At 53.7% G+C, this 57,671-nt stretch carries 54 protein-coding genes, 1 other RNA gene and 1 pseudogene (1 of these 56 running past the window's edge); 51 read left to right on the forward strand and 5 right to left on the reverse strand.

Features of this window, described 5'->3' with window-relative positions:
- The 32 genes and pseudogenes from PKO01S_RS18895 to rnpB all read left to right on the forward strand — a co-directional run.
- Positions 1-319, forward strand: a pseudogene (locus tag PKO01S_RS18895) (rRNA large subunit methyltransferase I); the annotation flags it as partial.
- Positions 320-905: 586 nt separating this feature from the next.
- On the forward strand, positions 906-4,523 hold the full coding sequence (gene addB / locus PKO01S_RS18900; RefSeq protein ID WP_127533004.1) for a helicase-exonuclease AddAB subunit AddB: 3,618 nt from the start codon (positions 906-908) through the stop codon (positions 4,521-4,523).
- Complete coding sequence (gene addA, locus PKO01S_RS18905; RefSeq protein WP_127533005.1) at positions 4,504-8,415, forward strand: helicase-exonuclease AddAB subunit AddA; 3,912 nt, start codon at positions 4,504-4,506, stop codon at positions 8,413-8,415. The genes addB and addA overlap by 20 nt, the downstream gene beginning before the upstream one ends.
- A 45-nt stretch (positions 8,416-8,460) precedes the next feature.
- Positions 8,461-9,114, forward strand: a complete 654-nt coding sequence (locus PKO01S_RS18910; protein WP_127533006.1) for a hypothetical protein — start codon at positions 8,461-8,463, stop codon at positions 9,112-9,114.
- Positions 9,115-9,182: 68 nt separating this feature from the next.
- The gene (locus tag PKO01S_RS18915) at positions 9,183-9,671 is read left to right on the forward strand and encodes a hypothetical protein (RefSeq protein WP_246070636.1); all 489 of its coding nucleotides are present in this window, start codon (positions 9,183-9,185) and stop codon (positions 9,669-9,671) included.
- Between the two features lie 155 nt (positions 9,672-9,826).
- Positions 9,827-10,183, forward strand: coding sequence for a histidine triad nucleotide-binding protein (locus PKO01S_RS18920; protein WP_127533007.1), 357 nt, complete (start codon positions 9,827-9,829; stop codon positions 10,181-10,183).
- Between the two features lie 83 nt (positions 10,184-10,266).
- Positions 10,267-10,440, forward strand: coding sequence for a 30S ribosomal protein S21 (gene rpsU, locus PKO01S_RS18925; protein ID WP_005547957.1), 174 nt, complete (start codon positions 10,267-10,269; stop codon positions 10,438-10,440).
- A gap of 15 nt (positions 10,441-10,455) precedes the next feature.
- Complete coding sequence (locus PKO01S_RS18930) at positions 10,456-10,899, forward strand: GatB/YqeY domain-containing protein (RefSeq protein WP_127533008.1); 444 nt, start codon at positions 10,456-10,458, stop codon at positions 10,897-10,899.
- Positions 10,900-11,063: 164 nt separating this feature from the next.
- Complete coding sequence (locus PKO01S_RS18935) at positions 11,064-12,437, forward strand: NfeD family protein (protein WP_246070637.1); 1,374 nt, start codon at positions 11,064-11,066, stop codon at positions 12,435-12,437.
- A gap of 33 nt (positions 12,438-12,470) precedes the next feature.
- Positions 12,471-13,463: a flotillin-like protein FloA gene (gene floA / locus PKO01S_RS18940; RefSeq protein WP_127533009.1), complete on the forward strand. Its 993-nt coding sequence runs from the start codon at positions 12,471-12,473 to the stop codon at positions 13,461-13,463.
- 8 nt (positions 13,464-13,471) lie between these two features.
- Positions 13,472-13,984, forward strand: a complete 513-nt coding sequence (locus PKO01S_RS18945; protein WP_127533010.1) for a hypothetical protein — start codon at positions 13,472-13,474, stop codon at positions 13,982-13,984.
- Positions 13,985-14,161: 177 nt separating this feature from the next.
- Complete coding sequence (gene yqfC / locus PKO01S_RS18950) at positions 14,162-14,443, forward strand: sporulation protein YqfC (RefSeq protein WP_127533054.1); 282 nt, start codon at positions 14,162-14,164, stop codon at positions 14,441-14,443.
- Positions 14,444-14,501: 58 nt separating this feature from the next.
- A complete protein-coding gene (gene yqfD, locus PKO01S_RS18955; protein ID WP_127533011.1) occupies positions 14,502-15,695 on the forward strand; it encodes a sporulation protein YqfD in 1,194 nt (397 codons plus the stop codon).
- A gap of 6 nt (positions 15,696-15,701) precedes the next feature.
- The gene (locus PKO01S_RS18960; protein WP_127533012.1) at positions 15,702-16,673 is read left to right on the forward strand and encodes a PhoH family protein; all 972 of its coding nucleotides are present in this window, start codon (positions 15,702-15,704) and stop codon (positions 16,671-16,673) included.
- A 17-nt stretch (positions 16,674-16,690) separates the two neighbouring features.
- Positions 16,691-18,934, forward strand: coding sequence for an HD family phosphohydrolase (locus PKO01S_RS18965; protein ID WP_127533013.1), 2,244 nt, complete (start codon positions 16,691-16,693; stop codon positions 18,932-18,934).
- A complete protein-coding gene (ybeY, locus tag PKO01S_RS18970; RefSeq protein ID WP_127533014.1) occupies positions 18,931-19,428 on the forward strand; it encodes an rRNA maturation RNase YbeY in 498 nt (165 codons plus the stop codon). The genes PKO01S_RS18965 and ybeY overlap by 4 nt, the downstream gene beginning before the upstream one ends.
- A complete protein-coding gene (locus tag PKO01S_RS18975; protein WP_127533015.1) occupies positions 19,428-19,793 on the forward strand; it encodes a diacylglycerol kinase in 366 nt (121 codons plus the stop codon). Before ybeY ends, PKO01S_RS18975 begins: the two co-directional genes overlap by 1 nt.
- A 49-nt stretch (positions 19,794-19,842) precedes the next feature.
- On the forward strand, positions 19,843-20,277 hold the full coding sequence (locus PKO01S_RS18980; RefSeq protein ID WP_127533016.1) for a cytidine deaminase: 435 nt from the start codon (positions 19,843-19,845) through the stop codon (positions 20,275-20,277).
- Between the two features lie 38 nt (positions 20,278-20,315).
- Positions 20,316-21,248, forward strand: a complete 933-nt coding sequence (gene era / locus PKO01S_RS18985) for a GTPase Era (protein WP_407669670.1) — start codon at positions 20,316-20,318, stop codon at positions 21,246-21,248.
- 135 nt (positions 21,249-21,383) lie between these two features.
- Entirely contained in the window at positions 21,384-21,545 is a 162-nt protein-coding gene (locus PKO01S_RS18990) for a YqzL family protein (RefSeq protein ID WP_127533017.1), read from the forward strand.
- Positions 21,546-21,617: 72 nt separating this feature from the next.
- Complete coding sequence (recO, locus tag PKO01S_RS18995; RefSeq protein ID WP_127533018.1) at positions 21,618-22,370, forward strand: DNA repair protein RecO; 753 nt, start codon at positions 21,618-21,620, stop codon at positions 22,368-22,370.
- 195 nt (positions 22,371-22,565) lie between these two features.
- The gene (locus PKO01S_RS19000) at positions 22,566-23,972 is read left to right on the forward strand and encodes an MATE family efflux transporter (RefSeq protein WP_127533019.1); all 1,407 of its coding nucleotides are present in this window, start codon (positions 22,566-22,568) and stop codon (positions 23,970-23,972) included.
- 370 nt (positions 23,973-24,342) lie between these two features.
- Positions 24,343-25,224, forward strand: a complete 882-nt coding sequence (gene glyQ / locus PKO01S_RS19005; protein ID WP_127533056.1) for a glycine--tRNA ligase subunit alpha — start codon at positions 24,343-24,345, stop codon at positions 25,222-25,224.
- Positions 25,224-27,305 carry a glycine--tRNA ligase subunit beta gene (glyS, locus tag PKO01S_RS19010; protein ID WP_127533020.1) on the forward strand — a complete coding sequence of 694 codons (2,082 nt, stop codon included), beginning with the start codon at positions 25,224-25,226 and terminating at the stop codon, positions 27,303-27,305. The genes glyQ and glyS overlap by 1 nt, the downstream gene beginning before the upstream one ends.
- Positions 27,306-28,218: 913 nt before the next feature.
- On the forward strand, positions 28,219-29,028 hold the full coding sequence (locus PKO01S_RS19015) for a pyruvate, water dikinase regulatory protein (protein ID WP_127533021.1): 810 nt from the start codon (positions 28,219-28,221) through the stop codon (positions 29,026-29,028).
- Between the two features lie 86 nt (positions 29,029-29,114).
- Positions 29,115-29,603: a YaiI/YqxD family protein gene (locus PKO01S_RS19020; protein ID WP_127533022.1), complete on the forward strand. Its 489-nt coding sequence runs from the start codon at positions 29,115-29,117 to the stop codon at positions 29,601-29,603.
- 39 nt (positions 29,604-29,642) lie between these two features.
- Positions 29,643-31,493, forward strand: coding sequence for a DNA primase (gene dnaG, locus PKO01S_RS19025; RefSeq protein WP_127533057.1), 1,851 nt, complete (start codon positions 29,643-29,645; stop codon positions 31,491-31,493).
- Positions 31,494-31,511: 18 nt separating this feature from the next.
- Positions 31,512-32,648, forward strand: coding sequence for an RNA polymerase sigma factor RpoD (gene rpoD, locus PKO01S_RS19030; protein WP_127533023.1), 1,137 nt, complete (start codon positions 31,512-31,514; stop codon positions 32,646-32,648).
- A gap of 65 nt (positions 32,649-32,713) precedes the next feature.
- Complete coding sequence (locus PKO01S_RS19035; protein WP_127533024.1) at positions 32,714-33,547, forward strand: hypothetical protein; 834 nt, start codon at positions 32,714-32,716, stop codon at positions 33,545-33,547.
- A complete protein-coding gene (locus PKO01S_RS19040) occupies positions 33,544-34,326 on the forward strand; it encodes a tRNA (adenine(22)-N(1))-methyltransferase (protein ID WP_127533025.1) in 783 nt (260 codons plus the stop codon). The genes PKO01S_RS19035 and PKO01S_RS19040 overlap by 4 nt, the downstream gene beginning before the upstream one ends.
- Complete coding sequence (locus tag PKO01S_RS19045; RefSeq protein WP_127533026.1) at positions 34,302-35,423, forward strand: Nif3-like dinuclear metal center hexameric protein; 1,122 nt, start codon at positions 34,302-34,304, stop codon at positions 35,421-35,423. The genes PKO01S_RS19040 and PKO01S_RS19045 overlap by 25 nt, the downstream gene beginning before the upstream one ends.
- Before the next feature lie 97 nt (positions 35,424-35,520).
- Positions 35,521-35,922, forward strand: an RNA gene (rnpB, locus tag PKO01S_RS19050) — RNase P RNA component class A.
- A gap of 84 nt (positions 35,923-36,006) precedes the next feature.
- Here rnpB and PKO01S_RS19055 read toward each other — a convergent pair.
- The gene (locus PKO01S_RS19055) at positions 36,007-37,896 is read right to left on the reverse strand and encodes a S8 family peptidase (RefSeq protein WP_127533027.1); all 1,890 of its coding nucleotides are present in this window, start codon (positions 37,894-37,896) and stop codon (positions 36,007-36,009) included.
- A 169-nt stretch (positions 37,897-38,065) separates the two neighbouring features.
- Here PKO01S_RS19055 and PKO01S_RS19060 point away from each other — a divergent pair, with 169 nt between their 5' ends.
- The 6 genes from PKO01S_RS19060 (at position 38,066) to thiI (ending at position 42,625) form a co-directional block, all read left to right on the forward strand.
- A complete protein-coding gene (locus PKO01S_RS19060; RefSeq protein ID WP_127533028.1) occupies positions 38,066-38,566 on the forward strand; it encodes a DUF3907 family protein in 501 nt (166 codons plus the stop codon).
- A 53-nt stretch (positions 38,567-38,619) separates the two neighbouring features.
- A complete protein-coding gene (locus tag PKO01S_RS19065) occupies positions 38,620-38,820 on the forward strand; it encodes a DUF1540 domain-containing protein (RefSeq protein WP_127533029.1) in 201 nt (66 codons plus the stop codon).
- Positions 38,821-38,825: 5 nt separating this feature from the next.
- Positions 38,826-39,263, forward strand: coding sequence for a hypothetical protein (locus tag PKO01S_RS19070; protein WP_127533030.1), 438 nt, complete (start codon positions 38,826-38,828; stop codon positions 39,261-39,263).
- Positions 39,264-39,435: 172 nt separating this feature from the next.
- Complete coding sequence (locus PKO01S_RS19075; protein WP_127533031.1) at positions 39,436-40,161, forward strand: lytic transglycosylase domain-containing protein; 726 nt, start codon at positions 39,436-39,438, stop codon at positions 40,159-40,161.
- A gap of 76 nt (positions 40,162-40,237) precedes the next feature.
- The gene (locus PKO01S_RS19080) at positions 40,238-41,389 is read left to right on the forward strand and encodes a cysteine desulfurase family protein (protein WP_127533032.1); all 1,152 of its coding nucleotides are present in this window, start codon (positions 40,238-40,240) and stop codon (positions 41,387-41,389) included.
- The gene (gene thiI, locus PKO01S_RS19085) at positions 41,390-42,625 is read left to right on the forward strand and encodes a tRNA uracil 4-sulfurtransferase ThiI (RefSeq protein ID WP_127533033.1); all 1,236 of its coding nucleotides are present in this window, start codon (positions 41,390-41,392) and stop codon (positions 42,623-42,625) included.
- Between the two features lie 18 nt (positions 42,626-42,643).
- On the opposite strand, the gene PKO01S_RS19090 is transcribed toward thiI, so the two are convergent.
- The gene (locus PKO01S_RS19090) at positions 42,644-43,369 is read right to left on the reverse strand and encodes a TerC family protein (protein WP_127533034.1); all 726 of its coding nucleotides are present in this window, start codon (positions 43,367-43,369) and stop codon (positions 42,644-42,646) included.
- A 135-nt stretch (positions 43,370-43,504) separates the two neighbouring features.
- Between PKO01S_RS19090 and PKO01S_RS19095 the strand changes: the two genes are divergently transcribed.
- The 7 genes from PKO01S_RS19095 to PKO01S_RS19125 all read left to right on the forward strand — a co-directional run bounded on the left by PKO01S_RS19095 (position 43,505) and on the right by PKO01S_RS19125 (position 48,770).
- A complete protein-coding gene (locus PKO01S_RS19095) occupies positions 43,505-44,182 on the forward strand; it encodes a TerC family protein (protein WP_246070638.1) in 678 nt (225 codons plus the stop codon).
- A 207-nt stretch (positions 44,183-44,389) separates the two neighbouring features.
- On the forward strand, positions 44,390-44,875 hold the full coding sequence (locus PKO01S_RS19100; RefSeq protein ID WP_127533036.1) for a hypothetical protein: 486 nt from the start codon (positions 44,390-44,392) through the stop codon (positions 44,873-44,875).
- A gap of 60 nt (positions 44,876-44,935) precedes the next feature.
- The gene (gene typA, locus PKO01S_RS19105; protein WP_127533037.1) at positions 44,936-46,777 is read left to right on the forward strand and encodes a translational GTPase TypA; all 1,842 of its coding nucleotides are present in this window, start codon (positions 44,936-44,938) and stop codon (positions 46,775-46,777) included.
- A 33-nt stretch (positions 46,778-46,810) separates the two neighbouring features.
- On the forward strand, positions 46,811-47,113 hold the full coding sequence (locus PKO01S_RS19110; protein ID WP_127533038.1) for a YlaH-like family protein: 303 nt from the start codon (positions 46,811-46,813) through the stop codon (positions 47,111-47,113).
- Positions 47,114-47,148: 35 nt separating this feature from the next.
- Positions 47,149-47,427, forward strand: a complete 279-nt coding sequence (locus PKO01S_RS19115) for a hypothetical protein (RefSeq protein WP_127533039.1) — start codon at positions 47,149-47,151, stop codon at positions 47,425-47,427.
- Between the two features lie 26 nt (positions 47,428-47,453).
- Positions 47,454-48,512 carry an LCP family protein gene (locus PKO01S_RS19120; protein ID WP_127533040.1) on the forward strand — a complete coding sequence of 353 codons (1,059 nt, stop codon included), beginning with the start codon at positions 47,454-47,456 and terminating at the stop codon, positions 48,510-48,512.
- A gap of 75 nt (positions 48,513-48,587) precedes the next feature.
- Complete coding sequence (locus PKO01S_RS19125) at positions 48,588-48,770, forward strand: hypothetical protein (protein WP_127533041.1); 183 nt, start codon at positions 48,588-48,590, stop codon at positions 48,768-48,770.
- A 69-nt stretch (positions 48,771-48,839) separates the two neighbouring features.
- Here PKO01S_RS19125 and PKO01S_RS19130 read toward each other — a convergent pair whose 3' ends face one another.
- Positions 48,840-49,577, reverse strand: coding sequence for a YhcN/YlaJ family sporulation lipoprotein (locus tag PKO01S_RS19130; RefSeq protein ID WP_307719842.1), 738 nt, complete (start codon positions 49,575-49,577; stop codon positions 48,840-48,842).
- Here PKO01S_RS19130 and PKO01S_RS19135 point away from each other — a divergent pair.
- The gene (locus PKO01S_RS19135; protein ID WP_127533042.1) at positions 49,514-50,845 is read left to right on the forward strand and encodes a PhoH family protein; all 1,332 of its coding nucleotides are present in this window, start codon (positions 49,514-49,516) and stop codon (positions 50,843-50,845) included. The genes PKO01S_RS19130 and PKO01S_RS19135 overlap by 64 nt on opposite strands.
- A 129-nt stretch (positions 50,846-50,974) precedes the next feature.
- Positions 50,975-52,498: an ABC transporter substrate-binding protein gene (locus tag PKO01S_RS19140; RefSeq protein ID WP_164779672.1), complete on the forward strand. Its 1,524-nt coding sequence runs from the start codon at positions 50,975-50,977 to the stop codon at positions 52,496-52,498.
- Positions 52,499-52,549: 51 nt separating this feature from the next.
- Here the strand turns inward: PKO01S_RS19140 and PKO01S_RS19145 are convergent, their stop codons facing one another.
- The gene (locus PKO01S_RS19145) at positions 52,550-53,635 is read right to left on the reverse strand and encodes a coiled-coil domain-containing protein (RefSeq protein ID WP_127533044.1); all 1,086 of its coding nucleotides are present in this window, start codon (positions 53,633-53,635) and stop codon (positions 52,550-52,552) included.
- Between the two features lie 96 nt (positions 53,636-53,731).
- Between PKO01S_RS19145 and PKO01S_RS19150 the strand changes: the two genes are divergently transcribed.
- Complete coding sequence (locus PKO01S_RS19150; RefSeq protein ID WP_127533045.1) at positions 53,732-54,964, forward strand: class I SAM-dependent methyltransferase; 1,233 nt, start codon at positions 53,732-53,734, stop codon at positions 54,962-54,964.
- A gap of 65 nt (positions 54,965-55,029) precedes the next feature.
- Here the strand turns inward: PKO01S_RS19150 and PKO01S_RS19155 are convergent, their stop codons facing one another.
- On the reverse strand, positions 55,030-55,266 hold the full coding sequence (locus PKO01S_RS19155; RefSeq protein ID WP_127533046.1) for a DUF2626 domain-containing protein: 237 nt from the start codon (positions 55,264-55,266) through the stop codon (positions 55,030-55,032).
- A gap of 273 nt (positions 55,267-55,539) precedes the next feature.
- On the opposite strand from PKO01S_RS19155, the gene PKO01S_RS19160 reads away from it, so the two are divergent.
- From PKO01S_RS19160 to PKO01S_RS19170, 3 genes are all read left to right on the forward strand, one after another.
- Complete coding sequence (locus PKO01S_RS19160) at positions 55,540-56,187, forward strand: RsfA family transcriptional regulator (RefSeq protein WP_127533047.1); 648 nt, start codon at positions 55,540-55,542, stop codon at positions 56,185-56,187.
- A gap of 150 nt (positions 56,188-56,337) precedes the next feature.
- Positions 56,338-57,321 carry a ketopantoate reductase family protein gene (locus tag PKO01S_RS19165; protein WP_127533048.1) on the forward strand — a complete coding sequence of 328 codons (984 nt, stop codon included), beginning with the start codon at positions 56,338-56,340 and terminating at the stop codon, positions 57,319-57,321.
- A 15-nt stretch (positions 57,322-57,336) separates the two neighbouring features.
- Positions 57,337-57,671 carry the 5' portion of a DUF3397 domain-containing protein gene (locus PKO01S_RS19170; RefSeq protein ID WP_127533049.1) on the forward strand. It continues 61 nt past the right edge of the window, so 335 of the gene's 396 nt are visible here — the first part of the coding sequence; its start codon is at positions 57,337-57,339; its stop codon lies beyond the right edge, outside the window.

Here is a 57,671-nt window from a genome sequence, read left to right on the forward strand (position 1 = left end):
GGACGTCGTCGTACTGGACCCGCCGGCGTTCACGAAGACGCGAGGCGCGGTGAGCGGTGCTGTGCGCGGCTACAAGGACATCAACCTGCACGGTTTGAAGCTGGTGAACGAAGGCGGCTACCTCGTAACGGCAAGCTGCTCGTACCATATGAAGCCGGAACTGTTCCTCGAGACGATCCAAGAAGCCGCGCGCGATGCGGGCAAGCTGCTTCGCCTCGTCGAATGGCGTGCAGCGGGCAAAGATCATCCTCAACTGCTCGGAGTAAGCGAAGGACATTATTTGAAGTTTGCAATATTCGAGGTTCGGAGCAAGCGATAACGCCGGCTGTTTGCCCCAGACGATTCATTCGTCTGGGGCTTTTTGCTTTTCGTCAAGAATCGTTAGGCGAGAGTATTATGCCAACTGCGTATTCGAGATGGTTCGGCGCCTTGTTACCAGCTAACAAAGTAACAAAGTGTGTAGTTAAAGCCCACAAGTCGTATCGTCAAGGGCGATAGAGTATAAAGTGTGTTGTTACCTGACTAGGTGCACCGCCTAGTCTTATTAGTTTTTATCACTGGCGAGCGAAGCGGTGACATGTGAGCATCTTTGTGTGCTCGCAACCAAGAGCGGAGGGGCAGAACATGCTGAAGAAGCGAAGCGTGCGCCTTTGTTTTCGAATTCACACCATTGATCATTGTTCAAATGAATCCGAAAACATCAGCGATCGTAAGCATGATCTGCCTCGCAGCGGCTGAATGGGCGAGCATTACTAATGTGCGCACATTTCACCGCGAGAGAGCATCATTTTCCCAGAATGTATGTTCGACCTATCAATGAAAAAATCGTCGCATTGTGCTAGAATAGAAACACCTTGTCATCCGTGGAAGGATGGCGAAATTGATCGGAAAAGGTGGTTCGGCTTGTGGCGCTTCGATTTGTGCTAGGCCGCTCCGGGGCGGGGAAAACCCGGTATTGTCTGGACGAAATACGCGCCAAGCTGCAGGCGGAGCCGGATGGCCCGCCGCTTATTATGCTCGTGCCGGAACAGGCGACGTTCCAGACGGAGTACGAGTTGCTGCGCGGCGGCGGGCGGACAGGGACGGTTCGTGCGCAAGCGCTCAGCTTCCGGCGGCTTGCGTTTCGCGTCATGCAAGAAACAGGCGGCACTGCTTTGGTGCCCATCGACGAGAACGGAAAAAACATGCTGTTGTACAAGCTCATGCACAGGCATGCATCGGAGCTCCAGCTGTTCCAAGGAGCGGGCGGACAACCCGGATTTATCGAACGGCTGGGCGAGCTGCTGACTGAATGGAAACGTTACGGCGTCGACAGCTCCCGGTTGTCTGACTCTGCGGATTGGCAGTCCGGTTCGGCTGCTGCTTCTCCTTTGTTGCAGCGGAAGTTGGGCGATCTGCAATTGCTATACCGTCAGCTGGAGCTGGAAACGGCTCATTTGTATGCCGACGCAGAAGATTATTTGACATTTCTAGCCCGCGGATATGCCCTCAGTCCGTCGCTTGCCGGAGCAGAACTGTATATCGACGGCTTCCACGGCTTCACGCCTAAGGAGTACGAAGCGCTGGAATCTATCATCGGGGCAGCGGCGAACGTGACAGTCGCGCTTACGCTTGACCGCCCTTATGAGGGCGGAGATCGGCCGCATGAACTGGAGTTGTTTCATCCGACGGCAGAGACGTATATCCGCCTGAGAGAGCTCGCTGAGCATTGCGGCGTTGCCATCAGCGAGACGCATACTTTGAACGAACGCGCGCTGCCGCGCTTTACCGACCGAACCGTGCTCGCCCACGTTGAGCGGTACTACGCTTCGCGCCGCCCTATGGCACCTGACCTAATGACCGAGTCGCTGTTCGATCCGCAGCAGTCAGTCGGCGAGCTGTCATTACATGCGGCGCCGAACCGCCGGGCAGAGGCGGAGGCGGCTGTTAGCGACATGGTGCGCCGGGCACGTGACGAAGGAATGCGTTGGCGCGATATGGCGATAATGGTCCGCAATGCGACGGATTATACCGACTATCTCACCGAGTTGATGCACGACAACGGAATTCCGTACTTCCTCGACCAAAAAAGGACAGCGTCGCATCATCCGCTTGTCGAATTTATTCGGTCTGCGCTCGAGACCGTGCTCCACGGCTGGAAGTACGACGCTGTATTCCGCTGCATGAAGACGGAGCTTCTGTTTCCCGATGCAGACGACAGCGAGTCGAGACTGACGAGGGAATCGTTTGACCTTCTCGAGAATTACGCGCTCGCCGCCGGCATCGACGGTTGGCGCTGGCTAGATATGCGCAGCTGGAAACCGCTCGTTCGCGAGTCGCTTGATAGTCCGGAGGCGGCGGAAGCGAGTAAGTCGGAGCTCGCGCGCTTCCAAGTCGTACTTGAAGCGCGTGAAGCGATCGTGGCTCCGCTTCGCCAGTTCAGCGAGGCGCTGCAGAGTGCGAACGACGTCCGCTCGATGTGCGAAGCGTTGTACCGTCTGCTGGAAAGGGCCGGCGCCGCTGACCGGCTTGAACGTTGGAGCCGCACTGATGCGGACGCGGGCCGAGTAAGGCAGTCGCGTTCGCACCGGCAGTTGTGGGACGGCGTGTTGTCGCTGCTCGACCAACTGGTCGAGATGACGGGCGACGAGCCGCTGACGCCGGAGTTGTTCGCCGGCATGCTGGAGACCGGTCTGGATAGCTTGAAGCTCGCCTCCGTGCCGCCGTCGCTCGATCAAGTGCTAATCGGCAGCGTCGATCGTACGCGGTCGGGCGAAGTGAAAATATGTTATGTACTAGGCGCGAATGATGGCGTACTTCCGACTCGGATGACGGAAGACGGCATACTGACTGAGCAGGAGCGGGATATGCTCTCAGATGCAGGGCTGCCTCTGGCGCCTAGCGTCCGGCGGAGATTGCTTGATGAGCGTTTTATGATCTACAACGCGATTGCGGCGCCAAGCCGTCACTTGTGGATCAGCTACGCCATGGCGGATGAAGAAGGGAAGAGCCTTCACCCGTCCGAGTTGATCCGTCATTTGCGGACGATGTTTCCGCTGCTGCCGGTGCGCATGATTCGCACCGAGCCTTCGGAAGATATGACAAGAGAAGAGCAGTTGTCTTTCGCCGCGCGTCCGGCGTCTGCACTGCCGCATTTGATCGCTCGTCTGCGGGCATGGCGGCAAGGAGCGGATATCGACGATGCATGGTGGGACGTGTTCGGTTGGTTCGCTCTCCGTCCGCAGTGGCAGGAACCGCTTCGCAGACGGGTCGCTTCGCTTGATTACCGGAACGAGGAGCCGCCTCTTGATGCGGATACAGCCCGCCTGTTGTACGGCGAGCGGCTGCGTGCGAGCGTATCGCGTATGGAACGGTTCGTCTCATGCCCGTTCCAGCATTTTGCGGTATATGGCTTAAAGCTGCAGGAGCGTCAGATTTACAGGTTGGAAGCGCCGGACGTCGGTCAGTTATTCCACGCCGCCCTTAGCAAGGTCGCGGAGAAGTTCGGCCGCAGATGGGGTGCCGTTACGGATCAACAAGCGGCAGATGCTGCAGCAGAAGCGGTGAACGAGCTTGCACCGCGCCTTCAATCCGAAATACTGCTTAGCAGTGGACGTCACCGCTACATGCTGTCCAAGCTGAAGGCGGTTATAACGCAAGCAGCGGTCATGCTCGGCGATCATGCGAGACGTGCGTCGTTCCATCCGGTCGGCTTGGAAGTCGACTTCGGTCCGGAAGGGACGCTGCCTCCGCTCGTCGTGCAGACGCCGGATGGCGCCGATATCGAGCTCGTCGGCCGTATCGACCGGGTCGATGCCGCTGAGACGGATGAAGGGCTGCTGCTGCGCGTTATGGACTACAAGTCGAGCTCCACCAGCCTTCGGATGGAGGAAGTCGCTTTCGGATTATCGCTTCAGATGCTGGCATACCTCGACGTGCTGCTCACGCATGGCTCCGCATGGCTGGGCCGCGAAGTGAAGCCGGCAGGCGTGCTCTATTTTCACGTGCACAATCCGCTGTTGAACGCCGCAGGCGGCCTCGACCGCAATGAGGCGCGCAGACAGCGGCTTAAGAAGTTCAAGACGAAAGGCTTGCTTGTCGCTGACGAGCAAGTGGTCAGGCTGATGGACGGCGAACTGGAGTCCGGCTATTCGGAAGTGCTGCCGGTCGCGGTGAAGAAGGACGGTTCGTTCTATTCGACCTCATCCGTGCTGCCGCAGGAAGGATGGGAGCAACTGCGCCATACCGTGCGCCGGACGATTGGCCGAATCGGCGGAGCGATCGGCTGCGGAGCGGTATCGATCTCTCCATACCGTCTAGGCGGCAAGTCGCCATGCACTTTCTGCTCGTACAAGCCGGTGTGTCAATTTGATCCGTTATTCGACGGCAACGAATATGTCAAGCTGCCGAAGCTCGGTAAGGACGATGTATGGCAAGTGCTCGATCCTACCGCTGCAGAATCGAATGGATATGTACGGGATGCGGCAGCAGCGGCAGAAGCTTTCATGACGAGGGGGAACAGCAATGACGGGCGTAACGTTTAGTCCGAAGCCGGCAGGTTCGACGTGGACAGATGATCAATGGCGCGCCGTATCGGCGGAAGGAAGCAACATTCTCGTCGCTGCGGCAGCGGGATCAGGCAAGACGGCTGTACTGGTTGAGCGGATCATCCGCAAAATATCGACCGACGCCGACGTCGACCGGCTCCTCGTCGCGACGTTCACGAAAGCGGCGGCTTCGGAAATGAAGGAGCGGGTTCGTATCGCGCTTGAAGGCGCGCTGGAACGCAATCCGGAATCGGAGCATCTTCGCCGCCAGCTGGCGCTAATTAACCGCTCTTCCATAACTACGCTTCACTCGTTCTGTCTGGACGTCATTCGCAGCTACTATCCGCTGATCGGCCTCGATCCGGGCTTCAGGATGGCAGGGGAGACGGAGAGCGAGCTGCTGCGGATCGATGCGCTGGACGAGCTGTTCGAGCGCAAATATGCAGGGGAGGATGAGGACAGCGGCAGCTTCTTGATGCTGACCGACCGTTACGGAGGCGAGCGCGGAGATGAGCCGCTGTATCGGCTCGTTCAGAAACTGTACGATTTCTCCCGCAGCCACCCGTGGCCCGACCATTGGCTTCGCGGGATGGCAGCGAAGTTCCTCCTGCCTGCCGAAGCGCCGCTAAGCGGCACCGAATGGGTGGAGGCGGCGAAGGCTGACGTGCGGTTGTCGCTGTTCGGAGCTGCCGGATTGCTGGAGCAAGCTCTTAACCTGACGAGGCGTCCTGCTGGTCCAGCGCCTTACGCTGATACGTTCGCGGACGACTTGTCGCTTGTTTCCGACCTCCTCGGCTTTGTTGCGACTGAGCCGTGGGAAGCGTGGGCGGACAAGTTCGAATCGGTATCGTTCGGCAGGCTGAAGGCGATGAAAGGCGACGAATATGACCTTCTGCTGAAGGATCGGTCCAAGGATTTGCGCGACAAGGCAAAAGGAATCGTTACCGGTCTTGCGGACAAGTGGTTCCGCCGGACGCCGGAGCAGTACCGTGCCGAGCTCGAAGAGCTAGCGCCTCTAATGGATTCGCTGTCCGGGCTCGTCATCGCGTTCGGGCGCCGGTACGAGGAGCTGAAGCGCGACAAGGGACTGCTCGATTTCAGCGATCTCGAGCATGGATGCCTCCGCATTTTGCGTGATGCCTCATCGACCCCGCACGAAGAAGTTCCGTCGACCGCTGCACTGGAATACCGGGAGCGGTTCGTCGAGATCCTGCTGGACGAATACCAAGATACGAATACGGTGCAAGAGGCGATCGTTACCTTGATCGCGAGGCCGAACAACCGTTTCATGGTCGGTGACGTGAAGCAGAGTATCTACCGGTTCCGGCTCGCGGAGCCGAATTTGTTCCTGCACAAGTATAAAACGTACGCACCAGCCGACTCGGCCGACGTTGCCGCACAATCGATACAAGCGGACAGCGGCGAGACAGGCGTCCGCATCGACCTGGCGCGAAACTTCCGCAGCCGGAGCGAAGTCGTAGACGGCGTGAACGGCATATTCCGAGCCGTCATGCGCGAGAGCGTAGGCGAACTCGAGTACGACGAACGCGCCGAATTGGTATGCGGAGCCGATTATCCGGCCCCAGACTTGCCGGGACGATGCGCCGCCGAACTTGTGCTGATCGATAAGAACGGGATACCGTCCGCCGCTGCAGAGGAGCGGCTGGAGGATGAAGCCGACTCCGATGCGGAAGACGGCTCTGTTCGAGCGGCAGATGCAACCGATCTGCAGACAGCGCAGTTGGAGGCGCGGGCGATCGCCCGCCGAATTCTCGAGCTGCGCGAAGCGGGGCATCCGGTATGGGACGGCCGCCGTAAGACATACAGACAGCTCCAGATGCGCGATATCGTCATCTTGCTCCGCGCAACCCAGCAATGGGCGCCGATTATGATCGAGGAGCTCCAGACGTATGGCATTCCGGCTTATGCCGAACTCGGCTCTGGCTACTTCGATGCAACCGAAGTGGAAGTGATGATGTCGCTGCTGCGCGTCATTGACAATCCTTATCAAGATATTCCTTTGGCAGGCGCACTTCGTTCGCCGATATTCGGTCTGACGGCTGAAGAACTGGCCCATGTACGAATTCAAGCGGGAAGAGGGAACTTCTATGACGCTGTTCGTATGGCAGCGGAGATGGAAGGTGCGGATGGACCTGTACGTCTAAAGCTGGAGCGGTTTCTAAACCAGTTGGAGAGCTGGCGGGAAGCGGCGCGGCAAGGATCGCTCACCGAGCTGCTTGCTTCATTGTACCGGGAAACGGGCTATTACGACTTTGTCGGGGGACTGCCGGGCGGTGCACAGCGTCAAGCGAATTTGCGCGCACTGTTGGACCGTGCAAGGCAATATGAGTCGACTACGTTCCGCGGGCTATTCCGTTTCCTTCGTTTCATCGAACGGATGCGGGATACAGGCGGCGATCTCGGTACAGCGCGCGCGCTCGGTGAGCAGGAAGATGTCGTACGCATTATGTCCATCCACAAGAGCAAAGGGCTGGAGTTTCCGGTCGTGTTCATTGCAGGTCTCGGCAAAATGTTCAATATGCAGGATCTGAATGCGCCATTCCTGCTTCACAAAGAGCTGGGCTACGGTCCGAAATTTGTAGACGCGGAACTCCGCGTCAGCTATCCGACTCTGCCTTATCTGGCGATCGGCAACCGGCTGAGGATGGAAATGCTGGCTGAGGAGATGCGCATTCTATACGTCGCCGTTACCCGTCCGAAAGAAAAGATGATTCTAGTCGGTACCGTAGCGAACGCGGTCTCGAAGCTGGAGGAATGGGCAGGGGCGGTCGATGAGGACGGCAGGCTGCCCGATGACCGGCTTGCTTCGGCGAGAGCGTATTTGGATTGGCTCGGTCCGCTTGCCGCAGGCAGCGGAATGCTGACGACCGTGCAACAGCCAGATCATGAACCGCAAGCCCTAACCTCCGAACTGGACGAGGCCAATCCTACGTCCGGCAAGCAGGCATCGATCATACCGCTTGAAGGCTGGCGTTTTGGCGTCCTGCCTGCGGTTATGTTCGTGGACGAAGCAGCGCCTGCTGTCGAGCACGATGTGGCGGCCGAGCAGGAGATGCTGCAGAAGCTGGCTGCAGTAAGCGAGTTGGCGGTCATGGAGCCGTCAGAAGCTTCAGGTGAGGTCGAGCGGCTGCTCTCTTGGTCATATGGCTACCAAGCAGCAGCGCATGTGCCGGCCAAAACATCAGTCACGGAAATGAAGAGACTGCACGCCGAAGCGGCTGAGGCCGAAGACAGCGCAAAGCTGCCGGCAAGGGAGCAGTCGCCTGCTGCAAAGGGAGAGGGCGGCAAACCGTCTGCTTTAACTTTCCGTCTGCGCAGGCCGCGATTTATGGAAGAGAACGCCCTTACACCGGCGGAGCGCGGTACGGTCAGCCATTTGCTCATGCAGCATATTCCGCTAAACGGACCTGTTACGCCTGCTATAGTGCAGGACACGGTCGACTGCCTCATTGAGCGCCGCATTATGACCGTCAAGCAGGCGGAGGCGATCCATCTTGAAACGGTATCCGCCTTTTTCGGCAACGAGATCGGCAGGCGGCTGCTCGCAGCCGATTGGGTGAGGAGAGAGCTGCCGTTCAGCTGCGCTTTCCCCGCCTCCCGGATCTATGGCGCGCAGGCGGAAGGATTGGACGATGAGCCAATCTTGATTCAAGGTGTTGTCGACTGCTTGTTCCGGGATGAAGCAGGCATCGTTCTGCTCGATTATAAGACCGATCAAGTATATTCAGGACAGTATGACCAAGCGGCGCAGCGCCATCAATTTCAATTGGATGTATATGCAGAAGCGCTGGAGCTATCGCTGGGCGAGCCAATCCAAGAATGCTATGTTCATTTCTTGAACGGCGGCGTCACGGTGAAGATGCGCTAACCAGTTAGGTCAAGCTTCAGCACGATTCGAACGGAGGCATACAAGTTGAATAAGGATAAGGAAACCGTAACGAAGAGAACGTATACCGTACCTGTGCTATTGGTGCTGCTGACGGGCAGCCTAATCGGCATCGTATTATTGTTCTCGCTTAATTTGCAGCACAATCAAGAGACGAATCGGCAGCAAGGAGAAGACATTATCAAAGCAGGTCAGGCAGCGAAGGCACATGTGAATGAGGTGGCGTTCTCGCTGGATAAGCTGGCGGCGTCATCAGGCGAGGCGGACCGTTTAAGCCTATTGTACAATCTGGGCTATTCTTTCCGTGGCAGTGACGCGCTGCTGGCGTTTATTGAGGCATCGGAGGAGCACGCAGCACCGGGCGGCCAGACGCAGACATCCGATCAACCGCGTAAGCTTCTTGAAGCGATCAGCGACACGCTGGACGGGATTGGCGCTCACCCGGGCCAACTGAATGACATTGAGGCGCAGTATGTTAAACAAGTACTCGTTTTGTATCAGCAATTAGAACAAACCTTATCCGGCTTCACTCTTGAAACGGGGGACAAAATGGTCGAGATGACCGCGCAAACCGGCGGCAGTTGGGTACAGCTCGGGCAGCAGCTCGAGAAAACGCTGGAGCAAGCGGAAGTCGGCACGAACGGAGCTATCCCGGATCAACTGCTCAATCAATCCCAATAGCGGTCAAGCCGAATAGTAGCCAAACGCCTATTGCTGCATACATTGTAGCAACAGGAGGGTGAATTGACATGGAGCTTGGTAAAATAATTTCAAAGCCGTCGAACAAAACGGAAACGGCGGCTAAACCTGCGGCAGTGTCGAAGCAGCCGACAGGCGTCAAGCCGCTTACGACGGCGAAGCCTGCGCCGGTCCATAAGGCGGAAACCGCTGTCATGCCGCAAATTACGCTTCCGGCTGCCGGAGAGAAGACGGAAATGAAGCATTGGTGCAAGCATCATATGCACCGGTACGTATTGGCGCGGACATACAATGGCTGGTGCATCGACGGCATTGTCGAACATATTGATGATCAGTTTCTATGCTTGGCCGTTCCTTGCGGCGTCGTTATGGTTGATCCCCGCGGATTCGTCCCATTCGGCGGACCATTCGGAGGGCCGTTCGGCTCACCGTTCGGAGCTCCGTTCTATCCGTATCCGTATTATCCGCGCCGTCGCTTTATCCGGCAGACGCTTCCGCTTGCTGCGCTGGTCGGGTTGTCCGTATTGCCGTTCTTTTGATTCCTTTTGTACGGCGATGCGCCGGGGCGTATCCGTCCAGGCCCGGGCGGGCATGCACCCGGCATTGGCCTGCCGTCGGATTGGACGAGCGCCGCTGTTTTCGATATCATGAAAGGTAGTACATATTGGCCGTCAGGCAGGAGAGGGTGTCATTTATGAGCTGTATTTTTTGTAAAATCATTAACGGAGAGCTTCCATCCCGCAAAGCTTATGAGAGCGACGCTGTATTGGCATTCCACGATATCACGCCGAAGGCGCCTGTACATGTCGTTATCGTGCCGAAGAAGCATATCGATACGATGAACGAAGTCGAGAGCGGCACCGACGATGCAGCGGTTGCGGAACTGTTTCAGGCCGCACGCCAAATCGCCCGCGAGCTCGGCATTGCCGAGTCCGGCTACCGTCTAATTAACAACTGTAATGCTGACAGCGGCATGGAGGTTAGTCACTTACATTTCCACTTGTTGGGCGGCCGAAATTTGGGAGCACTTCTTTCGAAGGTTGAAAGTTGACACTGCCTTTCCTTTTCATCTATAATGAAATTTGATTACGGTGAAATGCTCTGGACGGTCTGTTTCGGAGGGAGGGAAAACTGGTGTCTGAAACGAAAGTTCGCAAAAACGAGACTATCGATGCTGCACTCCGCCGCTTCAAGCGCTCCATCGCAAAGGACGGCGTTCTTGCTGAGGTTAAGAAGCGCAAGCATTACGAGAAGCCAAGCGTGAAACGCAAGAAGAAGTCCGAGGCTGCGCGTAAGAGAAAGTTTTAGGAGGATCACGTCCCAATGAACCTTAGCGATCGATTGAACGACGATATGAAGCAAGCGATGAAAAATCAGGACAAGTTTAAACTTACAACGATTCGCATGATTCGTGCGTCCATCAAGAATGCGGAAATCGATTTGAAGCGTTCCTTGGAGGACAGCGAAGTGCTTGATATACTCAGTCGTGAGATCAAACAACGTAAAGATTCCCTCCAAGAATTTACCAAAGCGGGCCGAGATGATCTTGTCAAAGATGTTGCCGTAGAAATCGATATTATTGGTGTATACCTTCCCGAGCAGCTGACTGAAGAAGAGATCAAGTCAATTGTACTGCAGACCATCCAGGAAACCGGTGCTTCTTCTAAAGCCGAGATGGGAAAAGTGATGACCGCCCTTATGCCGAAGGTTAAAGGGCGCGCTGACGGTAAACTAGTAAACACGATTGTGCAACAATCCTTGCAATAAATTCATACGGACAGGTGAACACTCCCTTATACAAGGGAGTGTTTTTTCTGTTCTTTTTATATGATTAATCAAATAATTATACATTATGTGGGAAATGCGAAACGTTCATGTTAGATGTGCGTATATGTCATTAGTAACATACTAGTATGAAGGAGGCGTGAGGCTTGGATTTCCGTCGCATCATGCAGTGGAGAGCGTTGCTGTTAAGGTTATCGGCTATTGGCTTCATTATTGGATGTCTGCTGCCTTGGTCAGCGGTGTCAGCTGCTGAGCAAAGCTCAGTCGGAGGGGCTGTCTATATCGTTCATGCGAAACAGACGGTTGAATCCGGCTTGCAGTCATTTCTGGAGAGGGCGTATAAGGAAGCGGAGGAAGCACGTGCGGAACGGGTTGTACTGCGGCTTGATACGTATGGAGGGTTGGTCGACAGCGCGGTCGAGATCGGCCATTTGATCCGCGAGAGCAAAGTGCCGACGACGGTGTTCGTCGAGGGTAAAGCCGTATCAGCGGGAACGTATATCGCGCTCAATGCGCAGAACATTGTCATGCAGCCAGGCAGTACGATCGGCGCTGCGGCTGTAGTCGATGGTTCGGGCGAGCTGATCGACAATCCGAAGGTCGTCTCATTCTGGACCGGTGAGATGATGGAAGCGGCGCGGCTGCATGACCGGAATCCGGATTATGCAGCGGCGATGACCGATATTAACGCAGTTGTGGACGTGAAAGAAATCGGCCGGACGAAAGCGCAAGGAGATATTTTGACGCTGACGGCAACGGAAGCGGTCAAAGCGGGTTATGCGGAGCATATTGCGGCTACCGTTGACGAGACGATTGGGTGGCTGGAACTCGGACAACGCACGCAGATTGAGATCGAGCCGACATGGTCGGAACGGCTAGCTGTGTGGTTAACGTCACCGGCCATCATTACGATTCTGCTCATTCTTGGTATCGCGGGCATTGCTATCGAAATGCTGCTTCCGGGATTCGGTATTCCGGGTATCGTCGGAGTTGCTGCGTTCGTCCTATTTTTCTTCGGCCATTACGTTGCAGGCTTTGCCGGACAAGAGTCGATCATCCTATTTGTCGCAGGAATACTTTTGTTGGCGTCGGAGCTGTTCATCCCAAGCTTCGGCATTCTAGGCGTACTTGGTTCAATCGCGATTGTAGCTGGGGTTGTAACGGCTGCGCAGGATGCGGTAACAGCGCTGTACGCGCTCGCTATTGCACTGGTCGTATCCGTCGTCCTCGTCTATGTGCTGGCGAGGAAATACAGCGACCGCGGCATATGGAACAAGTTTATACTGCGGGATAAGCTAACGTCGGAGCAAGGCTATGTATCGGCCCCGTCGCGGGAGACGCTGATCGGCCGATCGGGCGTCACACTGACACCGCTTCGTCCTGCGGGAGCGGTCGACATTGATGGCGATAGGATCGACGTCGTAACCGACGGACGGTTCATCGGATCGGGCGTAACCGTAACCGTCGTGGCGACGGACGGCACCCGGGTCGTCGTCAAAGAAGCAGAATCGTCTCACTGATTGGTCAAACTACTTACATGGAGGGGTTAATCAATGGAACCGCAAGCTGTTACTTTTTTAATTATTGCAGCCGTTGTCATCGTTGCTTTGTTCGTCTTCCTGAGCTTCTTCCCCATTATGCTCTGGATTTCGGCGCTTGCATCGGGTGTCCGGATCAGCATCATCACACTCGTCGCAATGCGTCTGCGCCGCGTCGTGCCAAGCCGCATCGTGAATCCGCTTATCAAAGCGACGAAAGCAGGACTCGGTCTATCGATCAATCAACTCGAGAGCCACTTCCTCGCAGGCGGCAATGTCGACCGCGTCGTCAATGCGCTTATCGCGGCGCAGCGCGCCAACATCCCGCTCGTATTCGAACGGGCGGCAGCGATCGATCTGGCGGGACGCGATGTCTTGCAAGCGGTACAGATGAGCGTTAACCCGCGCGTCATTGAGACGCCGATCGTGGCGGCTGTGGCGAAAGACGGCATTGAAGTGAAAGTAAAAGCTCGCGTAACGGTTCGGGCGAATATCGAGCGTCTCGTCGGCGGCGCCGGCGAGGAAACGATTATCGCGCGTGTCGGCGAAGGGATTGTCACGACGGTCGGTTCGTCTGCATCGCATAAGGATGTGCTTGAGAATCCGGATTTGATTTCGCGTACCGTACTTGGCAAAGGACTTGATGCCGGGACTGCGTTCGAAATCTTATCGATCGATATTGCGGACGTGGATGTAGGCAAAAACATCGGTGCTCATCTGCAGACCGAGCAAGCGGAGGCGGACAAACGGATCGCACAGGCGAAGGCGGAAGAGCGCCGCGCAATGGCTGTCGCACATGAGCAGGAGATGAAGGCGAAGGTCGTAGAAATGCGGGCCCGAGTCGTGGAATCGGAATCGCAGGTTCCTCTTGCAATGGCTGAAGCGCTTAAAAGCGGCAAGCTAGGCGTAATGGACTATATGAACATGAAGAACATCGAAGCCGATACGCAGATGCGCAGTACGATCGGTAAGCCGGATACGGCGCAGCAAGACGACCATAAGGCATAGGCCGCGCTATGGAGAAGCTGATTGATTTTTTGCTTGATAATATTTATCTCGTCATCGTTGTCGCGGGCTTCGTGCTGTCGGCGATGGGCAAGAGAAAAGGCAAAGGCGACAGAAGAACGACGCGGATGCCGGACTTCGGCGGAGGAGATGCAGCGTCCGTCGAGGAGGGCGAACCTCAGCGGCATAGACCAAGTAACGGGCAGCCGCCGCTTCCCGGCCGGCAGCCTTCCGCTGAGCGTCCGCAGCCGGCAGCCGTTCGCCGTGTCCCTTCGTCAAGCGGGCCGGCAGTTGCGGCTCGAACGCAGCCCGCGGAGCGGGAAGACATATTCCTGTCGACGGAATTGCAGGACGCAAGCTCGCCTCGGGTCCCGGAACAGCGCTCGACGCGCCCGACAGTCGTTGCTTCGGCTACAGGTAAGCAGGTTGCCGCAGCTGACCTGGATGTGAAGGCGATGCGCCAAGCTGTCGTCTGGTCGGAAATACTAGGTCCGCCGCGCGCCAAGCGGCCATGGAACAGATAAAGTGCCGTGTAATATGCAAGCTAAAATTAGTCCGTATGGAACTCAGCAATGAGCTGAGTGTCCGTACGGACTTTTTTGCATATGAAATTACCGGCTCTGTATCGTAAGCTACATAATCCAAGGCTGTGCCGCATAATTTGGTAAAGTACGGGAGGGGGAGCGGATAACGCCATGGCAATGCGTCGTATGAACCGCAAGCTGCAAAAACTGACGGCACAGTTGCTGGAACTTCCTCAAGACGTCGTGTACGATCTTCCCCGCCTCACGATGATTGGAGATCGGCAGCTGTATATCGAGAACCACAGAGGCGTCCTTCATTTCTCAAGCGACCGGCTTCGTCTTGCGCTCAGTAAAGGGGAGCTGGAAGTTACGGGAGCCGATCTCGTCATCCGGACGATCTGGACGGAAGAAGTGTTCGTAGAGGGCGTCATTAAAAATATCGAGGTGCACGGCATGTAAGGAAGGCGGCGCATGAGCGCCCAGCCGGCCGGACAGGCAGTGAAAGGAGCGGGCGAGCGTGAAAGGGACCTGGATGCAGTGGTTAAGAGGGATCGTAACGGTACGGGCGCGCGGCGGCGAACCCGAGGCGTTCGTGAATCGGGCGCTGCAGGGCGGCGTCGAGCTGTGGTCGATCCGGCGGTCAACCGGCGGTGATTTGGAATTCGAGACGACGGTGCACGATTTTTTTCGTCTGCGCCCTTATTTGAAACGGACAAGCTGCCGAATCCATGTGGCGGGAAGGGAGGGCATGCCGTTCTGGATCAAGAAGGTTCGCCGGCGCGTCTTCTTCGGCGTCGGGATGCTAGCTTTCTTCGTCGGCCTGTACTTGTTGTCGTCGCTTGTGTGGTCGGTGCAAGTGACGGGCAACGTCCGCATATCCGATGAGGCCATTCTGCAAGCGGCGGAGGCCGAAGGAATCCATCAACTGCAATGGTCGTTCCGGTTGGATGAGCCAGCGATAATTGCCAAGAGGCTTGCAGCGAGGCTGCCCGATGCGGCGTGGGTCGGCGTGAAGATGAAGGGCACATCCGTTATTATCAACGTCGTTGAATCAACAAAGCCAGACCGCGGACCGGCGCTTAGCCCCCGCCATCTGATCGCCTCAGCAGACGCGGTTGTTACCGATATTCAGGCTGAAGCAGGCCGCCCGGTCGTGAAGCGGAATATGCGCGTTGCTAAGGGAGACATTCTGATCTCCGGTACGCTGGGCAATGAGACGAGCATGCAGACGGTTGTAGCCAAAGGGAAAGTGCGCGGCATCGTATGGCATGAATATCAGATCGTTTCTCCTTTGTCGGAAAAGGTTAAAGTATATACAGGAGAATCAAAGATCAAATGGAATCTGGTCATCGGCGGCAGAGCATTGCAGGTCAGCGGCTTCGGCGGCAGTCCGTTCGCGTCGTTTGAGGTCGTTCAGCGGGAAGAGAAGGCGTCCTGGCGCGGGTTGCAATTGCCGATCGGCAGATTGAAGGAAACCGTTCTCGAAGTGAGGCAGGATGAACGAACGCTGACCAAAGAGGAAGCGATTGCCAAAGGAATTCAGCAGGCAAAGGCTGATTTGATGACGAAAGCGGGCGCGGATGCAGTCGTTGTAGCGGAAAAACTTTTGCATGAAAAGACGGACAATGGTAAAGTTTATTTGAAAGTACTTTTGGAAGTGGAACAATCGATCGTAACCGAAATGCCATTAGTCAGTACGCAAGGAGAATGAGTCTATTTGCACAATGAGACAAAGACGGTGAAATTGACGCTGCGGAACGCAGCGGAAGGGCTCGCGGTATTCGGTCCACAGGACCGGTATTTGCGGCTGATCGAAAGTCATATGAGCGCCTCCATTCAATCCCGCGAGGCGGAGATCGTGATTACGGGCGAGCCAGACGAAGTCGAGCAACTGGAACAGTTGTTCAGCGTCTTGCTGCAGCTTATTCGCGGCGGATTCACGCCGACGGAGCGCGATGTAACGTATGCGCTGGAGCTTGCGCGGCAGTTGCAAGCTGATCAATTGCTTGATTTGCTGACGTACACGATTACAACCACGTATAAAGGCAAACCGATCCGCGTCAAGACGATCGGCCAACGGCATTATATTCAGACGATTAAGAAGAAGGACATCGTGTTCGGTATCGGACCTGCGGGTACGGGCAAGACATATCTGGCTGTCGTATTGGCTGTCGCAGCGCTGAAGGAAGGCGCGGTTAAGCGCATTATGCTGACGCGACCAGCCGTAGAAGCAGGCGAGAATCTCGGCTTTCTGCCCGGCGACTTGCAGGAGAAGGTCGATCCTTACTTGCGTCCTTTGTATGATGCGCTGCACGATGTTCTCGGTTTGGAGCAGACAACGAAGCTGTTCGAACGGGGCATGATCGAAGTGGCGCCGCTTGCGTATATGCGCGGCCGTACGCTTGATGATTCGTTCATCATTTTGGACGAAGCTCAGAATACGACGCCGGAGCAGATGAAGATGTTCCTGACCCGGCTTGGGTTCGGTTCGAAGATGGTCGTTACGGGCGACGTTACGCAGATCGACTTGCCGCGAGGCAAGAAGAGCGGCTTAATCGAAGCGTCCCGTATACTGCAAGGCATTGCTGAAATCGGATTTATCACCTTCTCGGAGCAGGATGTCGTACGTCATACCTTGGTACAGAAGATTATTACGGCTTACAACCAAGACGCGGAAAACCAAGCATAGAGAGGATTGTACGCTGCATGAACCGGAACAAGGAAAACCGACACGGGCATCAGGCGATAACGACAAAAGGCTGGAAGCAAAGCGCGGGCGTACGCTACGCGCTGCTTTTTCTGTTCATGCTGCTGTTTTATTTCAACCTGTCTCCTTATCTCGTTCCGCAAACCTATGACGTGAAGAAGGGCGCGGTAAGCGAGAAAACGATTGAAGCGCCTAAACAAATATTCGATGAGAAAGCAACGCTTGCGGCGCAGGAGAAAGCGGCGGAAGCGGTAGAAGACATCTATACCTACGTTCCGCTGCGCGGCGATCAACTGGTCGATCAGATCTTCATGCGGATGGACCAGTTAAATCAGGACGACGGCGTCACAATGGATGATAAGATTCAAATCTACCGGACAGAAATTCCCCGCAAATACGACGAGTATTTGGAGCAGTTCGCCAAATCGAACCGGGGCAACAGTACATACAACGATACGCTGTTGGACGAAATGCTAAGCTCGGCGAAGGAGCAGCGCTATACTGTACCGGAGGAGACGTTCTATAAGATTCCGAAGCTCACGCAGGATCAGTTGTCCGAAATGCGCGGCGTTGCGATGGAATCCGTCCGGAAGCTGATGAGCGAGCAATTGCGCGACGCCGAGACGGCACGTACACGTGTCGCCGAGCTGGTGAATGCAAGTACATTGACGAACCGGACAGCGCGCGAGATCGTGCAGGAATTGGCTCGTTACGCTATTATGCCGAACAAGTTCTACGACAAAGAATCGACGAACGCGGCGAGAGCTTCGGCCCGGGAGAATACAGCCCGCGTCGCCATCCCCGAAGGGGAAGTGATCGTTGCTAAGGGCGAGCTTATTACGCCGGAGAAATATGAGCTGCTTGAGAACGCAGGGTTGCTTCAGGACCGCAAGACATATTGGCCGCAGCTTGGCACGCTGCTGCTGTCCATCTTGTTCGTCGTCGTGCTGTTCAGCTATATGGCGCAGTCGGGCGGCATCAGCGGGACGAAGCCGAAGTATGGCAACCCTCAGCTGTTTATGCTGCTGCTAATCTTCCTCTTGAATATGATCATTATGCAGATCGTTAGTCTGCCGCAATCGTCAACGACGGCATACGTCGGATATTTGGCGCCAGTAGCAACGGGTACGATGCTCATAGCGCTGCTGCTAGACATGCATGTGGCCATCGTCAGCTCGTTCCTGTTCGCCATTTCCGGAAGCATCATCTTCAATACCGGCCGGGAAAGCCTGTTCGACTTTGATTACGGATTCGTTATCGCCGTTGTATCTTTCTCCGCTATATTCGCCGTACACCGCGCAAGCCAGCGTTCGACGATACTAAAGGCAGGCATTATGGCCAGCTTGTTCGGTTCCTTATCGGTGCTGGCGCTCCAACTGCTTGGCGAGAAGATCGATCAGACGCAGCTTATTTATTCGACCGGATTTGCTTTCGCCAGCGGATTGATTACAGCTGTTCTTGTTATCGGCATTATGCCGTTCTTTGAGGTAACGTTCGGCATATTGTCAGCGCTTAAGCTGGTGGAGCTGTCCAGTCCGAACCATCCGCTGCTGCGCAAGCTGCTGACGGAGACGCCGGGCACCTATCACCACAGCGTCATGGTCGGCAATTTGTCAGAAGCGGCTGCGGAGGCAATTGGAGCGGACGGACTGCTCTGCCGGGTCGGCTCGTTCTACCACGATATCGGAAAGACGAAACGGCCGAATTATTTTATCGAGAACCAGACGAACATTGAGAATCCGCACGATTTTATCGAGCCGAAGCTCAGTAAGTCCATTATCGTTGCGCACGCCCGGGACGGCGTCGAGATGCTGCGGGGCTACAACATTCCGCGGCCGATTCGCGACATCGCAGAGCAGCATCACGGCACGACGTTCTTAAAATTTTTCTACCATAAAGCGTTGAAGCAGGCCGAAGAGCAAGGCGTGGAGCCAGACTTTACGGCTGACGATTTCCGTTATCCTGGACCGAAAGCCCAGTCGAAGGAAGCGGCGATCGTCGGAATTGCCGATTGCGTGGAAGCAGCGGTCCGAAGTTTGCGGAAGCCGACGGTGGAGCATATTGAAACGATGATACACAAGATTATTAAAGACCGTCTGGACGACAACCAATTCAATGAATGCGATCTGACGATGAAGGAACTAGACAAGATCGCACAGACGCTGAAGGAGGCCGTTATAGGCATCTTCCATTCGCGAATTGAATATCCGGACGATGTCAAACCGAAGGAGCGGCTGGCATGAGCTTAGTGTTGGACTGGAGCAACGAGCAATCGAAAATCGAAATACCGGATGCGTGGATTGAGCGTCTCGAGCAACTTCTGCGGATCGCAGGCGAACAAGAAGGCTTGAAGGAGGGCGAAGTGTCGCTGACGTTCGTCGACGACGAAGAAATTCACCGTCTGAACCGTGAATTCCGGAATATTGACCGTCCGACGGACGTATTGTCGTTCGCGATGCAAGAAGAGGGCGAAGAGGAGCCGGAGATCGTATTCGAGGTCGAGTCGGAGGACGAGCAGGACCCGTTCTCGGGCATGCTTGGGGACATCGTTATTTCGACCGAACGTGCGAAATTGCAAAGCGAGGAGTATGGTCATTCGCTTGAGAGAGAGATCGGTTTTCTGTTCGTGCACGGCTTTTTGCATTTGATCGGTTACGATCATGAAGACGCCGAAGGTGAGGCGGAAATGACGGCGAAGCAAGAAGCGGTGCTGCAGAAGGCAGGCTTGCCTCGCTAATGCGGGACGAGCTGAACAGCTTTCGTTACGCGGCCGAGGGCATCGTATATGCATTTCGGACTCAGAAGCATATGCGGTTCCATCTCGCCGCTGCTCTGCTTGCTGCCGCCGCCGCCGCTTGGCTTGGATTAAGCTCTGTTGAATGGGCGATACTTCTCGTCGTCATGGCGCTCGTCATTTCGCTTGAGATGGTTAATACGGCTGTCGAGCTTACGATCGACCGGATTGGCTTGGAGCGGCACCCGCTTGCCAAGGCGGCCAAAGATACGGCGGCCGGCGCTGTGCTTGTCGCTTCGCTGCTTGCGGCAGCGATCGGCTTCGTATTGCTCGGCCCTCCGTTATGGGACCGGTTGTTCGGAGGATGAGGCGCAGGCTGCTATTGAAGGGTACAATAGAGGCAGGGGGCTGGAAGAAATGAATGAAGCACGTAACGGCCTTGCGAAGTGGGAAAGCTTAATGAATGCGGCGCGGGAAGCCCGGAAGCGGGCATACGTGCCGTATTCCCATTTTCAAGTCGGCGCGGCGCTGCTTGACCGCGAAGGACGGATTCATTACGGCTGCAATGTCGAGAATGCGGCATACGGACCAACGAACTGTGCGGAACGGACCGCCTTGTTCCGCGCTATAGCCGACGGCTGCGAGCCGGGCACGTTCCAGGCGATCGCCGTTATCGGCGATACATCCGGACCGATCGCCCCGTGCGGCGTATGCCGCCAAGTGCTGATGGAGCTAGGCGGACCGGACATGCCGGTCGTTATGGGCAACTTGCATGGCGACATCTCGGTGATGTCGGTTAGCGAGCTTCTGCCGGGTGCATTCACGTCGGCGGATTTGGAAAAGAAACAATAATCGTAAGCAGTTCTGAAGGCAGAAGGGATAACAAGTTAATGAACCATATGAACAACACGGACAATACGCGCGGCAAGCGCAAATTTCATTCCGGCTTCGTCGCGATTGTCGGCAGGCCGAACGTAGGCAAGTCGACGCTAATGAACAATATTATCGGGCAGAAGATTGCCATTATGTCGGACAAGCCGCAGACGACGCGGAACAAAATTCATGGCGTCTACACCAAAGATGACATGCAGATCGTCTTCCTTGATACGCCTGGTATCCATAAGCCGACATCTAAGCTCGGCAACTTTATGGTCAAGTCAGCAGTCACTGCACTGGACGAGGTCGAAGCAGCACTGTTCTTAATCGACGTATCGGAAGGTCTTGGCGGCGGCGACCGGTTTATAATTGAGCAATTGAAGAAAGTGACGAACACGCCGGTCTTTCTTGTTATGAATAAGATTGACAAGGTGCATCCGGAAGAACTTCTCAAGATCATTACGCAATATAAAGATTTGTACGAATTTGCGGAGATCATTCCGATCAGCGCTCTGCAAGGCAATAACGTCGACACGCTGCTAACGCAAATCGGCAAATACCTGCCGGAAGGACCGCAATATTATCCAGCGGATCAAATCACGGACCATCCAGAGCAGTTTGTCTGCGCGGAGCTAATCCGTGAGAAAATACTGCACATGACGCGCGAAGAAATTCCGCATTCCATCGCAGTTACGATCGAAGATATGAAGGTGCAGGACAACGGCGTCGTCTATATCGGTGCGGTCATCTTCGTGGAACGCGATTCGCAGAAAGGGATTATTATCGGCAAGCAAGGCTCGCTGCTGAAGGAAGTCGGCAAGCAGGCGCGCCGCGATATCGAGACGCTGCTAGGTTCCCGCACTTTCCTGGAACTATGGGTCAAGGTGAAGAAGGATTGGCGGAATCAAGACCGCGTGCTGAAGGATCTCGGATTCCAGAACGATTAGCGATCGTTCGAATAGGATGGGCTTAAACCATTTTTAACGGATTTTGACAAGGATACGTATTCCCCCTTTATCGCAAGCTATAGTTGTCAGGCAGTGTTAAGCGATTTCTGACAGGGCGGAAAGGGTGAATACGGAATGCGAGATTTTTCGTGGAAGTATTTTGCGTTAACCGGCAGCGTTGACGCGTTTTTGCTCTACAAGGAAATGCACCAGATCAGCGATGCCGAGACAGCGGACGAAGCCGCTGCGTTCGAGCTTGGAGGAAGTGACGAGGAAGAGGTGTCTTCTCCGGTATAGGAGGCGGCGCATGGCTGCCCGATCACGGCTGAACTGGCGCAGGGCGATTGCCTGCGATGGGAGAAGATGGGGATGCTGTACCGAACCTGCGCCATCATTATACGAAGTATGGATTATGGGGAAGGTAACAAAATCGTCACCCTGCTGACGGAGGGCGGCGGCAAAGCCGGTGTCATTATCCGCGGTGCGAAAAAAGCCCGCAGCCGGCACGGCTCGCTCGCCCAGCCGTTTACATACGGGGAATTTATTTATTTCAAAGGCAGCGGCGGAGGGCTTGGAACGCTTAATCATGGCGAGATTATGGCCTCCCATCATCTGCTGCGCGAAAAGCTTGATCTGGCTGCTTATGCGTCTTACGCGGCAGAATTGACCGACCGGACGCTTCAGGATGACGAAGCGGATCCGTTCTTGTACGGGCAATTGAAAGCTTGCTTCGAGTCGCTCGAAGCCGGGAAAGATCCGCAAATCGTCAGCCATCTGTTCGAGATGAAAATATTGCAGCGGGCCGGATACGACCCTCAGCTTGATGAATGTATCTCCTGCGAGTCGCAGGATGCGCCGTTCATGCTCAGCGTCGGCAGCGGCGGCGTATTGTGCAGGCGGTGCGCGCACCGCGATCCGTATGCGATCCGGCTGTCGGAAGGCACGCTGAAAGTGCTGCGGCTGTTCCGCAGGCTCGATCTGTGGCGTCTAGGCAATGTGGCGCTGAAAGAGGAGACGAAGCAGGAAGTGAAGAAAACGATGAGGCGTTTGTTGGACGCTCATATCGGCTTGCAGCTGAAGTCGAGAAGTTTTCTAGACCAGCTGGATAAATACGATCTTTAATGGATTAATCCGATTTATAACGTAAAAAACGGCAGGATGACGACGATTCAAAGGGATGCCCGATCATTTCGGGCATCCCTTTGTTTTTTTCGCGATTATAAGCTTGTTATGGTCTGATACGGTTCGATACGCTGGTTGACGATCCTTTTCGCATGCCCTTACAATGAACCGGAGATTAAAGGGGGCGAAGACGTCATGAGTAAGCATAAAGGATCGTTATCGGAGCGTTCCATTTCCATATGGGCGCTGACTTGGCCGATTATGATCGAGATGACGCTCCAATTCATGCTCGGAACAGCGGACACCATTCAGGTCAGCCGGATTTCGGACGATGCGGTAGCAGTCGTTGGCATAGCCAACCAATTTTTTAACGCAGTCATCGTGTTGTTCTCGCTCGTCTGCAGCGGTGCGGGCATTCTGATTGCACAGAAGCTAGGCGCGAACAAACAAATGGAAGCAAGGCAAATCGGCGTCATGTCCGTCACCATAACGGCAGCGCTCGGCATTATCATATCCATCCTGCTGGCAAGTTGCACGGATTTGTTCATCACCATGCTTAACGTGCCTGTCGAGATAAGGCATCTGGCTCATACGTATATGTCCATGGTCGGCGGCGGCATGATCATTACGGCGCTTAACTTATCGTTCAGTACGGCTGTCCGCAACACCGGCGACACCCGTTCGCCGATGCTTATCGCGGTCGGGATGAACATTTTACATATTCTGATGAACTATGCGTTTATATTTGGAGCATTCGGCTTTCCACAATGGGGGCTGTACGGAGTCGGCATCTCGATGCTGATCGCCCGGGGCGTCGCGATGCTGTTCCAGATTCGTTTGTTCACGCACGCGTTCGGGGAACGGATTCGTCTGGCTGAATTTTTCAAGTTCAATAGCCAATTGCTGAAGGAAGTCGTTAAACTGGGTTGGCCGCTCAGTATGAACGGTGCTTCGTGGACGTTCTCGCAGTTGACGATTTATGCGATCATTGCGACGATGGGGGCGGAAGAACTTGCAACAAGAACGTATATGAATACGATCGAATCCTTCGCATTCTTGTTCGGATGGTCACTTGCGATGGGTGTTCAGATACGGATCAGTTATTTGTATGGCGCGCGACGGTACCGGGAAGCCTATTATGATGCTTTCAAAGTGGTCGGCTGGGGCATTGTCATCGTCATAGTGAATACGGTGCTCATGCTGTTGTTCCGGCATCAATTGCTCAGTTTGTTTACGGACGACCAGCATATTATCGATACGGCGATGACGCTGCTCTGGCTTAATCTCATCCTTCAGCCGGGCAAAATGCTCAACATGGCGCTCGGCCAATCGCTCAACGCGATCGGCGATAGCCGTAACGTCATGCTGTATTCGCTCCCGATTATGTGGATCACTGCGGTCGGATTGTCTTATGTGCTGGCCGCGCCGCTCGGCTACGGATTGCTTGGTATTTATGCAGGCATGATCTTAGATGAATACTTGCGCGGCGCAGTCAGCACATACCGGTGGCGCCTTCACCGTCGCAAGAAGTTCGCGAGTGCATTCGACGGCTCCTCGAAGGCCGGTTCAGACGGTTCGCAAGCATCCACGGTTTCGATTTGACAACAGCGTCGAAAACGAATACTATATTCCAAGGCGAATAAAGGAACAAGCGCGCGATGATGGGAACAGTAGCTGAGAGCGGTCGGCCGCATAGCGATTCGGGGACAGTGAGAGCCCGGACGGACCATTCGGTGAAAGGCATTCTGGAGTGCGTTGACGCATTGGAAAAGAGGGCATAACGGCGGTCGGCGGAAGGCTGATTGTTCGTCATGTCAAGTAGGGTGGAACCGCGGGAGCATGCTCTCGTCCCTACGTCTGTTAAAACAGGCGTGGGGACGGGAGCTTTTTTGTCATTTTATGAGACCGTTGCCTGCAGCTTGAAGAGCTTGTAAGGCTTGAAACTAACAATGAAGGAGAGTAGCATATGAGCATGAATTTTCAAAACATGATTTTGACGCTGCAGCAGTTCTGGGCCGAGCAAAATTGCATTCTTGTGCAGCCTTATGACGTAGAAAAAGGCGCAGGTACGCTAAACCCGATGACCTTCCTGCGCGTAATTGGTCCAGAGCCTTGGAATGTTGCTTATGTTGAACCTTCGCGCCGTCCGGCGGACGGCCGCTACGGCGAGAACCCGAACCGTCTGTACCAGCATCACCAATTCCAAGTTATTATGAAGCCGTCGCCGGATAACATCCAGGAGCTGTATTTGGAGAGTTTAAAGCGTCTTGGCATCGATCCTGCGCATCATGACATCCGTTTCGTTGAGGACAACTGGGAGCACCCGGGTCTCGGCGCATGGGGCCTTGGTTGGGAAGTATGGCTTGACGGCATGGAAATTACGCAGTTTACGTACTTCCAGCAAGTCGGCGGCATCGATATGAACCCGATCGCAGTCGAAATTACGTATGGTATGGAGCGTCTTGCTTCGTATATTCAAGAGAAAGAAAATGTGTTCGATCTTGAGTGGGTCGGTGACGTGAAATACGGCGACGTGTTCCTGCAGCCGGAGTTCGAGCATTCCAAATATACGTTCGAAACGTCTGATTCGGCGATGCTGTTCAAACTCTTCGGCATGTACGAAGAAGAGTCGAAGCGTTCGCTCGATAACAACCTGGTATTCCCGGCCTATGACTACGCACTCAAATGTTCGCATGCGTTCAACCTGCTTGATGCGCGTGGTGCGATCAGCGTAACGGAACGTACGGGTTATATCACTCGTGTCCGCAACTTGGCCCGCGCCTGTGCGGCGACTTACCTGGAGGAGCGCGAACGGCTTGGCTTCCCGCTGCTGAAGAAAGGAGATGAGCGCTAATGGCTAAAGATCTATTGTTCGAGATTGGTCTGGAAGAAGTGCCTGCACGTTTCGTGCGCGGCGCCGTTAATCAACTGAAGGACAAACTGGCGAAATGGCTTGATGATTCCCGTATTGCACGCGGCGAAGTGGAAGCCTATGCAACGCCTCGCCGTCTTGCTGTGCTCGTTCGCGGGGTTGCCGAGAAGCAGTCTGACGTAAACGAGGAAGTAAAAGGCCCGTCGCGCAAAATCGCACAAGACGCTTCTGGCGCTTGGAGCAAAGCGGCTCTCGGCTTTGCCAAAAGCCAAGGCATCGAACCCGATCAGCTTTATTTCAAAGAGCTTGCCGGCGTGGAATACGTGTACGGCAACAAAAGCAGCGTAGGCATCGAGACGGCTGCTGTCCTGTCCGAAGGATTGAATGCTATTATCCATAGCATGACGTTCCCGAAAAACATGCGTTGGGGCAGCTACGATCTGAAGTTCGTCCGCCCGATCAAATGGCTCGTTGCTCTGTTCGGTTCGGAAACCGTTCCTCTTGAGATTACAGGCGTAGCGAGCGGTAACGTAACGCGCGGCCACCGTTTCCTCGGCTCCGACACGACGATTGCAAGCCCTGCGGATTATGTCGATGCACTGCGTGCGCAGCACGTCATTGCTGACATCGCCGAGCGCGAAGCGGAGATCGTCCGGCAGATCGAAGCGCTTGCGCAAGAGAAAGGCTGGGAAATCGCTGTTAAGGAAGATCTTCTCGAAGAGGTTCTGTTCTTAGTTGAAACGCCTAGCGTATTGTTCGGTACGTTCGACCCTTCGTTCTTGCACATTCCGCAGGAAGTACTCATTACGTCGATGCGCGAGCATCAGCGTTACTTCCCGGTATTGGATAAGGAAGGCAAGCTGCTACCGTTCTTCGTAACGGTTCGCAACGGCGACAAGACGTCGCTCGACATCGTCGCGAAGGGCAACGAGAAGGTATTGCGCGCACGTCTGTCTGATGCGAAGTTTTTCTACGCGGAAGATCAGAAGCTTGCCATTGCTGACGCGCTTGCTAAGCTTGAGACGATCGTCTATCACGAAGAACTTGGCACGGTAGCGGACAAAGTTCGCCGCATTCGCGCTGTTGCTGACAAACTTGCGGCACATGTACAGGCGGACGCTTCGGATGCAGCAGATGTAAGCCGTGCGGCCGACATCAGCAAGTTCGACCTTGTTACGCAGATGGTATACGAGTTCCCAGAGCTTCAGGGCATTATGGGCGAAGATTACGCACGCAAAGCAGGCGAGCGCGAAGCGGTTGCTAAGGCGATCAACGAGCACTACCAGCCGCGCTTCGCAGGCGACCGTGCACCGGCATCGCTTGCTGGCGCAATCGTCAGCCTGTCTGACAAAATCGACACGATTGTCGGCTGTTTCTCGATCGGCATCATTCCGACGGGATCGCAAGACCCTTACGCTCTTCGCCGCCAAGCGGCGGGCATTGTACAGACTATTCTCGCGCAGAACTTGCCGATCGCACTTGGCGATCTGTTCGACATTGCGATTTCGGTCCATGAGCAGCGAGGAGTGAAACGTACTGCTGCTGAAATTCGTAAAGACTTGTACGACTTCTTCGCGCTTCGCGTGAAAAACGTGCTGACCGAGCAAGGCGTACGTTATGACGTCGTGGACGCGGTAATGGCGGGCGGCTTCGACGACTTGAAGCTGACGATCGATCGAGCAGCTGTGCTCGTCTCTTACGCTGCTGGTGATGAGAAGGACGAATTCAAGCTTGTTGTCGACGCTTTCAACCGTGTTAACAACTTGGCTGCCAAAGCAGAGACGGCTGAAGTCGATCCTACACTGTTCGCGGAACCGGCTGAGCAAGCGCTGTACGATGCATGGAAGTCGGTACATTCCGCGTATGCAGAGCGTTTCCGCAGCGGCGATATTGCTGGCGCGCTGACGCAGCTGGCATCGCTGAAGGCTCCGATAACGACTTACTTTGACTCCGTCATGGTTATGGCACAACAGGACGACGTACGCCGCAATCGTCTGGCTACACTGGCTGCCATCTCGGCGGACATCGTTAAGCTCGCCGACTTTAGTAAGCTGGTGTGGTAGTCTTGTCAGTTAGTTTTGTTTGTTAAGTACCGTTGAGATAGTAGCACCGCTGCGAGGACAGATCATTCTTCCGATCGCTGTTGTAGTCGAATTCTTTTGATTTTCTAATACCGCCAAGCGGGTAGAATTCGAATACAAAGGCGAGCGCTTAAAGCTTTCCGGAGGAAAGCTACTTCGGAAGCATAAGCTCTGATTCTCCAGAATGATTCTGCCCTCTCCGCTGAAGCAAGCGCCGACTCACTCAACATTTTTTATGTACAGGGCTCGCTCCGGTCGTACCTCCCGTCGCGACAGTACACAAGCGTCATCAAAAGACTGCACAAAGTGCATTCTTCAGAGCCTGCATCGTACTATAGTTACTCGTTCCTGTATAAAGTGCAGGAATTTCGTTGCTTGAGCTTGCATGCTGGCTGGATCGACCAGTAATTACTGTACAAAATGCAGAGATTACGTCAAATCCAGTACTCGATTGCAAGAAAGCCTGCAGTTTATGCAGTCTCTCGAGGGGACAACAGCGATCATAGGAACAATCCGCACCGCAGCGTCCCTCGAGGCACGGCATAACGAACTAGCTAATTTTTCGCGTGCGAAGCATGCGGGACGATGCGAGACGAAGTGATGTCGAGCGAGTATAAGGTAGTGCAGTGGAATGCGGCGGGCAGTGGAGCGGAGGAGCGGAATTGTTCCGAAGAAACGGAGTGTTCGTCTTTGTCCTTGGATTGTATCCGCATAGGAATTCATATAATCAAGAACAATCCAAGGACAACAGCGATCGTAGGAACAATCCGCACCGCAGCGGCTCTCGAGGCACCACATAACGAACAATCCGCACCGCAGCGGCTCTCGAGCGTCGAACACAAGGTTTATACAAATTAGCCTTATGGGCCGATAACGGATAGGAGGATCAGCCAAAATGGAACGAAACCTCATTGTATATGTCGTTTCCGACTCTGCCGGTGAGACCGGAGAGTTTGTTGTTAGAGCTGCGGCGGCTCAATTCCATCCGATTGTGGCTGACATTCGCAGGGCGCCCTTCATCCAGGACGTGTCGGCACTCGAGCGTGTTGTTCTTCGGGCCAAACAAACGGGCGGCATCATCCTCTTTACCCTCGTCATACCCGCGTTGCGTGATGAGCTTGTACGGCTGAGCCGGATATACGATGTGGAATGCATCGACCTGCTCGGCCAGCTTGTCACGAGCTTTGAACGGCAGACCGGAAAGTCAGCGCGGCAGGAACCGGGCTTGAACCATGTGCTCGATGCGGATTATTTCCGCAAAGTCGATGCGGTCGAGTTCGCCGTCAAGTACGACGACGCGCGTGATACGACGGGTGTGCTGAAGGCGGATATCGTGTTGGTAGGCGTTTCCCGGACTTCGAAAACACCGCTGTCGATGTACTTGGCCCATAAAAAGTACAAGGTCGCAAACGTGCCGCTCGTACCGGAGCTGAAACCGCCGGAGGAGCTGTTCAGCGTACGCAAGGAAAGAATTATCGGTCTTACGATCGGGGTCCCTTACTTGAATATTATCCGTAAAGAACGGCTCAAAGCACTCGGACTGCCAGACAGCGCTGCTTATGCGACGACGGCTAGAATTGAACAGGAGCTTGAATATGCTGAGTCTGTGATGAAAAAGCTCGGATGCACCGTGATCGATGTATCGTTCCGTGCGGTCGAAGAGACGGCGAGCATCATTATGGAGCATGTTCGACTTCAGTCCTAGCGGCCGGCAGGATTTTATGAAGCCGCGCCGTATATAATAGTACGGTAATTTCATTACGAAATACGAAATGAACGGTGATGATGTCCATGCTGCTTCATTCCGAGAGGAATGTACCGGACACCGTTATTATTGTAGACGGCGACGCTTGTCCGGTTAAACAAGAAATCGCCGAATCGGCCGCACAATTCGGCGTTCCGGTTTTGATGGTATCGTCCTATGACCATCGGCTGGAGCCGTCGGAAGGTGTTAGTGTCGTGCAAGTGGACCGCGGTAGCGATTCGGTCGACCTGTATATCGTCAATCGGGTGCGCAAGGGCCATATTGTCGTTACGCAAGATTTAGGATTAGCGTCTCTTGTGCTGGCAAAGGGCGGTGTCGTGCTTTCTTCACGCGGCGAGCAGATCGTTGAAGAGGAGATCGGATATTTGCTGGAGCGCCGCCACGAGTCGGCCAAGAGACGCAGAGCCGGCGGCAGATCGAAAGGTCCTAAAGCGCTAACGGATGAAGATAGACTTCGATTTCAGCAAAAACTGACAAAACTTTTGAGGCAGCGGCAGGAGTTTTGTCAGCATTAGCGAATAGTATTTAGGTGCAAGAGGATAAGGGTGAGTAATGTGGCATACGGGAAAATTCCGGAATCCGCCATTGAAGCGGTACGCAATGCGCACGACATCGTGGAGACGGTCGGGAAATACGTTCATCTCACCAAGAACGGGAAATATATGAAGGGTCTCTGTCCGTTCCACTCGGAACGTACGCCATCCTTCACGGTTACGCCAGAGCTGCAAATTTTCCACTGCTACGGCTGCGGCAAGAGCGGCAACGTTATTCGGTTCATTGCCGAGATCGAAGGCTACTCATTCCCTGAGGCTGTACGCGTTATGGCGGAAGAGGCCGGCATTCCGGTCACTTGGGCTGATAGTGCAGACAGCGGACCGCCAGCCAATCCGGACCGCGACAAACAGATCGAAGCGCATGAATTGGCTGCGAAACTGTATCATTATTTGCTGATGAATACACCGCAAGGCCAATCTGCTCTCGCCTATTTGCGAGGACGCGGCATGTCGGACAAGCTGATCGATCAGTTCTCCATCGGTTATGCGCCTGAATCGTGGGACACGCTGGCTCGATTCCTCGAGGCGCGCAAGTTTCCGTTGGCGCTCATGGAGAAGGCCGGACTATTGTCCGCTAAGCAGGACGGCAGCGGTTATGTCGACCGGTTCAGAGGGCGCGTCATGTTCCCGATTTGGAACCGGGACGGTAAAGTTATTGCGTTTGCTGGACGCATTATGGGGGATGGGCAACCGAAATATTTGAACTCGCCTGAATCACCGCTGTTTACGAAGAGCCGGACGCTGTACAACTTCAATCATGCACGTCCCGATATCCGGAAGCGGAGAAAGGTCGTACTGTTCGAAGGATATATGGACGTCATCAAGACGTGGAGCGCAGGTATCCGTAACGGCGTAGCGACGATGGGAACTGCTTTGACAGACGATCACGCCGCGATCTTAAGCAGATCGGCTGACGAGATCATCATCTGTTATGACGGCGACAATGCCGGCAAAGCGGCAGCGATGAAAGCGATCCCGATGTTCGAGAAGGCAGGCATGTCCGTCAGCGTAGCGATGCTGCCCGGCGGCATGGATCCGGACGAGGCGATCGAAGCGTACGGTCCAGATGCATTTTTGCGCGATGTGATGGATCATCCCGTATCTGCCGTGAAATTTAAGCTTATATATTTGCGAAAAAACCATATGCTAGAAGAAGATGAGGGCCGGCGCAAATATTTGATCGAGGCGGCAAGAATCATTGCGGAGTTGGAGTCTGCAACTGATCGTGAAGTGTACATGCAGGAGCTCTCAAGAGAGCTTAGCATCTCCATTGAATCGCTCAAGCAAGATGTTCATGCCGTGCGCCAGACGATGCAAAATTTGCAGAGCCCAAGGGATAATAACGGTTTTTCGTGGAATAATGGTAGGAATGAAAAGCGTCCTTCGTCTGCAGGTCCACCGACGTTGCTGCCTGCTTACCAACAAGCGGAACGCAAGCTGCTGTCGGTTATGATGCGTGATGCCGAAACGGCCCGTACGGTGCACGATCGGTTAGGCGATGCTTTTAATGTAGAGGATCACGCAGCGCTTGCTGCTTATTTATATGCATTTTATGCGCAAGGTCATGATCCTGATGTCAAACGGTTCATCTCCACGCTTCAAGACGACCGTCTGGAGCGAACGGCCGCCTCGATTCTGTTAATGGACGGCGATTTCCCATTCAACGAGCAGTTGCTCGACGATTTCATCCGGGAAATTCGTAAGATGCCTCGCATACGCGAGCTCGAACAGAAGAAGGAGCAGTTAGTGCGGGCGGAGCGATCCGGAGACATTGCGCAGGCTGTGCAAATTGCAAGTGAGATTATAGCCCTAGAGAGACAGCTGAAAGGACGGCAGGACGATCGTTTCTAGGGAGGAGGGAGTCGGAATATGGCGAATGATCAACATACTGAACTAGAAACGGAGCAGAAGCTAGAGCTCATCAAGGATCAACTGATTGAGCATGGCAAGAAAAGATCCTCCTTGACGTACAAAGAGATAATGGAGAAGTTGTCTCCGTTCGACCAGGATCCGGAGCAAATCGACGAGTTTTTCGAACAGCTTGACGATTTGGGGATCGAAGTGGTCAACGAGAACGATGATGATTCTCCGATTAGTCGGGACGATCATGACCGTGAACGGGATCAAGAGCACGATGAGTTTAACTTCGACGACGACTTGGCGCTTCCGCCAGGTATTAAAATTAACGATCCGGTACGCATGTACTTGAAAGAGATCGGCCGGGTTCCCTTATTGTCGGCTGATGATGAGGTGGAACTTGCCAAGCGGATTGAGAAGGGCGATGAGGAAGCGAAACGCCGGCTCGCGGAAGCGAACTTGCGTCTCGTGGTCAGTATCGCTAAACGGTATGTAGGACGGGGAATGCTGTTCCTTGACCTCATCCAAGAAGGCAACATGGGTCTGATCAAAGCGGTTGAGAAATTCGACCATACCAAAGGATATAAGTTCAGTACGTATGCAACATGGTGGATTCGCCAAGCTATTACGCGGGCAATCGCCGACCAAGCACGTACGATTCGTATTCCGGTTCATATGGTGGAGACGATCAACAAGCTCATTCGTGTTTCACGCCAGCTGCTGCAAGAGCTTGGACGCGAACCGACGCCGGAGGAAATTGCGGCGGAGATGGAGCTTAGCACCGATAAAGTAAGAGAAATTATGAAGATCGCACAAGAGCCAGTATCGCTCGAGACGCCAATCGGCGAAGAAGACGATTCCCATCTGGGCGATTTCATCGAGGATCAGGAGGCGCTCGCACCGGCTGATGCAGCCGCGTACGAACTGCTGAAGGAACAGCTTGAGGACGTGCTGGACACGCTGACAGAGCGGGAAGAGAACGTGCTTCGTCTGCGGTTCGGTCTGGATGACGGACGGACTCGCACGCTGGAGGAAGTCGGCAAAGTGTTCGGTGTTACGCGCGAACGGATTCGCCAGATCGAGGCTAAAGCGCTGCGGAAGCTGAGACATCCTAGCCGCAGCAAGCGGTTGAAAGATTTTCTTGAATAATGGCCAGGGACCTTTCTGCTACGTGCAGCAAGGTCTTTTTTTCCAAATCTGAAGGGGAGCGGATTATGGACCAGCAGCGAAAAAAAATGATCGTTCAAGAAATTGAATATTGGCGGCGAAGCAAGCTGCTGCCGGACCGTTACTGCGATTTCCTGCTTAATCTTTACTCCGATGAACAAGAAAACAACCAATCTTCCGCCCGGTTATCCGGACGTGCCGCACAAGCCGTGCTTACCGCTTCAGGTAAGCAGTGGTTGTTTGCAATTGTCATTTTTTCCTTGATTTGCTTTGTTGTACTTCATTTTACCGCTTTTCATCCGCTATTGCAAATAGGCGTAACCGTCGCATCCTTCGTACTTTTGCTGCTCTACGGGCAGCGCGTGAGGCGCAAACATGAGCCTGCTGGCATCGCGATTATCGGGATGGACATGCTAGGATTGCTGGGAATGGGCATCTATTTATTGCGTCAACATGGTATCGATGGTTGGGCCGCTCAAGCTGGTTTGTTGGCTGGATGTGCCGTCTTATGGATTGTGTACGGCATAGCGGCGAGAATGTCGGTTCTTCATTTTACAGGCTGGGCAGCACTGTTGCTCCTATACGCATGGGCACTCTCGCGGCGCGAGTCCGTGCCTTCTTGGTATGAAATTCAACTGTACTGGCTGCCAATGACGTTCGTGTTCGCATGGTTCAGCTGGTTCACGCAGCGATGGTCCAGACCGGTTGCTATGGTGCTGTTCGGTATTGGCTGTCTCGTCTGGTTCATGCCTGAGCTGTACAGCGCGTTGTTCGTTCAAGACTATGTTTTGTCGCAGCTTTTATTATTTGCTAAAATAGCGGTCGGCGGCGGATTGCTGTTCGGATTAAGAAAACAATGGATTGCGTGGGTTACTTCATGAATGGAAATGTCAAATTGTCGGATCGGCTAAGCATGATTGCCGAGCTCGTACAAGAAGGGGCGCGTATTGCCGACATCGGCTCTGATCACGCGCTGCTGCCGGTACACCTGGTGTCGTCGGGCAAATGCCCGTCCGCTATAGCCGGCGAACTGAACAAAGGTCCTTATGAAGCGGCTAGCAGGCAGGTGAATGCAGCGGGGCTGCAGCATAAAGTGCAAGTCCGCAAAGGAGACGGCTTGGCAGTTGTTCAGGCCGGAGAGACGGATACAATAACGATATCCGGCATGGGTGGACAGCTAATTGCCACTATTCTAGAAGAAGGCCGAGAGGCGGGCAAGCTGGAAGGCGTCCGGCAGCTGGTTCTCCAGCCGAACGTCGGCGAGGATGCGGTACGCCGCTGGCTGACAGACCATAATTGGCTGCTGACTGACGAGCGCATCCTTGAGGAAGACGGCAAGATCTATGAGATTATAGTCGCGGTACGAACAGATAATGCAGCTGAGCAGAATGCGCAGCTGTATAAGGATACGAATCTGCCGTCTGCTGCCGAAGGCGAAGATGCGGTTCGGTTGCTGTACCGGTTCGGGCCTTACTTGCTGCAGCAGCCAAGCGAAGTATTTTACCGCAAGTGGGAAAGCGAAATTCGGAAAATGCAGCGGATACTCCGGCAGATGGAGCAGTCCGATACGGAGGAAGCTGTCGGCAAGGCAGAACAATTCCGTGCAGAAATGAATCGAATAGAGGAGGTGCTCGTTTGTTTGCGAAAGGTCAAACGGTAGCACAGCTTATGGAGCAGCTCGCTCCAAAGCATTATGCAGTGGAAGGCGATAAAATCGGGTTGCAGCTCGGAACGTTGAACAAGCCGATACCAAAGGTATTGGTTGCGTTAGACGTTACTGACAAAGTAGTAGACGAAGCGATTCAAGCAGGCGCTAACTTAATCGTTGCCCATCATGCGATCATATTCCGCCCTATTGCCAAGATCGATACTTCCACGCCAGCGGGCAAGCTGTATGAGAAGCTGATTAAGCACGATATTGCGGTCTATATCGCTCATACGAACTTAGATGTAACGGACGGCGGCATTAACGATTGGATGGCCGATCTGCTTGGCATCGTGCCGGAAGGACGAAGCAGTCTCGAAGAAGTGCATACGGATAAATTGTTCAAGCTCGTCGTATTCGTGCCGGAGACGCACGGGGAACGGGTACAGCAGGCAATATGGCAAGCAGGTGCAGGTACGATCGGGAAGTACGACTGCTGCAGCTTCGTTTTAGAAGGGACAGGCACATTCCGTCCAGGCGACGGGACCAATCCGTTCATTGGGCAGCAGGGCAAGCTGGAGAAGGTGAATGAAGTGCGGATCGAGACGATTGTGCCGCACAGCATTCATCGTGCAGTCGTTCAAGCGATGCTGAAGGCTCATCCGTATGAAGAGGTAGCTTATGATCTGTATCCCGTCGATCTGAAAGGACGTTCGTTCGGGCTTGGCCGAGTCGGCAAGCTAGAGGAGCCGGCGACGCTTGGAGAATTGGCAGAACGAGTCAAATCAGTGTTCGAGGTTCCGTTCGTGCGCGTCGTCGGCGATTTATCGGCTCCTGTAAGAAAGCTTGCAGTACTTGGAGGGTCCGGTGCCAAATATGTACGCAACGCGAAGTTTGCAGGCGCCGATGTAATGGTGACAGGCGATATTGACTACCATACCGCGCATGATGCACTGGCAGACGGCATGATGATCATCGATCCGGGGCATAACGTGGAAAAAATAATGAAGCAGCGCGTCGCTGACTGGCTTGCTGCTCAGCTTACAGAGCGCAAGTCAACGACGGAAGTCGTTGCATCAGCTCTTTCGACGGAGCCGTTCCGCCTCGTATAAGCTGTTGAGGCTCATTTTCTTTACAATTGGTTCATTTGGTTATCGATAACGGGTTGAGCTTTGTTTCAATTCCGAGTATACTTACTAAGCGAACCGGAAAGTTTGACAGACAATCGCTGGCGGCGCAAGTCGCGAGAGGAAAGTCCGGGCTCCGTAGGGCAGGATGCTGGATAACGTCCAGTCAGCGCGAGCTGAAGGCTAGTGCCACAGAAATGGACCGCCGATGGCCGGCTTATGCCGGAACAGGTAAGGGTGGAACCGTGGTGTAAGAGACCACGAGGAGCATAGGTGACTATGGTCCTGGTAAACCCCATTTGGAGCAAGACCGAGAGAACGCCGCGCTTCACGCGCAGCCCTTGCCCGGGGCGCGTTCGGGTTGGTTGCTGGAGCCGTTCAGCAATGGACGGCCTAGATAGATGATTGTCGCTAAGTAGGTGGGAGGGTCGTTCCCGTTTGCACCACCGAATGCACAGAACCCGGCTTACGGCAAACTTTCCGCACGGCTCTTATGATCTATCGATAACGAATGTAAGGAGCCGGTGCTCCCGTCACGATTGACGGCTGCACCGGCTCCTTTGTTATTTTACAGCTTATTCAGCTTTCGGGCGGCATTCTGAGGAAACCGCTGCAGCGAAGCCGAAGACTGCTCAGCGGCATTCAAAGCTTTCACGACGTCTATCTGCCCGTATCCATAATATTTGTCTTTGCCTTTCGTACCTAGATCGTGCGCGGTCTGGCGCATAATGTCCATTACTTCCGTATTTTTCAGCTCTGGATTGACCGAACGGATAAGCGCTGCAAGCGCCGCGACATGCGGGCTGGCCATCGACGTGCCGGAAAGAGCGGCATACTGATTGCCAGGATAGGTGCTGGCAATCGCATCTCCCGGCGCTGCCACGTCGACATAATCGCCGTAGTTGGAGAACGCAGCCCGTTTGCTGTGTTGATCCGTCGCTCCGACGGCGAACACTTCCGGGTAAGCGGCCGGATAGCCTGGCCGTTCTGTATTGTCGTTGCCGCTGGCTGCGACAAGGACGACATCGTGGTCGAACGCATATTTGACTGCATCGTGAAGGAAATCAGCCTGCGCATAGTTGCCAAGACTCATATTAATTACTTTCGCACCGTGATCCGTCGCCCAGATGACCCCTTGCGCAACGGAATAAGTCGAGCCGGCGCCGCTGCTGTCCAGCACTTTGACCGGCATAATTTTGTTATACCACGACAAACCGGCCACACCTTCTCCGTTATTGACCGAAGCAGCGATAATGCCGGAGACGTGCGTGCCGTGACCGACGTCATCCTCGGGATAGTCTCCTTCGGTCACGATATTCGTTCCTCGGACGAGCTTGCCCTTCAGATCGGGATGATCTCCCTGCACGCCGGTATCCAGGACCGCTACAATGACGGAATCGGACCCTCTGCCAACGTTCCAGCCTTTCTCCGTTTCAATGGATGGCAGATTCCATTGATATTCCCGGTATAGCACGTCATTCGGAATGATCGTTTGGCCAACTGCTGATTTCGCCTTGGCTGCTTTTTTATTCTTCTGCTTGGCGTCGTTCGTCATATATAAATAATGCGGCTCTACATATACCGGTTTCCAGCGCTCTTGGAAATACCGCATCATCGCTTTCGTCTCCATCTTCGTGGAGCGGAAAACATAGGTGTAGCCAAGCTTTTGGATCGTTATTGCTTGAATATCTTGCCGGATAGCTGCGAGCTGCTGGTCGGTCGGATCAGTCCGGAACCGAACAACCACTTCGTTAATATGGTAGTGGCTAGCGCCGCCGTTATCTTCCCCGGTTCGAACCGTCGTCTCTTCCGTGGAATTCGCTTTAACGGATTCGATTCTGTAATGGCCTTCGGCCGGGTATGGGACAAGCCGTAAATTACGGCGCTGATGCCGCTCGACTTGGCCAACAACATCCTGCATGACGAGCCCGCTGACGCCGCCTCCGGCATGTTTGGGATCTGGTATGCCAAGAACGATGTAGCGATGGCCGCCATACAAGAAGGGATTAGAGGCGTATTTATTACCCTGTTCGATTGAGCTGCGCGCCTCCTTTAGCAGTTTTACGGCTTTCTCGTTTAACTCAGGAGGTATGGAACCGCGGGAAACCGACCGATCGCCGCTCGTCCAATTGATGTAAAGCATATGTTTATGCATGTCCATCATGTGGGTTATTTTCTCTTTCTTCGTGTTTCCTTCCGTCTGTCCGTTCACGAGCTTCGTGAAGTCTTTCGAGCATTCTGTCGTGCATAGCATGGCGGTAGCATCCATATCTCGCTGTAGAATGTGCAGTTTCTTGGCCTTTTCGGTATCGGCTGCTGCAGCTTTAGACCGGGCAGGCGAATGCGGCGAAGCGGGGGTATTCCGGTTAGGGTTAGGCGTGTATTTCGTTGCAAGCGGTATAACCAATAACAAAGCGGCTGCCAACGCAACCCAGCCAATCCATTGTTTTCCTCGCATTCGAACGTTTCCTCCATCCATTGCGTGAATCATTCGCAGTTACGATTAGAGTAAGAAACGAACGTACAAATTATACGCTAATCACTGTTCGACAGTACCACTGGTGAGTCATTTATGGTACGATAGAGGGGATTTTGTGTGACGGACAATGAAAGGGGATCAACTCACTATGCCAGTTGCCAACGTTAAAGGGTTAAGCGAGTCTACTCACAGCAAATTAAAAGAAGCTATCGTCCAATTGGAATCGTTCTTGAACGCATATGCAGTGCCGCAGTTGCTTAACGGAGAAGAGAATGAAGAAGCGGCGCTCTTCTATAAAGGATTGCTCGCGGATCTTCGCCATCTGCTCGTTTATTCTGAAACGGTCTACGAGAAAATCGGCATCGTGCTTCGCCGTCCGAACTTCGATACGGATTCGGCTGAGCGCAGCTTGTACGAAGCGTACCATCAAGCGGTTGCCGCGTTCTTCTATCCGAAGAACGAGTGCTACTCGGAAGACGGCCGTTACGCTTATACAGGCCAAGATGCGATTCGTTTCCGTTTTGTGCCAATTCGTCCAGCGCGTGAGATCGTGCTGTCCGTTTCCAAAATTTACGAAGAGCTTCGTGATGAGCTCGCTTACTACGAAAGCGACTATATGACGGCTCGCCGCATGCAAGGGCAAAAATAACCTCGCATGATGATCCCTCCGCTTCGGGCAAGCTAGTAGCGGAGGTGATGACGATGCCAAATGGCGTCAAGTGCAGCGTTTCCAACTGTACCTTCTGGGGTGATGGAAACCGGTGCAATGCAGATTCCATACAAGTCGATCTCGATCAACATGCTTCGTTCTATGCCGAGTTTGCAAGTGAATCATTCATTGATCATCAAGACGAAGCGACTGAATCTTCCGTAACCTGCTGCCAGACGTTCCGGAAGAGGTGACGGGTATGGATAAAGATTGGGAGGATTGGTCGTCACTGCCGGATGAAGAGCAGAGCACGCCTCATAATGCTCATCGGCCAAGACGTACCGTATGGCGGCGCAAGCGCCGTGACGAATCGGAGTTCTCGGCAGAAGCAGGCGCTTATCCGACAATGACCGGCTACATTCCCGACGCGAACCGCCGTCACGAGCAGTCGATGTACCGGGAATCCGAGTCGTATGCATCTTCCTCGCTGTCATCGACCGTCGGATGGATCGGATTAGTATTCGCCATTGCATCTTGGTTCCTATGGCCCGTCATTCTGGGCCCTACCGCAGCCGCGCTTGGCGTATACGCCTACAGCACGGGAAGCCGGGCGCTTGGAATATGGTCCATGACGATCGGACTGATTGCTGCAGCCGTATATATCGTGCTTATCCCGTTGTATTATTCAGTCCGATAGCAGCAATGCGAATGAGGCCGTCATTTCCTCAACAATGAGGAAATGACGGTTTTTTTGTCGAAACAAGACTTTAGACATGCGTGGTTAGGACTGGCGCACCGGGGCGAAACGATGTAGAATATTAACGAAAGATGTAAGTTGACGATAATTGACAGTCTTCGGGAGAGTGACTATGAGTATCGATCCGCGTATACTTAAGACGATGCTGCAACTGCAGTGGATGCCGAGTTTAAACGCTAACACTTCATCCTCATCGCCATTGAGCGCATTGGATTCGCAGGGCGGTTCTTCCTTATTTGATTCCTTACTATCTCAATATATGTATGGCGAGATAAACGGGGGCGATTCGGCTTCCGGCTTGGAGTCGACATTAGGCCTAGGGACGTTATCCATCGGGGATAACTTTATGCCTCCTTTAATGAACGCTTATAATAGTTTCAATTCCGTATCCGATTCGGTTGAGCCTTCGGAGTACGACGGCTATATCGAAGCTGCTGCCGCGAAGTACGGCATCGATCCGAATCTGGTCAAAGCAGTTATACGTACAGAGTCTTCTTATGATGCGAATGCCGTGTCCTCTGCTGGAGCCAAAGGCTTAATGCAGCTTATGGACGGCACGGCCAGAAGCATGGGCGTGACGAATTCGTTCGATCCGATTCAGAATATCGAAGGCGGCACGCGTTATTTGTCTTCGTTGCTTAACCGGTATGACGGCAATGAAGCTGTGGCATTAGCAGCGTATAACGCAGGACCTGGAAGAGTCGACCGTTTAGGCGCTTCGACGAACGATCAGCTATACAGCCTTTATGCGGGACTCCCGTCTGAGACTCAGCGTTATGTAATGAAAGTAATGGCTGCGAAGCAATCTGCCGCAGCAGTCGGCGATACTGCTGTATAGACCAAGAACGTAAATCGTTATCGAGAAGGCTCCGTGAGGAGCTTTTCTTGTTGTATTCAGGAGGAAAAGGAAACCTATGCTTTATTTTGATCATTGCGCCTCGACGCCTCCGCATGAAGACGTTATTCAGACGATTGCCGAAGTCATGCGCATCCATTATGCGAATCCGTCCTCCATTCATCAAGCAGGCGCTGATGCCGGTAATCTGATCGAACGCGCCCGTGGTCTGGTTGCGAAGCTGTTCCGGACCAAGCCGGAAGAATGGATATTCACTTCCGGCGGTACCGAAAGCAACAACTTAGCTATTCTGGGAGCTGCCAGACAATATGCGGGAAGAGGTAAACATCTTATTACGACGATGATCGAGCATGCATCCGTCTATGAGACATTCCAGCAGTTGGAGCGGGAAGGGTTTACCGTCACGTATTTGCCGGTTGACGAATTTGGGAGCGTATCCGCCGAAGCAGTTGAAGCCGCATTGACGGACGAGACCATACTGGTCAGCATTATGCATGTCAACAACGAAGTAGGATCGGTACAACCGATTGCAGACATTGGCCGTCTGCTCGCAGACAGGCCGAAGACGCTGTTCCATATCGATGCGGTGCAAAGCATCGGCAAGCTGCCGATTGATATTGCCGGATGGGGGATCGATCTGCTGTCGGGCTCGGCTCATAAAGTGAGAGGTCCGAAAGGCGTAGGCATTCTGTACATGAAGTCCGGTCTCAAGCTTCATCCTATTGTGTATGGAGGCGAGCAGGAGCGCTCCATGCGGCCGGGGACGTCGAATACGCCGTCTATTGTCGCATCGGCCAAAGCGTTCCGGATCGCGATAGAAGAAGCGGAGGCGCGCTGCAGCCAATGGAGAATGCTGCGAAGCCGTCTGATTGGGCATCTGGACGGCATTCAGGAGCTTGTGCTGAACGGCAGTGCGGAAACCGATTCAGCGCCGCATATCGTTCATTTCAGCTACCCTGGGATGAAGCCTGAAGTTATCGTCCATGCGCTCGAGCAACGCGGATTTGTCGTCTCGACGAAATCGGCCTGCTCATCGAAGGATGATAAGCCGAGCAGGGTTATTCAAGCTATTTCGGACGATTCGAGACGCGCTGCAAGCGGGATACGCATTAGCTTCGGCAGCGAGCATACAGAACAGCATATTGACCAGTTGGCACAAGCGGTCCGGGACACCGTCGCGGAGCTGAAGCCGCTCGAGAGGAGAAACTAAATGTCTTCGAACATTTATGATATGGTATTACTTCGTCTTGGTAGCGAAATTACAATCAAAGGAAAGAACCGTGCCCGGTTCGAGAAGGTGTTGGCTGATCAAGTAAGGAGAGCGCTTCGACCCTTCTCCGATGCGGTAGTGAAACGGACTTACGGGAGATTGTATGTAGAGCTGAACGGGCATCCCTATGAGGATATAGCTAACGCTCTGCGCGACGTATTCGGACTTGTCTCGTTCAGTCCGGTTAAGCGTGCAGACGTTGATCTAGAGTCTATCCAAGAGACGGCGCTTGCCGTATTCCAGGCCAATAAACAGCGTAAGGATACGTTCAAAGTAACGGTCAAAAGAGGATGGAAGCAGTTTCCCCATGATTCGCTCGAAATGAATCATCTTGTAGCTTCCCATGTGCTGCGCGCTACGCCTGAGCTCAAGGTGGACATTCGAAATCCGCAGGTTGACCTTCGTGTTGATATTCAACAAGGCGGCGCGTACATTTATTGCGACGTCGAGAAGGGGGCAGGCGGCTTCCCGTATGGAGAGAACGGCAAAGGGCTGCTGCTGCTGTCGGGCGGCATCGATAGTCCCGTCGCGGGCTGGCTCGGAATGCGTAAAGGGCTGAAGCTTGAAGCGGTACATTTTCACTCCTATCCGTTTACGAGCGAGCAGGCTAAGGAGAAGGTTATTACACTTGCAAAACGGCTGCTTCACTACACGGACGGCAAATTTAAGCTTCATCTAGTACCGTTCACTGATATTCAGACGAGCTTCGCGCAATCCGGTCAAGAACGGCTGATCATTACGCTGATGCGCCGGGCGATGCTGCGGATTACGGAGAAAATAGCGGTTAGAGAGAGTGCGACTGCAATCGTCACAGGCGACAGTCTTGGACAAGTAGCCAGCCAGACGCTGGGCAGTATGAATGTCATCGGCAAGGTGGCAAGTTTGCCTATTCTGCGTCCTCTTGTCATGATGGACAAGGTTGACATTATTCAATTGTCAGAGCGTATCGGTACTTACGAAACGAGCATCCTGCCTTATGAGGACTGCTGCACGCTGTTCGTTCCGAAATCGCCGGCGACAAATCCGAACCTGGAAATCGTCGAGGCGACAGAAGCGGGCATCGATAATTTGGAAGCGATGATTGAAGAAGCAGTGAAGAACACCGTAACGGTTGTTCTTAGACCTGAGGAAGCTGCGAAGCCGGCACGCGAAAGCGAAGAAGATCGTTGGTTCTAAACGAAAAAGCAGGGACTCCTATATGGAGTCCCTGCTGCTTATAATGGCTTTCTCGCTTTTATCCGCGTTACGGTTGCGTTTGGCGATATTCGTTAAGATGCCGGCAAGAACGACGATGACGATCAATACGGAAATAAATCCCCAAGAGAACAATGCGCTTTCTTCGAAAAAATATTTGATCTGCGGTTCATGCGTGATCATCTTGGCTGCAGTGTAGGCAAGAACGCCAGATCCGATATAGACGATCCACGGAAACTTATTAATCAGCTTTATGAATAGAGTGCTTCCCCATACAACGATCGGGATACTGATCAGTAACCCAAGGATGACGAGCAGGTCGTTGCCATGAGCGGCGCCTGCGACGGCAATGACATTATCTAGCCCCATTGCGGCATCTGCGATAATGATCGTGCGAATCGATTGCCACAAGTTGTTGCCGGCTTTAATGGAATCGTGGCTCTCTTCTTGCACAAGCAGCTTATAGGCGATGAATAGAAGGAGGAATCCGCCTATTAACAGCAGCCACGGGATTTGGAGCAAATGGACGACGAGAAGCGTTGCGACGGCACGAATCACGACGGCTCCGACCGTGCCCCAAATGATCGCTTGCTTCTGTTGAGTTTTCGGTAAATTGCGGGAAGCCATGCCGATTACGATAGCATTGTCTCCGGCTAGTACGAGGTCGATGAATACGATTTGCAGAAGTGCGGCGGCGAATGCCCACGACAAAAGCTCAAGCTCCATCCTTTAAGCCCTCCTAAAACGATTCAAATGTAGTTTTCTTTACGGTCGAACGAGTAAGCCGTTCCACAAAATATATTTCTCTCATATTGGCAGTCTGATGGACATACAGCTGTTTAAGAAGGGAGCGTGTACAAGTTGGATAGCTTACTCGTATTTATGCAGATTGTCCTCATTAATATGCTGCTTAGCGGCGATAATGCCGTCGTAATAGCGATGGCGAGCAACGGACTGCCTCCTGCTCAGCGGAAACGGGCGGTATGGTGGGGGAGCGCAGTAGCCGTCGTGCTGCGCTGCGTGCTGACAGCAGTGGCTGTAGCGCTTCTGCAAATTCCGTTCCTGCAGGCGGTCGGAGCGATGCTGCTCGGTCTCATTGCGGTCAAGCTGTTTCGGGATGCTTATAACGGTGAGGAAGCGGGAGGGGCTTTGGCAAGTCCGCGTAAGGCTACATTGGTCGCGGCCATTCAGACCATCGTTGCCGCTGATTTTATTATGAGTCTGGACAATGTGCTGGCCATCGCTGCCATTGCGGATGGCGAGCCTGTGCTGCTTGTGCTTGGCATTGTGGCAAGCATTCCGATCATCATATGGGGAAGCCACTTCGTGGGGGCGCTGTTACGTAAGTTCCCGCCGCTTGTATATGTCGGCGCTGCGCTGCTCGGTTATGCAGCCGGCGAAATGCTGGTCAGCGATCCGGGGCTGAATGATTGGCTGTTCCATGGATCGTCGGCTGTTCATGAGGCGATACCGTTATTCTGCGTGCCGGCCGTCATCATTGCGGGGTTGTTGAGCAGACCGAAGCTGAGGGCCGTGTAACCGCCACCATGATCGATGAGCCGGCTTTTCTGCGGGAGCGGATAGGCCGGCTTGTTCTTTTTCGTCATCTTCCGATGGTTTACACTGGTTTTTTATTCGCAGTTCTATTACACTAGAGGTTGCGAGAAGTTACGGGATCGTGTCGTCTTTCGTCGAACAGGAATGACGGCGATACCGATTGTAACCGGAACGATCGGGGGGAGGCTTTTGTCTAGACAACATTATGCGGGAATCGCTCTGCTCGGTGCAGGGCTTGTTATTCTGCTTGGCAAATGGGGATTCTTCAGCTTTATCGGCTCGATCTTATGGCCGGTGGCGCTGCTGGTCGCCGGGATATTGCTCCACGTGCTATATTTCGGCAGACTGCTTCCGTCTGCAGCATTAGTGCCTGCGGGCATACTATCCGTATACGGGCTCATGTTTTTGTTCTGTACTTTGTTTGGATGGTCGTTCTTCAATCAGCTATGGCCGCTGCTTCTGTTCGGACTGGCAGCGGGGCTGTACGAGTATTATACGTTCGATTCATTCAAGCCCCGTCTGGCGCTGCAGCTTGCCGTTGTATTAGGCGCCGTCGCAGTTGTTTTGTTCGGATTCATTCTCATTGCAAGCTGGAGCATATATGTCATCGGACTCGTGTTGGTTGGTGCGGGTTTGTGGCTGACGCTCGGCCGCGGCCGCAGGACGCGTTGGTAATCCCCCTGCGTAGTTGACCGGTAAGAATATAGAAAAGATTAATTGGAGTGGATTATGACAATGAAGGAAAGACACAACATTCGCAACATCGCAATTATTGCCCACGTTGACCATGGCAAGACGACGCTCGTCGATAAACTGCTGCAGCAATCCGGTACGTTCCGTGAGCACGAAGCAGTCCAAGAGCGCGCAATGGATTCCAATGACATCGAGCGCGAGCGCGGCATTACGATCCTGGCGAAAAATACGGCGATCAACTACAAAGACTACTTGATCAACATCGTCGATACGCCTGGACATGCCGACTTCGGCGGCGAGGTTGAACGGATTATGAAAATGGTCGACGGCGTACTTCTCGTCGTCGACGCGTTCGAAGGCTGCATGCCGCAGACGAAATTCGTATTGCGCAAAGCGCTTGAATCGAACCTGACGCCAATCGTTGTCGTCAACAAAATCGACCGTCCGAACGCACGTCCTACGGAAGTTATCGACGAAGTGCTCGATCTGTTCATCGAGCTTGGCGCTAACGATGAGCAGCTGGAATTCCCAGTCGTATACGCATCGGCGCTGATGGGTACATCGAGCCTCGATCCGGACAAGCAAGACGAGAACATGCAGGCGCTGTACGATACGGTCGTAGAGCACATTCCTGCTCCGACGGAGAGTGTAGAGGAGCCATTGCAATTCCTCGTTACTCTGCTGGACTTCAACGAATACTTGGGCCGTATCGCAATCGGCCGCGTCAACCGCGGTATTGTGAAGCAAGGCCAGTCGATCGCCGTTATGACGCGCGAGGGCAATGTAAAGCAAGCACGTATCGAGAAGTTGTTCGGTTTCCAAGGCTTGAAGCGGGTTGAAGTTCCAGAAGCTGGCGCAGGCGATATCGTTGCAATTGCCGGCATCAAAGACATCAATATCGGCGAGACGCTCGCTGATCCAGCGAACCCGGAAGCATTGCCGGTTCTGACGATCGATGAGCCGACGCTCCAAATGACGTTCCTCGTCAACAACAGCCCGTTCGCGGGCCGCGAAGGCAAATGGGTAACGTCCCGCAAGCTGCGCGACCGCCTGTTCAAAGAACTGGAAACGGACGTTGCGCTCCGCGTTGAAGAAACCGACAGCCCGGATGCATTCGTCGTATCCGGCCGCGGCGAGCTTCACCTTGGCATTCTGATCGAGAACATGCGCCGCGAAGGCTACGAGCTTCAAGTATCGAAGCCGGAAGTTATCGTCAAAGAAGTAGACGGTGTCAAATCGGAGCCGTACGAGCGTCTGGTTATCGACGTTCCTGAAGAGCATATGGGCGCGGTTATGGAGAGCCTTGGCTCGCGTAAAGCAGAGATGGTAAACATGGTTAATAACGGAACGGGCCAAGTGCGCATTGAGTTCATTATTCCTGCGCGCGGATTGATCGGCTACCGTACGAACTTCCTGACACTGACGCGCGGATACGGCATTATGAACCATGCGTTCGACAGCTATGGACCAGTTGCGGGTTCGCAAGTTGGCGGCCGTCACCAAGGCGTTCTTATCTCGAGCGAGAACGGCGTATCGACGTTCTACGGCATGATGGGCGTTGAGGACCGCGGTCTGCTGTTCCTGGAGCCAGGCGCAGACGTATATGAGGGTATGATTGTAGGCGAGCACAACCGCGATAACGATATTATCGTCAACATCTGTAAGGAGAAAGCTCTCACTAACGTTCGTTCTGCAGGCAAGGATGATACGGTTAAGCTGAAGACGCCGATCATTTTCTCGCTTGAGGCAGCGCTTGAGTACTTGAACGACGATGAGTATTGCGAAATTACGCCGAAGTCGATTCGTCTTCGCAAGAAGATTCTGAATAAGAGCGAGCGCGAACGTGCGGAGAAACACCGCAAAACAGCGCAAGCCGGCGTTTAATTCACGCGCTGTGGTTGAAGGAGGCTTACCGCGATGCAGGAATGGTTCAGCAACCATCCATTCATTACGTACGTCATAATATTGGCGTGCATTATGTACATCTTCAATGCGGTGTTCCGCGTTCAGCGGCTGCCGATTCTGAAGGAAGTGGTCGTGCACCTCGTAATGGCCATCGGAGCATTCGTCATGTTTATTCTTCAGATCGACAAACTGCCGATCATTCAGTGCATGTCTGTCGCGATCATCATGATGATGATGCTTCGCGGACGTCAGCTTTACGACAAGCTGCGCAAGAAGAACGGCAAATCGGAAGTGAACACCGACTCGGGACAGTAACCTTATAGCCTGTATAGGCAAGGAGCTGATGGCGAATGAAGCTTGAGGATGCTCTGTTCAATTGGCTGCAAATTGACCGTGTATCGAGTGCGCGCCCGGACGACCGGGCCGCGCTCGATACGCGGGATTTTTTCCTGACCATATTGCGGGAAGATCACGGCGTCAGCCGCGTCAGCGTCTCGGCTGAGGATGCGACAATGGTTCATGTCAGGATCGAACGGGAGGACGGCGGCAAGAAGCTGTTCATGTTCGACCGGGAAGCTTCGGATCAACTGCTCGCAGATATTGTCGCTAATCCTCGCTACCAGTGCTGAACATCATGACCTAAAGGTGTGATACGATGGATTCGCAATCGCCGCTGCCGCCCCGATCCTCGAGCAAACGCTCATCCGGGAACGTTCAGCCTCACAAATCAGTCAAGCCGCCTAAGAAGAGAAGAGTTCGCTGGGGGCGCATATTCGGGCTATTGCTAATTGCCATTATTCTGATCGTTGGCGGGTACGCCGCTAGTCTGTTTTTAAAGGCGAACGAGGCGATCAAGCATATTTCGCTTCCGGGCGTTGATACGAAGGTGGCGCCTGAAGACTCTGTCAAGGTGAAGCCGACGGCGATGCTGTTGCTTGGTCTTGACTCCAGGGAAGCGACAGGCACGCTGAATACGGACGTCATCATGATTATGGCGATGAATCCGGAGACGAAGAAGGCAACCGTCGTGACGGTTCCGCGCGATACGAAGATAGAGCTTGCCCGTTATACGGCTCATAAAGCGAACGGCTATTATTCCATTTTTTATAGGCAGGCGCTTAAGGAAACGAACGACAAAGACAAAGCGAAGCTTGCAGCGCTTGATGAGATGAAGACGATGTTCGGCCGGTATTTCGGCATCGACATCGGGTACGCGACTATCGTCAACTTCAAAGGCTTCTCCGACGTTGTCGACGCGTTAGGCGGCGTGGAAGTGGACGTCGATATGGACATGCATTATGTCGATAGTGCTGACGGAACGAATATCGACCTTAAGAAAGGCCGCCAGGAATTGGACGGCGACGATGCACTCGACTTCGTCCGTTACCGCAAATCGAACGACGGTAAGAACATGTCGAGCGATTTCGACCGCAACCGCCGTCAGAGCGAAGTGATCGGTGAAATCGTCGACCGTCTGAAGTCGCTCGGAAGCGTCAACAAGTACGGCTCCGTTATTGAAGCGGTAGGCAACAATATGAAAACCGACGTTCCGCAATCCGAGCTGCGTCAATTGATGTTGACGTACTTCGGCATTAGCCGGACGGATGTCGAGTTCAAGCCGCTTGCCGGCAATTGGAAGAGCCCGTACGTATATGCCGACGAACAGAGTCTGGCCGATGCGAGACAAGCGCTTAGAGCCCAATTGCAGCAATAAGGGTAGTACGATTGAACAAGGTTATGGTATAATACGGTTACGTTAGCGTACTCCATAGCCAAGGAGGTCATGCGGATGACCGAACCGATTAACGGATTGGCCCAATCGTTCTACCGTCTAGCTGGTAAGCCGAATGACGGTTCGTGGTCGGGAACGACTGCGGACGACACGCTGCGTCTTCACAATGCAAATTTGAATAAGAAACGGACGACGAATGCGCCGAAAGGACAAGTGTTGGCCGACATGAAAGAAGCCTAGCGAATATCGCTAGGCTTTTTGTGTACTTTTCATGGATTTAGCCTTCAATCCGTTCAGGAAGCCGAAGCGTTACGTTTGCTTCTTCATTTGCGGAGTTCCAGCCTTGCCAGGTCCCGGAACTGGGCGGAGTGTGTCACGCGGCATCTGCGGCACGATTCGGCCGATAATGTCGGACATCTCCTCAGCAAAGCCTTGTACCGGACGACCGCGTCTTACATCGGCTCCGATCTCCCTCAGCCGCTGTGCCAGATCAATGTCCGCCGTAACGACAGCATCGATGCCGTAAGGGTCCTTGCGGAAAGCTTCCGCTACCGAATATTTAATCGTACCGATGCGGGAACGGTCCAGCTTGCTGTCCACATCGATTCCGACGACGGCCAAATTGCCCGCAATGACGCAGTGGGCGTTCTTCACGCCCGGAATCCTTTTCGCCAGCGACTCGAGATGAAGCTCGACTTTCCTCGGATCGGTAATAGCTTTCGCCCGAGGCGTGGTCTGCTGGGCTCTGACGCGATCATTATTCTGAGGAGAGGGTGATGTTTCGTTGCGCGCTACGGTGCCACAGCCAGCTGCAAGCAGGCATATGACCGTAACGGACGCAAGGCAACTGAGGAACGAGCGCATTTCGCCACCAGACCTTTCACAATCACATTTTGTCGTCGCTGCATAGTTTGCCCGAAGCTGAATATGGTTATGTATGCCTTTCGTCAAACGATCGATACTCGGCGCCAGGAGGGTCCGCGATGAAAAAAATTTTCGTACTCGATACGAATGTGCTGCTCCACGATCCGCAAGCCATCTTCGCATTTGACGATAATGAGGTCATCATTCCGGCGATTGTACTCGAAGAGATCGACTCCAAGAAGCGGCTCGCAGATGAGCTTGGCCGCAATGCGCGAACCGTATCAAGGCTGCTCGACCGGATGCGTGAAGAAGGCCATCTGCACGAGGGCATCGTATTACGTAGCGGCGGACTGCTGAAAGTGGAATTAAATCATCGGAGCTTCGTCCGCGTACAAGAAATGTTCGGCGAAATGTCCAACGACAACCGGATACTCGCCGTGGCGCTTAATTATCATATGGAGGAACAGGACAAAGGAACGAACGCGCGAACGGTACTCGTAAGCAAGGACGTTCTAGTCCGGATTAAAGCGGATGTGCTCGGGTTGGAGGCGCAAGATTATTTGTCCGACCGTACCGTATCAGCGACGGACCTGTACGGCGGTTATTCGACTCTTCACGTTCATCCGTCCGTCATCGACGAGTTTTATACGTACCGGTTTTTATCCGTAAAATCATTGAATCTGACGATGAAGCTGTTTCCGAATGAATTCGTTATTCTGCGCGATGAGATGGGGACGTCGAAATCGGCTCTGTTGAAAGTAAGCCAGGACGGCGTCAGACTGGAGCCTTTATATTTAAGCAACGATGCGGTATGGGGCATTACGGCGCGCAACGCGCAGCAGCGTATGGCGCTGGAGCTGCTGCTCAACGACGATATCCCGCTGGTGACGCTGACAGGCAAAGCCGGTACCGGCAAGACGCTTCTGGCGCTTGCTGCAGGCTTGCTGAAAGTAGAGGATGAGCATAAGTACAAGAAGCTGCTCATTGCTCGTCCTGTCGTCCCGATGGGCAAAGATATTGGATATCTGCCTGGTGAGAAGGAAGAGAAGCTTCGCCCGTGGATGCAGCCGATTTACGACAATCTTGAATATTTGTTCGATACGAAGAAGAGCGGCGATATCGATAAAATATTGATGGGACTCGGAAGCATACAAGTCGAAGCGCTCACTTATATTCGCGGACGTTCCATTCCAGGGCAGTTCATCATCATTGACGAGGCACAAAATTTGACGCGCCACGAAGTGAAGACGATCGTGTCGCGTGTCGGCGAAGGAAGCAAAATCGTTCTGATGGGAGATCCGGAGCAGATCGATCATCCTTATCTCGATTCCATCAGCAATGGGTTGACACATATCGTTGAGCGGTTTAAAGCAGAAGCTTCCAGCGGTCATATTACGCTTGAGAAGGGCGAACGCTCGAAACTCGCGCAGCTCGCCGCTGATTTGCTGTAGGAGTTGTTATAGGAGCCGGGCCGGGCAGGCTATATCCTGTCCGGCTTTCATTTTCATAAAAGAAGAAGACAATGCAACAGTTCGTTTGTTATGATAACGATATACCTTCATTTGGAAAGGAAGGAAGCTGTGTACCGGAAATCTTCGCTGCTGCTGTTGATTGGTTCATTAGCGGCAGTCATTATTGTATTTCTGTCGCTGATTCGCATACCAAGCGGCCCGTCTTCTCCATCAGCTAAGGGAGGAATGCCGGAATCACCTCTTCCGTCAGGCAAGGAAGGCTCTGATCGCCAACACATCGCCGTAAGCGTTTCCATGGCCGATGGGCAATTCAACGATCTGATGGATGCGACTGCGCGGTTCATGGAGCAGCATTCGAACATCAGCGTCGAGCTGTACAATGTTGATCAGTCAGAGGCATACGAAACGTGGAAAAATAATGCTCAGCTTGGCATAGGTGCAGACGTAGCGCTAATGGACAATGAATGGGTCCGGGAATTCGCTGTGCTCGGCTATTTGCAACCGTTGGATGATCTGGTGGCGACGCTGCCTGCCAATTGGTTGAACGGGCTGTTGGAGCCTGTCAATTGGAACGGCTACTGGTGGGGGCTGCCGAAAGATGCTGATCCGCTCGTCGTTGCGTGGAGCCGGCCGCTGCTCGATTCACTCACAAGCCAGAGTGTACCGGTCAACTGGAACCGTTTCGTCGAACTGGCGGTATCAGCAGGGGCTTCTGCGCCGGACGTTCCTCTTGTGAAGTTCGATTCGTCTGATTCCCGTCAGATGCTTGTATGGCTTGATTCTTTCCCGTCAGGCGAACGCGCGGAGATGCTAAGGCCGTTCGGGTCGGAGACTGCGCAGCGGTTATCGTTTCTTGCCACAGGGAACGGACAAGCCTTTCACATTAGCCGCTCAGGCAACGGCAACCCTGCGGATGCGCTCGCCGCGGGCAAGTTGTTGTCGGGTGTCATGCATTGGTCGGATATCGAAGCGCTGCCTTCGGACAAGCGTTCTTTGTTAGCGGTTGGCTATCCGAACGGCTGGTACGGAGGCCGGAGCTTCGTTGTGTTCGCGCACAGCATTGGGAAGGATGAAGCGATCAGGCAGTGGCTGCAGGCAGTAACAGGTGAGACGGAGCAGCAGTCAAACTTCGACAGCTACCGTCTGCTTCCGTCGCTCAAACCGTTGTATGCGGCTATCGATACGGAGGCGTATACGGCGAGCGGAAGCCGGAAGGCGGAGTTCGAATGGTTGAAGCAGTTGGATGCGAAGCCTGCGGAGACGCCGGACCCGCAATGGCCGGTTAGGCTCGTTCGATGGGAGCGGATATGGCAAGAATCGAGCGGCAGCGAACGGTGGATTACAGAATTAACGGAGCGTTGGAGTGCAGCAGGGACGGCAAGGCAAGAGGCTGAGCTGCCCGGCACCGGTGCGGAAGCAGAGGAAGATGCAGATGCAGATTCAGAGTCCGCAGAGACGGTATCCCTCGATGGAAACAATAGTTCTATAGAATCAGGTACTGTAACGGAAGAAGACAATGAAGAAGACGAGAATGCTGCGGCGGCAGACGAATGGTTGAATACGGAGGCTGATGAAGACATCGGTCCGACGGATTCGTCGCAGCAGCAGGATGACAGCGATACAGAGCGTTAACGGACGAACACCGCCCCCTGTGTAAGGGAGGCGGTGTTCGGTCTAAGCGGTTTAAAACTTGACGGACAGGGTGACGGTAAGTTCCCCGTCTTGTACGCTCACTTCCTTAGCTCGCAGGAAGCTGATAATTTGCTGCGGATAAAAACCAAGATCGAATGATTGCTCCAGCTCGCGCCTTGTCGTATCCGGCAAGGCAAGTCCGTTAAATTTTAACTCATCAACATGAAACTGAATGCTGCTGCTCGGTTCTGTCTCGATCGTATAGTGGCCTGCCACTTCGATCGACATGCCGCCGCGTTTGCCGCTGGCGATGACTTGGTCGTTCTCGAACCGGAATTCGAATACGTTGAACATTTCATTCTGGTCCCGCAGGAACGCGTTGAGCGCTTCTTCAGGAATGTGAAGCGTGTACTGGAAGCCGTCAATTTCGAGATAGTCTTTATGGTCTTGTATCCATTCCGGCAACTGCTTCATTGCTTTCGACAACGCTTCGAAATAGGTGCGAACTTCGCTTATGCCGGCGCTGTTCCAATAATTCGTCAGCTCGGCCATCATTAACCGAAGCCGATCGGCATCCGAACGTCCGGCGAGCGCCGTATCCAGCTCTTGTTGAATCTTGGCAACACGCTCGCGCTGGCTAAGCAGATCAGCCTGGACCGTCTCCAGCTTCTGATGGGCTGCTGTCTGCTTGTCATGCTCCTCGCGCAGCACGCGTGCCTCTTCGGCGTACTGGTACAGCATCGTGCGGTCACGTGAGAAGATGATGTCGATATAATCGAGCATTTGAAGCCATTCCCGCATGGAATGGAAAGAGAAGAGCGCTTCGAGCAACCAATCGCGTTCCCCCATATAATAGGAGCGCAGAACCTTGCCTGCTTCGTCCCGCTGCTGCTTGATTTGTTGTTCTTTCTCGTCGATTTTTGCGGCAGATGAGGACAACGAAGATTCCAGCTTGCTCAGTTGATCCTGCACGCGGGCAATTTCCTTGTCAATTTCGACGACGGACAAGCTTTTCTCGAGCAGTTGCTGAATCGCTTGTTCCTCAGGCGTAAGGGCGGAGGCCGTTCCGATCGTCTGGAACGACAGCAGCAGCAAAGCGAAGGCGAACGCTCCGGCACGGCGCAGCAGTGCTGGCATGTCGGTACCTCCCTCGGGTATGTAGTCAAGCCTAGTTTAAATGTATGCGGACATCTCATCTATTATATCTCAATCCGTCTTAGGAGGAGCAACAAAATGGACAGACCGTCGCAAGAGTTGGCCGTTCGCATTGCAGAAGTCATCAGGAAGGAAGGCGTTCCGGCCATGACCATGAACGGTGAAGTGTGCCGCGCGATTCCATTCAACCGGTATATGGCTCTCTGTCTTTATGATGAGCAGTCCGGCTACTATAGGAGCGGCGGCGTGAGAATCGGGCGTGAAGGAGATTTCTATACAAGCAGTGCGATAGGCGGCGTAATGGGTCAAATGTTGGCGAAGTATCTTCGCGGGGCTTCAATATCTTGCAGCGAACCGCCTGTCATGATGGAGTGGGCCGCAGGGGCGGGCACGATGACGAGAGATATGCTCGCAGCATGGTCCGATAATGCGCCGGAATGGATGAGCCGCATCGAATATTGGGCGGTGGACGATCATCCGCAGCATTTGGAGTCGGTACGCGAACTGGCGTATACGGTACTTGCCCGCTCACCTGGGAAACGATCGATTCGGTGCGTCAATTCCGCCGAAGCAATGGAAGCATTAGCGGCTCTGCCCCAGGAAAAGACGGTGCTGATTGCTGCGAACGAACTGATCGATGCGATGCCGGTGCACCGGGTAACGAGATTAGACGGGCAGCTAAAGGAACTTGGCGTATGCATTCAGCCCGACGATGGCGATGACGATTGCTCTGGAATTCCGGGGAGTCTATCGTTCCGATATGCTTATCTGCCGCTATCAACACCGAAATTAGCTTGGTCAATCGAAGCTGACGGCGTACCATTGGCGGAAGGGCAGGAAACCGAAATCAATCTGGCTGCCGAACAATGGCTTGCTGAGCTCGGGGCTGCGGTACAATCGGGCATGCTGCTGCTTGCAGATTACGGGCACGATGCGCAGGAATATCGTGCCGCTCACCGGATGAAGGGGACGCTGATGTGTTACCGCCGTCATATGGCGCATGACAATCCATTTCTTGATCCCGGAGAACAGGATATTACCGCGCACGTCAATTTTACCGCTTTGAAGCGAGCTGCTCAGCAAGCGGGTTGGTCCGTCGCGTATGAGGCGACCCAATTGCAGTTTCTGCTCGAACAAGGCATCCTGGAGCTGCTGGAAGAGCATGACGGCGCGGATCCGTTCAGCGTGAAGGCCAAGCGCAACCGCGCCGTACGTCAAGTGCTGTTGTCCGACAGCATGAGCGAAACATTCAAAATCATGGTGTTGACGCGGGGCGGATTCACGCTCCCATACGAACGCGCAGCAACATAAGAAGAGCCGGAATCGTAAAGCGATTCCGGCTCTTCTTATGTAGAAGCCATTCGTTTGAAGCTGTATTACAATGGGAGACCCATTTTGAATACGGTCCAATAGCTGAAACCAACAAACGAGATGACCATGTATCCCCAGAACATCAGTATGTATGTACGTTCCGAGAAGTTCAGATAGCCGAGCAAGATGAACGCGGCGGCTTGCATGAAGAACAAGAGCGACATTTCGATCATGTCTCCTGCAAACGACATCAGTGCAATTACGAGCGTCCAAAAGCCGAGAACTCGAAACATGCGTGCCATTCTCCATCCCCCTCTCTTCGATTCGACCTTTTTTTTCTATTGCTCATTATAACGTTACGTACAAAATGTGTAAACCTGTAAGCGTGACAAACCGGCAAACTTTTTACTTGCCGCCGATACCTGCATCCACTATAAGTTTGCACAGAAACGGCAGCAATCATGTATGAGCGCATTAAAAAATGGATATATAAATTAGTATCCGATAGATTCTATGAACTCTACCAAGGGCATAGAGATAAATAAGCGCCTTTAACGTTAGGAGGTTTGGGTAGCATGACAGCAGTCAGACAAGATGCATGGAGTCCCGATGACGACATCATTCTAGCGGAGGTAACGCTGCGGCATATTCGGGAAGGCAGCACGCAGTTGGCGGCTTTCGAAGAAGTCGGCGAGCGGATAGGCAGAACCTCTGCGGCTTGCGGTTTCCGCTGGAACAGCTGTGTCCGCAAACGGTATGAGGATGCGATTCAAATTGCGAAGCAGCAGCGCCAAAAACGCAACTATTTGAAAAAACAGTCGCTAGTCGCAGCTCCGCATGTATCGTCTCTCCAGATCGTAGATGAGGATACAAAGTCATTCAAGCATGATCCGATATCGGAGGATAGTATTACGATAGACGGGATCATTCGTTTTCTGCGGCAGTGGCGGGGAGCCTACTCAGAGATGCAACGGCAAGTGAAAGCGCTTGAGAAAGAACTTCTTGACCGTGAGGAAGAGCTAATCGAGCTTAGAAGCGAGAATAACCGGTTGAATAGTGAAGTGTCGAATGTCCAGACGGATTATCGGACCGTTAACGATGACTATAAGACGCTTATACAGATTATGGACCGCGCGCGACGCCTTGCTGTATTGAACGAAGAAGACGAGTTGAAGCCTCGCTTCAAGATGGATGCGAATGGAAACTTGGAACGAATTGAATAACAATTGCAGCAATGCAATGGCGGGCGCCCTCGCATAAGTAGATGCGGCGGGCGTTTTTGCGTTAGGATAGAAGGATAATGCTGACGAGCCTAGCGGATAAGAGCTAGGGGATATAGAGGAAGAGTGAAATTAGAGAAGGAGAGGCCGATCATGAGATTTGAAATCGTAGGCGGAGGAGCCATCGGTCTGCTATATGGCGCAAGGCTTGCACTGGCGGGATATCCGGTTACGATATGGACGAGGACGCGTAAACAGGCGGAATTGTTGTCGGATGAAGGCATAGAGCTTGTAGCGGGCGGAACGATACATACGATAGACGTCAGCGCATCCCCGATAACGGAATGCAGCCGGCCAGTTGAGAGAACGTCCGAGCATAAGGTGCTGCTCATAACCGTCAAACAACCTCAACTAACAGCGGTGCTGTTGGAGTATATAAGGTTGATAGCAGAAGAAGGGGATATCGTGGTCGGTCTTCAGAACGGAGTCGGTCATATCGAGTCAATACAACATTCGCTGCCGGGCAGAATCGTGCTTGCAGGCGTGACTACGGAAGGAGCGCTTCGGCACGGTTTGCGAACCGTGGAGCATACTGGCGAGGGGGTGCTATCGATTGGTGAATATCGGTCGACCTCGTTGACGGAGGCCTCGGGCGACGAACTTTTGTCGCAATCCGATCGAATGATTCGGGAATCTAGGCAGAAAATGTTGATGAATGCGCTTTCAAAAGCAGGAATTGCGATAGAACTGTCGAATGAGATGAATAATCGGGTCTACCAGAAATTGCTCGTAAATGCAGTCATTAATCCGTTAACGGCATTATTCGACGTACGCAACGGCGAGCTGGTCCATCATCCTGCACGGCTGTCGCTTATGAAGGCGTTGCACGAAGAGACTTTATCGGTGCTGACTGCTTCGGGAATGGACGATGACGGTACCAGCTGGGACAGGCTGCTTCAAGTATGTGACCGCACGAGCGGCAACATATCGTCTATGTTGTCAGACGTAAGAGCGGGCAGGCTGACCGAGATCGAATGGATCAACGGCGGCGTTTGCCGTCTGGCGGATGATGCCGGGGTGAATGCATCTCTTAACCGGTCGGTGATGCATATGGTTCAAGCAATGTTTAAATCATGAAAGGGGGCGGCTGGTATGTGGTTATGGGAAAGCGTCCGACATATCTATGCGTACCTGGCGGTAATACCAGTCATCCCGTTCTTCCTCATCTATTGGGTATATGGTTCGATAAGCAATAACCGCAAGAAAGCGTTCGGATTGGCGATGGATGTGACGACGGTGCTTCTGATAGGCTGCGTGGCGGTGTTGTTCGATTTCGTGTTCGGCAGCAAATTTGGGTTCTACTTGATCGTTTTGATTCTGATTCTGCTCGGCGGATTGATCGGGAATATGCAGTTCCGTAAACGCGGAGAGGTGGATACGAAGAAAATTTTCCGGGCTGTATGGCGGATCGGCTTTCTGTTCATGAG

It is taken from the genome of Paenibacillus kobensis NBRC 15729, from assembly GCF_004000825.1.
GTDB lineage: Bacteria > Bacillota > Bacilli > Paenibacillales > Paenibacillaceae > Paenibacillus_T > Paenibacillus_T kobensis.

What these genes read in the sequence shown, in the direction of transcription:
- addA (WP_127533005.1), top strand. Translation starts at nt 4,504, where the DNA reads ATGACGGGCGTAACGTTTAGTCCGAAGCCGGCAGGTTCGACGTGGACA.
- PKO01S_RS18915 (WP_246070636.1), top strand. Translation starts at nt 9,183, where the DNA reads ATGGAGCTTGGTAAAATAATTTCAAAGCCGTCGAACAAAACGGAAACG.
- PKO01S_RS18920 (WP_127533007.1), top strand. Translation starts at nt 9,827, where the DNA reads ATGAGCTGTATTTTTTGTAAAATCATTAACGGAGAGCTTCCATCCCGC.
- PKO01S_RS18930 (WP_127533008.1), top strand. Translation starts at nt 10,456, where the DNA reads ATGAACCTTAGCGATCGATTGAACGACGATATGAAGCAAGCGATGAAA.
- floA (WP_127533009.1), top strand. Translation starts at nt 12,471, where the DNA reads ATGGAACCGCAAGCTGTTACTTTTTTAATTATTGCAGCCGTTGTCATC.
- PKO01S_RS18945 (WP_127533010.1), top strand. Translation starts at nt 13,472, where the DNA reads ATGGAGAAGCTGATTGATTTTTTGCTTGATAATATTTATCTCGTCATC.
- yqfC (WP_127533054.1), top strand. Translation starts at nt 14,162, where the DNA reads ATGCGTCGTATGAACCGCAAGCTGCAAAAACTGACGGCACAGTTGCTG.
- PKO01S_RS18965 (WP_127533013.1), top strand. Translation starts at nt 16,691, where the DNA reads ATGAACCGGAACAAGGAAAACCGACACGGGCATCAGGCGATAACGACA.
- ybeY (WP_127533014.1), top strand. Translation starts at nt 18,931, where the DNA reads ATGAGCTTAGTGTTGGACTGGAGCAACGAGCAATCGAAAATCGAAATA.
- PKO01S_RS18975 (WP_127533015.1), top strand. Translation starts at nt 19,428, where the DNA reads ATGCGGGACGAGCTGAACAGCTTTCGTTACGCGGCCGAGGGCATCGTA.
- PKO01S_RS18980 (WP_127533016.1), top strand. Translation starts at nt 19,843, where the DNA reads ATGAATGAAGCACGTAACGGCCTTGCGAAGTGGGAAAGCTTAATGAAT.
- era (WP_407669670.1), top strand. Translation starts at nt 20,316, where the DNA reads ATGAACCATATGAACAACACGGACAATACGCGCGGCAAGCGCAAATTT.
- PKO01S_RS18990 (WP_127533017.1), top strand. Translation starts at nt 21,384, where the DNA reads ATGCGAGATTTTTCGTGGAAGTATTTTGCGTTAACCGGCAGCGTTGAC.
- recO (WP_127533018.1), top strand. Translation starts at nt 21,618, where the DNA reads ATGCTGTACCGAACCTGCGCCATCATTATACGAAGTATGGATTATGGG.
- PKO01S_RS19000 (WP_127533019.1), top strand. Translation starts at nt 22,566, where the DNA reads ATGAGTAAGCATAAAGGATCGTTATCGGAGCGTTCCATTTCCATATGG.
- glyQ (WP_127533056.1), top strand. Translation starts at nt 24,343, where the DNA reads ATGAATTTTCAAAACATGATTTTGACGCTGCAGCAGTTCTGGGCCGAG.
- glyS (WP_127533020.1), top strand. Translation starts at nt 25,224, where the DNA reads ATGGCTAAAGATCTATTGTTCGAGATTGGTCTGGAAGAAGTGCCTGCA.
- PKO01S_RS19015 (WP_127533021.1), top strand. Translation starts at nt 28,219, where the DNA reads ATGGAACGAAACCTCATTGTATATGTCGTTTCCGACTCTGCCGGTGAG.
- PKO01S_RS19020 (WP_127533022.1), top strand. Translation starts at nt 29,115, where the DNA reads ATGCTGCTTCATTCCGAGAGGAATGTACCGGACACCGTTATTATTGTA.
- rpoD (WP_127533023.1), top strand. Translation starts at nt 31,512, where the DNA reads ATGGCGAATGATCAACATACTGAACTAGAAACGGAGCAGAAGCTAGAG.
- PKO01S_RS19035 (WP_127533024.1), top strand. Translation starts at nt 32,714, where the DNA reads ATGGACCAGCAGCGAAAAAAAATGATCGTTCAAGAAATTGAATATTGG.
- PKO01S_RS19040 (WP_127533025.1), top strand. Translation starts at nt 33,544, where the DNA reads ATGAATGGAAATGTCAAATTGTCGGATCGGCTAAGCATGATTGCCGAG.
- PKO01S_RS19055 (WP_127533027.1), bottom strand. Translation starts at nt 37,896, where the DNA reads ATGCGAGGAAAACAATGGATTGGCTGGGTTGCGTTGGCAGCCGCTTTG.
- PKO01S_RS19060 (WP_127533028.1), top strand. Translation starts at nt 38,066, where the DNA reads ATGCCAGTTGCCAACGTTAAAGGGTTAAGCGAGTCTACTCACAGCAAA.
- PKO01S_RS19065 (WP_127533029.1), top strand. Translation starts at nt 38,620, where the DNA reads ATGCCAAATGGCGTCAAGTGCAGCGTTTCCAACTGTACCTTCTGGGGT.
- PKO01S_RS19070 (WP_127533030.1), top strand. Translation starts at nt 38,826, where the DNA reads ATGGATAAAGATTGGGAGGATTGGTCGTCACTGCCGGATGAAGAGCAG.
- PKO01S_RS19075 (WP_127533031.1), top strand. Translation starts at nt 39,436, where the DNA reads ATGAGTATCGATCCGCGTATACTTAAGACGATGCTGCAACTGCAGTGG.
- PKO01S_RS19080 (WP_127533032.1), top strand. Translation starts at nt 40,238, where the DNA reads ATGCTTTATTTTGATCATTGCGCCTCGACGCCTCCGCATGAAGACGTT.
- thiI (WP_127533033.1), top strand. Translation starts at nt 41,390, where the DNA reads ATGTCTTCGAACATTTATGATATGGTATTACTTCGTCTTGGTAGCGAA.
- PKO01S_RS19090 (WP_127533034.1), bottom strand. Translation starts at nt 43,369, where the DNA reads ATGGAGCTTGAGCTTTTGTCGTGGGCATTCGCCGCCGCACTTCTGCAA.
- typA (WP_127533037.1), top strand. Translation starts at nt 44,936, where the DNA reads ATGAAGGAAAGACACAACATTCGCAACATCGCAATTATTGCCCACGTT.
- PKO01S_RS19110 (WP_127533038.1), top strand. Translation starts at nt 46,811, where the DNA reads ATGCAGGAATGGTTCAGCAACCATCCATTCATTACGTACGTCATAATA.
- PKO01S_RS19115 (WP_127533039.1), top strand. Translation starts at nt 47,149, where the DNA reads ATGAAGCTTGAGGATGCTCTGTTCAATTGGCTGCAAATTGACCGTGTA.
- PKO01S_RS19120 (WP_127533040.1), top strand. Translation starts at nt 47,454, where the DNA reads ATGGATTCGCAATCGCCGCTGCCGCCCCGATCCTCGAGCAAACGCTCA.
- PKO01S_RS19125 (WP_127533041.1), top strand. Translation starts at nt 48,588, where the DNA reads ATGACCGAACCGATTAACGGATTGGCCCAATCGTTCTACCGTCTAGCT.
- PKO01S_RS19135 (WP_127533042.1), top strand. Translation starts at nt 49,514, where the DNA reads ATGAAAAAAATTTTCGTACTCGATACGAATGTGCTGCTCCACGATCCG.
- PKO01S_RS19130 (WP_307719842.1), bottom strand. Translation starts at nt 49,577, where the DNA reads ATGCGAAGATGGCTTGCGGATCGTGGAGCAGCACATTCGTATCGAGTA.
- PKO01S_RS19145 (WP_127533044.1), bottom strand. Translation starts at nt 53,635, where the DNA reads ATGCCAGCACTGCTGCGCCGTGCCGGAGCGTTCGCCTTCGCTTTGCTG.
- PKO01S_RS19150 (WP_127533045.1), top strand. Translation starts at nt 53,732, where the DNA reads ATGGACAGACCGTCGCAAGAGTTGGCCGTTCGCATTGCAGAAGTCATC.
- PKO01S_RS19155 (WP_127533046.1), bottom strand. Translation starts at nt 55,266, where the DNA reads ATGGCACGCATGTTTCGAGTTCTCGGCTTTTGGACGCTCGTAATTGCA.
- PKO01S_RS19160 (WP_127533047.1), top strand. Translation starts at nt 55,540, where the DNA reads ATGACAGCAGTCAGACAAGATGCATGGAGTCCCGATGACGACATCATT.
- PKO01S_RS19165 (WP_127533048.1), top strand. Translation starts at nt 56,338, where the DNA reads ATGAGATTTGAAATCGTAGGCGGAGGAGCCATCGGTCTGCTATATGGC.